Below are 56,097 nucleotides of genomic sequence, written 5' to 3'. Positions count from 1 at the left end.
CGGGCGGCTTTATGACGGGCTTCTTCCCGATCATGATGTTTGGCCTGCCAGCGGCTTGTCTTGCGATGTTTCATGAGGCACCTAAAGAGCGTCGCGCGGTAGTGGGCGGCCTGCTATTTTCGATGGCGCTGACGTCGTTCCTGACCGGCGTGACGGAGCCGATTGAATTCACCTTCATGTTCCTCGCACCTGTGCTGTACGTGATCCATTCGGTGCTAACCGGGCTGGCGCTGGCGATTTGTTCGGCGCTGGGGATTCACCTCGGTTTTACCTTTTCGGCCGGTGCGATTGATTACATCCTGAACTACGGTTTATCGACCAAAGGCTGGGAAGCGATTCCAATTGGCATCATCTATGCGCTGGTCTATTACGTGCTGTTCCGCTTTTTCATTCGCAAGTTCAACATGGCAACGCCAGGGCGCGAGCCAGCGGCAGCTGAGGCTCAAGCTGATTCGTTTTCTACGGGCGGTTATGTCGCACCGACTGCGGGGACGGCTGTGCCGCGTGCCGAACGGTATCTTGCGGCGCTCGGTGGCGCGGCAAACCTGACGCTGGTGGATGCTTGCACGACGCGTCTGCGTTTGTCGGTGGTCGATGCAGAAAAAGTATCCGAGGCTGACTTGAAGACCATTGGAGCGCGTGGCGTGCTCAAGCGTGGCTCGACTAACGTGCAGGTCATCATCGGGCCGGAAGCCGACATCATTGCGGATGAAATCCGGAACACGATAGCCCAGGGCGGTGCGTCAGTGGCGGCGCACGCGGCTGCGGCGCAGCCTGTGGCGGATGCGGCGGCACCGGTGGCAGCACCGGCGGCGGGGCCACAAGGTCGGCTTGATCCTGATCCCGCACGCTGGCTGGCGGTTTTTGGCGGCGCGACTAATGTCGCTGAACTGGCGGCTGTCGCAGCGACCCGTTTGCGCGTGGTGGTGCGCGATCCCTCCGCGGTAGATCGTCAACGCCTGGCCACGCTTGACGTTGCGTGGGTGGGGCCTGATACGTTCCATATCGTTGCTGGCGAAGCCGCGCCACGCTACGCGCGGCAACTGGCTGAGCGTTTGCCAGCGGGTGGTGATGCCGCGTCGCAGCGGGTCTGAGATGAAAGCGATGACGTAATGTGATGCGTGGCTTGAGCTGCGCATCACGGCAGACGTAGACGTAAAAACGCCCGACGGTTTCCTTAACCGTCGGGCGTTGTTTTTGCTGCTCGTGTTTCAGGCCGCAGCGGCGTGCGGCGTTAAACGTTGTCGGTTGCGTTGTCTGCGGTTGCGTCAGACGTCACCTTCGCCACGCCGCGCGACTCAAGCCACATGACGTTGATGATGCCAAACGCCAGTGCCACACCAATGCCGAGAATCCAGCTGAAATACCACATTGCTTTACCCTTTAAATCTGTTTGCGATACCGCCCGCGCGAGGCGGGCGACGCGGATTAATACATCGAGTGCGTGTTTTTCTCGACGGCTTCAGCGGTGACCTTGCCGCGCATCACGCGGTAGACCCAGCCCGTGTAGAGCAAGATCAGCGGCAGGAAAATGACTACGGCGACCAACATGATCTGGAGCGTCATGCGGCTTGAGGTCGAATCCCACACCGTCAGGCTGCTACGGCCATCAAGCGACGACGGCATGATGAACGGAAACATCGAAAAACCAGCCGTCAGAATCACACCGGTCACCATCAGCGAGGTGGACAGAAACGCGCCTCTCTCAAAGCGCGAACGCGCGAGCAGCAGCGCCAGCACACCGCCGGTGATGCCAGCGAGCGGTGCCGCGATCATCCACGGATACGTCGCGTAATTCGCCAGCCACAGGCCCGGCGCACCGGATACTGTTTTGAGCAGCGGATTAGCCGGGGAGTCGAGCGGCATCGAGTCGATGATTTGATATCCGCCGATGACCGTTGCAATCAGCAGACCCGCCAGCACGAAGAGCACGACTGCCGCTAGCGAAGCAAGACGCAACGCGCTTGATGCCCGCTGCGCCACGATTCCATCTGCTTTCATCTTGACGAAGGCCGCGCCGTGCGCCGCCAGCATGGCCACGCTGACGAGGCCGCACAACAGCGCAAACGGGTTGAGCAAGCCGAAGAAGCCACCGTAATACGTCACCCGCAAGTCATGATCGAACGAGAACGGCACGCCTTGCAGCAGGTTGCCGAACGCGACGCCAATCACCAGCGCAGGCACAAAACCGCCGATAAACAGGCCCCAGTCCCACGCTGTGCGCCAACGCGGATCACTGCGCTTGTTGCGGTAGTCAAAGCCGACCGGGCGGAAAAACAGCGAGAACAGCACCAGCATCATCGCAAAGTAAAACCCCGAAAACGACGCGGCGTACACCAGCGGCCAGGCAGCGAACATCGCACCGCCAGCCGTGACGAACCAGACCTGGTTGCCCTCCCATGTCGCGCCAACCGTGTTGATGACAATGCGGCGCTCGTTATCCGTTTTGCCGATGAACGGCAGCAAAATAGCGGCGCCCATATCGAAGCCATCGGTGAGCGCAAAGCCAATCAGCAGTACGCCGATCAAAACCCACCAGATCAGTTTGAGGGTTGCGTAATCCATAGTGATCTTTCCCGTAAAAGAGCGTGGTGGCGAATCATGCAGGGGTGCTGTCAGGCAGCGACTTTTCTGCTTTTTGTTCGTGGTAGTAGCGGCCGGTATGCAGCGATGACGGGCCGAGACGCGCGTACTTGAACATCAACATGATTTCGATGATGAATAGCGCCGTGTAAAACACCACGAAACCTGCGAGGCTCAGATACAGATCGCTTGGCTTGAGGCTTGAGGCCGACAGCGAGGTCGGCAAGATGCCGGCGATGGTCCACGGCTGGCGGCCCATTTCTGCCACGATCCAGCCGAATTCAGCTGCCAGCCAGGGCAGCGGAATGGCCCACACGGTCCAGCGCAGAAACCATCGGCGGTTGTCCTGCAGCAGTGAGCGCCGGGCACAAAACCAGAACGCCAGGATAAACGTGAGCAAAAACAGAATGCCCAGACCAACCATCATCCGGAACGAGAAAAACACTGGTGCGACGCGCGGGATGGTTTTCTTCGCGGCGAGCGCTATCTGTTCTGGCGTGGCATCGGTGACAGCCTGGGTGAACTGCTTGAGCATCAGCCCGTAGCCGAGGTCTTGCTTGTGCGCATCGAAGATCGCGCGGGTTTCATCGCTTGCGTTACCGGCTTTCAGTTTTTGCAGGGCACCGTAAGCAAGCATCCCATTCTTGATGCGGACTTCGTTTTGCGCCATCAGGTCTTTCAGACCGACCACGGGCTCATCAAACGAGCGCGTGGCGATGATGCCGAGCGCGTAGGGGATCCGAATCGCGTAATCGGTGCGCTCTTCTTTCTGATTCGGAATGCCGAATAGCGTGAAAGGTGCGGGCGCTGGCATGGTTTCCCATTCAGATTCGATGGCGGCCAGCTTGACCTTTTGCACTTCGCCGGTGTGATAGCCGGACTCGTCGCCCAGTACGATGACGCACAGCGTCGACGCCAAACCAAAGCCCGCCGCGATGGCAAACGAGCGCAGCGCGAATTCGATGTCACGCCGTTTCAGCAGATACCACGACGACACGCCCAGCACGAACATTGACGCGGTGACATAGCCTGCCGACACGGTGTGGACGAATTTCACCTGGGCGACGGGGTTGAACAGCACGGCGAAGATGCTGGTGAGCTCCATGCGCATGGTCTCGTAGTTGAATTCGGCACCGACCGGATTATTCATCCAGCCGTTGGCGACCAGAATCCACAGCGCGGAGAGGTTGGAGCCGAGCGCGACGAGGAAGGTGACGATCAAATGCTTTACTTTCGACAGGCGGTTCCAGCCAAAGAAGAACAGCCCGACGAAAGTCGATTCGAGGAAGAAAGCCATCAGCCCTTCGACGGCGAGCGGCACGCCGAAAATATCGCCCACGTAGTGCGAGTAGTACGACCAGTTCGTGCCGAACTGGAATTCGAGCGTCAGACCTGTGGTCACGCCCATGGCGAAGTTGATACCGAACAACTTGCCCCAGAACTGGGTCATGTCCTTGTAAATTTGCTTGCCGGTCATGACATATACCGACTCCATGATGACAAGCAACCAGGACAGGCCGAGCGTTAGCGGCACAAACAGAAAGTGGTAGAGCGCCGTAATGGCGAACTGAAGGCGCGAAAGGTCTACGACTTCGCTAGCGTGCATGTGGATCACCTTGGGACGGTTGCGGCGCAGGCACGGATAACAATGCTTGTGCGACTTGAGCAGGAGGCAGGGACATATGCTTGGCCTGCGGATGATTGAAAAATGCGTATTTGAGCGTCATGAGCAAAACAAACTTGACGACAAGGACGATAGCGATATCTCGCGTGAGGGTCGGGCCGCGCACCCAGGCTGCGAGACGGGTTCGCAGCGATAAAGGAGGGGGCTTGCGATTAAGCGTGATGGTCATGACTGGTCAGTTCACTCACCTTGAATAATTCGATTGAGCCGGACTAAGTGCGGTAACGGATTCTAGGAGGAGAGCGCACTGGCGCGCGAGCCTTGGCGCTGCGGCATAGCGTCGCTAAAGTGCCAAGCGCAAAAGTATCGCAAGCATTTTCGGGATAAGCAAGGAGCCGCACGGCTGGGTGGGGGCGGGGAAATAAAAAAACCCGTTCTCGCAAGAGAACGGGTTTGCCGTGACAACGTGCCGCAGTAACGATAAAGCGATGCGTTACGCGTATTGATTTAATGCGCCACGCATTTTTTTCATTGCGCTGGCTTCGATCTGGCGAATCCGCTCTGCGGATACGCCGAATTCGTCGGCCAGTTCATGCAGTGTTGAACCACCTGAGCCGTCGTCTTCGACTTGCAGCCAGCGTGCTTCGATGATGCGGCGGCTGCGTGCGTCGAGCGTGCCTAGTGCGTTGGAGATGCCGTCGCTTTGCAGCTTGTCGCGTTGACGGGCTGCCAGCACTGCGGTGGGCTCGTTATGTGAATCCGCCAGATAAGCGATTGGCGCAAATGCTTCCTCACCGTCGTTCACCTGACCTTCCAGCGCAATGTCACCACCGGAGAGCCGGGTTTCCATCTCGGAGACTTCTTCGTGCTTAACGTTCAGCTCTTTGGCCAGATTAGCGATCTCATCGGGCGTGAACGCTTGAAAGCCTTGCTTGTGGCTGCGCAAATTAAAGAACAGTTTGCGTTGCGCCTTGGTGGTGGCGACTTTGACCATGCGCCAGTTGCGCAGGATGTACTCGTGAATTTCTGCCTTGATCCAGTGCATCGCGTACGACACAAGGCGCACGTTTTGCGTGGGGTCGAAGCGCTTCACGGCTTTCATCAGGCCGATATTGCCTTCCTGGATCAGGTCGGCATGCGGCAGGCCATAACCGAGGTAATTGCGCGCGATCGACACCACCAGCCGCAAATGCGACAACACCAGGCGGCGGGCGGACTCAAGGTTTTCCTGCTCACGGAATTCAGTGGCGAACTGGCGTTCTTCAGCCAGAGTCAGCATGGGGATGCGGTTCACGGCCTGGATATAGGCGTCGATATTGCCTAGCTGGCCGGTCAGCAAGGAAACTTGTGCGAGTGTCAGTGAACCTGCCGAAGCGGACTTAGCCGACGACGGGCTCAGAATATTCGGAAGGGTCATGGCGTTGCTCACGGATAAAGCTCCTTTTAGATCAAACAAAAAAGAAGCCGGTTGCGACGGCTTCGTGATGAATATTAGCACTCAGGTTTATTGAGTGCTAATACCTTAGAGCGGCTGACGTGACTCAAGTTCCGATTTTCGCTATTAAATTTCATTTCCGATAGCATTTTACAGATTTGATCCAAAAGCCGCATATGGCCAGGTTCATCTACCTCATCTTGCCTGCCCCTGTTTTGCCAGAATGCGGCACGAAGCTGTGTCGCTAGCCTCGGAGACAGCCTGCATGACCTGCACTGAGTCACATCCTGAGGATGGATAGTTCCACTCTGTAGCGAACGCTGTATCAAAGCGTTAAATATTGATATAAATTTCAGCAGCACGATCCGGTGTGGTTTCCTGCGACAGTATGTCGCACGGGCATGGCCCGTCGACGTAATAAGGGGCTGAACGATGGTGACGCAGATGATCGACATGATTCGCAGTCTGGAGCGCGAGCGTTATCGCGCGATGATCGACGGTGATGGTTTGCTGCTGGACACATTGCTTTCAGATAACGTCAGCTACATCCATACGAACGGCAAGCGCGAGACCAAGCAGCAGTTCATCGATGCGATTACGTCGGGGCGCAGACGTTACCGGCAGATCGAGATTCAGTCGCAAGAGGTGCTGCCGGCCGGAGCGCAGACTTGCATCGTGACGGGCCGCGCGCTGATCGAAATGGAAGCCAGCAATGGCGTGCTGCTGTATCCCGTTGCCTACACCGGGCTTCAGGTCCAGGAAGGCGGCCAGTGGCGGCTGATGGCCTGGCAGGCGACTCGTTGCGCAACTGAATGAGCTGAGCACTTGTGCCTCATTGCCCTCATCGGCCTGGCCGCCAGCAACTCGCCGCCGGGCCGATGAGGGCTTTGTTACCAATGCTTTGTTATCAATAAAGGCTTCGCCGCCAGCTTTCTGCCGAGGCTGTTGATCGCGCTGGCGTTGAGTGTGTTGAGTGCGCTTTCACGCTGCCGCTTTCTGCGCGGCGACAGGCCACAGCGTGCTTGCCACTGCCCGGTTGATCCCGCTGACCAGTGCGTCAAGCACCGCATCTGCTTCGTCGCTACCAATCCCCACGCCAAAGCACGGTGCCTGGCCGCCGATACGGCAACCAGCGAAAACCGCAACCTGGCCATTAGCGGTATGCAGCATTTCATACGACGTTATTTCGACCGGCTGTCCGGCAAACGGCTGGAGCGCCTGGCTAATCGCGTGCGCTTGCGTTTCCGGCATGCTGGCACCGGCGGCCGCGCTGACATTCGGCACTGGAATGTCCCGGCTATTCCAGTGCAGGCCCTTGCCGCTAGCGCGCTGCAGCGGGCCTGCCACATCGAAGTATTCACGAGCGAAAAGCGCACAGATTGCAGCGCCGGTCATTTCCTCGCCAGATTCATCAGTCACGGCCTGCACCGCATGACTAAATTCAATTTGCACCCGGCGTGGCGGCGTAAAGCCCATGCCGCGCTCCAGCAAATAGGTTGAACCACCCTTGCCAGACTGGCTATTGACGCGAATCACGGCATCGTAATTGCGCCCGATATCAGCGGGGTCGATGGGCAGATAAGGCACTTCCCAAAAAGCGCCGGGCTGTTGCTGGGCAAACCCTTTGCGAATCGCGTCCTGGTGCGAGCCGGAAAACGCTGTATGGACCAGATCCCCCGCATACGGATGGCGTGGGTGCACCGGAATCTGGTTGCAGCGTTCCACCACGCGGCGCACGGCGTCGATTTCCGAGAAGTCGAGGCCGGGGTCGATTCCCTGGGTGTACAGGTTCAACGCGAGTGTCACGAGATCGACGTTGCCGGTGCGCTCGCCGTTGCCGAACAAGCATCCTTCGATCCGGTCTGCCCCCGCCAGCAATGCCAGTTCGGCAGCAGCCACGGCCGTGCCCCGGTCGTTGTGCGGATGCACGGACAGCACGATGCTGTCCCGATAACCAAGATTGCGGTCCATCCACTCGATCTGATCGGCGTAGACGTTCGGCATGGCGGCTTCGACAGTCGCGGGCAGATTGAGAATCATCTTGTGCTGGCGCGTCGGGCGCCAGGTTTGCGCTACTGCGTCGCACACCTCGCGGGCGAAGGCCAGCTCGGTCATGCTGAAGGTTTCCGGCGAATACTGATAAATCCAGTGAGTTTCTGGCTGGGCGTCGGCGTATTGCCGGATCAGGCGAGTGCCTTCCACGGCCAGTGCCTTGACTTCTTCTTTCGGCTGGTTGAACACGATCTTGCGAAATGACGGGCACAGCGCGCTGTACAGATGCACGATGGCGCGTGGCACGCCTTGCAGGGCTTCGAAGGTGCGAGCGATCAGGGCCTCGCGCGATTGCACGAGTACTTCGATGGTGACGTCGTCCGGAATGCGTTTTTCTTCAATCAGCGTGCGCACGAAATCAAAGTCTGTCTGCGATGCGGAGGGAAACCCGACTTCGATTTCCTTGAAGCCGATTTGCACCAGCATGTCGAAAAATTCCAGCTTCTGGGCGATGCTCATGGGCTCGATCAACGATTGGTTGCCATCGCGTAAATCGGTGCTCATCCAGATGGGAGCTTGCTGGACGGTACGGCTGGGCCATTTTCGGCCGCTCAACTGAGGGGCGGCAAAGGGACGGTATTTGTTTTCAGGATTGCGCAACATGGTGAGCCTCGTTCGTTAGATCGGTGGTGCCGGAGGGGGCGAGCAATAGACGGCTAGTGGGCTGATGGCTGGCGGAAAACCCGTCAGCCGGGCGCTAGAGGAACTAGCGAACGGGCGCGCAAAAGTGTCAGAGCGATAGTGACGCCGGCAGCAATCGTGAAGGGTGTCCATGCAACGTGCATATTTGACTTTGGCAGTCGGCCCCGCAGTTAAAACAGACGACCGCGAGTGGCCAGGTTGTAAAGATAACGACAGAAAAAGGGGGTGAAACGGGAGGTGCTGCTTTGATGACCGCCCGGTGGAGTCGAAGCTGGAAGCTGACAGACCGGGGGACGCTACGCCTGACTTACGCTAGACGTAGCGGTAGTAGCTGCGCTAGGCAGCTAGAGGTAATTCGGAGGGGGTGCTGAAGAAAATGCATCTGCGCAATGTATGCCAGCGTCAGGTTGCGTGTCAACTCTCGCCGTTGCAGTTTTATCGAGATTGGGGTAGCGGCGCTCAGGCGCTAGCCCGGGTTGCGGGCGATTTTGCGCACGACTTCGATTTGCCGCGTAATCGAATCCGGCACGGGCATGGTTCCGGCGATGACCTGAGCGATCCATGAGGCGGTGGTTGCGGCATCAAGCGTTGACGGCAACGCGGCGGCTGACGTGCCCGGTGACGGTGGCGTTGAGCGCTGTGCTTCTATCAGGGTGTCGCAGACGCCATCGTGCAACCAGTCGACTTGCACCTGACGCCGGGTATCCGCGACCGCCTCGCCTTCTGTGCCACGGGCGAGCAGTACGCCGCCCGCTGCCGCTTCCGGGTGGGCGCAAAAAAGCTGGGTCAGGCTGTCACGGTAAGGAGGATGGGTGTAGTTCACGAGCCGCCGCCCAGCGGGCGCGAACGGCTGCAGCAATTTGACCAGCGTATGGGTTGAATTGCGCACGCCCATGCGTTGTCGGAGCGCCAGCAGTCGCGCCATGCTGGGGGCCAGAATTTCGATGGGCGCAAAGGCGATGCGTTGCGCGGTGAGCCCGGCTTCGATCTCCTCGTGTGTGCATGCGGGATTCAGACCTAGCTGGCTGAAAATTTCTGCACTGGTTACGCGGCCAGGGTCTTGGATGACGCCGTGAACCAGCACGGGGATACCTTCACGAGCCAGCAAAAGTGCGAGTAGCGGCACCAGATTGGGTTGTTTGCGTGCGCCGTTGTAGCTGGGAATCGACACCGGGGCATAGACGCCCGATGGCCATGCAACCGGGGCAAACGACTCATGCGCGGCAGCCAGCATCGCGGCGAGCTCGTCGGCGCTTTCGCCTTTGATGCGATAGGCCAGCAGCACGGCACCAAGCTCAAGCTCGGCGACGCGGCCTTCGAGCATTGCGCGGTAAAGCGCGTGGGTGTCTTCGGTTGACAGGGCTCGCGCGCCATGAATGCCGCGACCGATCTCCTTGATAAAGCGGGCGCACGGAAAAGACGTCGCAGCGGTCGTGGCGAGTTGTGTCATGAGATAGGGGCAGAGTGGGGGACATCTGGGGCGTGCAATCCAGCAGGCACGGTGTGATATCGGGATGAAATAACGTATTTGCAGCGATCTGGCAAGGCTGCTGACTGCGGCGAAGGGGGCCGGGTGACCTGCCATCTGGCCAGTAGCTGGGCGTGATGGCCACGGTTACACTCGGCGTTTTGCTGCTCCAGGGGCGGCTCGGGCAGCTTTCATCAAGTACGGAGAACGATATGAGTTATGTGTTTGCCCCAGCGCCGGTGGTGGCGCTGCCGGTAGTGGGCAGTGCGGACCAGTTTGCCGTGCACCGCATTTATTGCGTAGGCCGGAACTACGAAGCGCATGCGCGTGAAATGGGGCATGACCCAGAGCGAGAGCCACCATTTTTCTTCTGCAAGCCAGCCGATGCAGCGCTGCCGGTTGCACAAGGCAGCACGGGTGAGTTTCCTTACCCGCCGGGCTCAAGCAGCGTTCATTTCGAAATGGAACTGGTCGTGGCGATTGGCAAGGAGGGCCGGGAGATTCCGGTAGAGCGTGCGCTCGACCACATCTACGGTTATGCGCTGGGCCTTGACATGACTCGCCGCGATTTACAGGCTGAGGCAAAAAAACTGGGTCGTCCGTGGGATACCGCGAAAGGCTTCGATCATTCGGCCCCGCTGGGCGCGGTTCATCCGGTTGCGCAGGTTGGGCATATCGGCAAGGGGGCGATCTGGCTCAAGGTCAATGGCGTCGAAAAGCAGCGCTCCGATGTGTCACAACTGATCTGGCCAGTCGCGGAAACGCTCGCTTATCTCTCAACGTTGTTTGAACTGCAACCCGGTGATCTGGTGTTTACCGGCACCCCCGAAGGCGTTGGCCCGGTGGTGCAGGGTGACCTGATGACGGGCGGGGTGGATGGGCTGACTGAATTCAGCGTGCGTGTGATTTGAAGTCATCAAGGCAAGGAGGCCAGCAACATGAAGCTCTATAGCTATTTCCGTAGCTCAGCGTCTTACCGCGTGCGGATCGCGCTGAACCTGAAAAATCTTCCGTACGACTACATGCCGGTACACATGCTGCGCGATGGCGGCGAGCAGTTCCAGGCCGAGTACCGCAAGCTGAATCCCGATGCCGTGGTGCCAACGCTGGTCGACGACGGCGATGTTTTGCAGCAATCGCTGGCCATCATCGAATATCTCGACGAAACGCATCCGCTTCCGCCGTTGCTGCCCGCATCCCCCAGTGACCGGGCGTATGTGCGCTCAGTCGCGCTGCAGATCGCGTGCGAGATCCATCCGCTGAACAACCTGCGGGTGCTGAAGTACCTGAAAAAGACACTTGGCCTTAGTGAGGAGGCAAAGAACGCGTGGTATCGCCACTGGATCGAGTCAGGCTTCGCCGCGCTCGAAACACATCTGGCGGGTGATACGCGTACAGGGGCGCTGTGTTTTGGCGATACGCCGACACTGGCCGATGCCTGTCTCGTACCGCAGGTGTTTAACGCGCAGCGCTTTGAGATTGACCTGTCAGCGTTTCCGACCCTTCAGCGCATTTACGCTCACGCGTCGCAGCTCGACGCCTTTGCGCGTGCCGCTCCGAGTGCTCAGCCCGATGCGGAATAGGCAGAGCGCCTAGAGTGGTTTTGAGCAATGGCGCAGTGGTGCATTGGTCTGTCATAAAACTCGCTCTCAATGCACCGCACTTGCACTGCACGCTGTGCTTGCGCATAAAAAAGGCCCCAAATCGCTGGACGGGTGTCCAGCTTTTGGGGCGTTTTCAGACGAACCTGAGCGCTGCGTTTGCGGCGGGCTTTGTTCCAGGGGGCTAGCCGCCTAATAAAGCATCCGAAAACTCTTCGGCGCTGAATGGCTGCAAGTCTTCAACCGATTCACCCACGCCGATGAAATACACCGGCACTGGCCGTTGCCGGGCGATGGCAGCAAGGATGCCGCCTTTCGCCGTGCCATCGAGCTTGGTCACGATTAAGCCTGTCAGGCCCAGCGCATCGTCAAAAGATTTGACCTGAGCGAGCGCGTTTTGCCCGGTGTTGGCGTCGATCACCAGCAGCACTTCGTGTGGCGCGCCATCCAGGGCCTTGCCGATCACGCGCTTGACCTTGCGCAGCTCTTCCATCAGATGCAACTGCGTGGGCAAACGGCCTGCGGTATCAGCCATCAGCACGTCGATCTTGCGTGCCCGCGCTGCACCTACTGCATCAAAAATGACCGCGGCCGCATCGGCGCTTTCTTGGGCGACGACCGTCACGTTGTTGCGCGCGCCCCAGATCGCCAGTTGCTCACGCGCGGCGGCGCGGAAGGTGTCGCCTGCGGCTAGCAGCACCGACTGGTCAAAGCGTTGCAGATGCTTGGCCAGTTTGCCGATGCTGGTGGTTTTTCCGGCACCGTTGACGCCTGCGATCATCATCACCAGTGGCTGGGCGTGCCCTAGCATCAATGATTTTTCGAGCGGTTTGAGCAATTCGACCAGCAAGGTGCGCAGTGCTGCTTTCACCTGTTGTGGATCGGTCAGGCGTTCTGCGCGGACTTTCTCGCGCAGTGCCTTAAGTAGAAACTCGGTGGCTTCGACGCCTGCGTCCGACATCAGCAGCGCGGTTTCGAGTTCCTCATAAAGGTCTTCGTCGATTTTGGTCCGGACGAAAATGCCAGTGAGATTCGAGCTGGTTTTCGACAGCCCAGTTTTGAGCCGCGTGAGCCAGGATTTTCGTGCGGCAGGCTCAACCGGCGGTGGCGGAACGATTTCGATGATTTCATCGGCGGCGCTGGCGGTGGCTTCTGCGGGAGCGTGTGCAGGCGCAGGTGCGGCCGCTGCTGTCGCGGTGAGGGGGGCGCTAGCCGTGCTCAGCGCAGGCGCAGGAGATGCGGCAGGAGCAGGCGTAACCGGTTGCGCTACAGGCTGAATGACAGGGGCAGGCGGGCTGACTTCGGTTGTAACCGTGGTTGCCTCGGTTGTCACGCTGGGCGGCGCGGCATGCGGCGGTGGGCTGACTGGGGCTACCTGCTCAGGCTGAGCCGTGGGTGGTAATTCAGGCGACAGCTTAGGCTGTAACTCAGGCGTTGCCGTGACAACCTCGCTGGATAGCGGGGTGGCGCTGGGCGTCGTGGTTGCCGTGGCCGGATCGAAGGCGGGTTCTTGCGCGGCTGCCGGAACGTCTGACGGCGTTTCGGCCGTTTTCGAACCTTTGAACCGTTTGAAAAAGCTGAACATGATCGGAGTGGGCTGTGAGAGCGCTGCGCCGCTGCCAGCATGAAGCTGCAGCCAGCGGCAGACAGCGTGGCCTGCGGGATGCAAGGCGCTGGAAGGCGCACATATTATCAGGCGAGCCTGATTGTCAGAATGATGCTGGCATAGCCGTGACAGCGCTGTGGTAACGTGGCCGCTCCAGCTCGCGGTCTGTCCTGTACGCCCGAGCGTTCCGCCCACCTTCTTGTGCTCTGCATGGCCCATCCTTCGTCTCCTCACGCGCAGCGCAAAAGCGCTTCGTCCAGCCGTAAAAAAACTTCTCACTCAATTCGGATCATTGGCGGTGACTGGAAACGCACACCGCTGCCAGTGCTTGATCTGGATGGCTTGCGCCCGACACCTGACCGGGTACGCGAAACGTTGTTTAACTGGCTTGGCCAGCGTCTTGACGGGAAACGTTGCCTTGATCTGTTTGCTGGCAGTGGCGCGCTGGGGTTCGAGGCGGCATCGCGTGGTGCTGCACGCGTGCTGATGGTGGAGCGCCATGCACGTGCGGCGGCTCAGCTACGGGCGAACCAGGTTCGGCTGGGGGCTGACATGATCGACGTGACCGAAGCCGATGCGCTGCGTCTCGCCACGAGCCTCGCACCGGGTTCTTTCGATGTGGTGTTTCTTGATCCGCCGTTCGAAGGTGACTTGCTGGCCCGGGCGTTGCCGCTGGCGGCTCGGCTAGTGAGTGCTCACGGTTTTCTGTATGTCGAAGCGCAGCAAACGCTGGAGCTGGCACAGGCCGATGCACTGACCGGCTGGATCATGGCGCGTCAGGGCAAAGCCGGAGCGGTTCACTATCATTTGCTGCAGCGCGAAAATGAGGAATAATGCGCGTTCCAAAATTAGCGCTGGCCGGTTTGCAGTCTTGTTTGCAGACACTGCCGGGCGCATTTCGTAGATCAACGCTGGCATGCCTGTTTATCTGAAGAGAGGGTCAATCCGATGGTAGTCGCTGTATATCCAGGTACCTTCGATCCGCTGACGCGGGGTCACGAAGATCTCGTCCGCCGGGCTTCCAGTATTTTCGACACGCTGGTGGTAGGCGTGGCCGATAGCCGTAACAAGCAGCCGTTTTTTACGCTGGAAGAGCGCCTCGATATTGCTCATGAAGTGCTCGGTCATTATCCGAACGTTCAGGTCATGAGTTTCAAGGGGCTGTTGAAAGACTTTGTGCGAAACAATAACGCCAGGGTGATCGTGCGTGGTTTGCGCGCTGTGTCAGATTTTGAATATGAGTTTCAGATGGCTGGGATGAACCGTTATTTATTGCCGGATGTGGAAACCATGTTTATGACGCCTTCCGATCAATACCAGTTTATTTCCGGCACGATTGTGCGCGAGATAGCGCAATTAGGTGGCGATGTGAGCAAGTTTGTTTTTCCATCAGTTGAAAAATGGCTGAAGGAAAAAGTGATGGCGCAGGTCGGCGAAAACACCTGAGCATCGCAACCGGCCGAGTGCCGGGAGAAAGTGAGAAACGTATGGCCCTGATTATTACCGACGAGTGCATTAACTGCGACGTGTGCGAGCCCGAGTGCCCAAATGATGCTATTTCAATGGGCCCGGAGATTTACGTTATTGACCCGAAAAAATGTACCGAATGCGTTGGGCATTTTGATGAGCCGCAATGCCAGCAGGTCTGCCCAGTCGAATGCATTCCACGTGACCCGCTTCACCAGGAAACGCCTCAGGGGTTGATGGCGAAATACCATGCGCTGATGGCCGCGAAGGAATCCTGAGCCAGGCGGGTTTTCAGATCTTCAGGTTTTCAGATCCTCAGGCCAGTCGGCCTTCTCAGCTTCTTCAGCTAGCGCGATGCAACTGCATCATTGCGCGCTCCAGCTCCCCCTTCACGATGAAGGGCATCACCGCGAGCGAACGCTCCACCGATTCATCAATGACCTCTTGCTCTTCCCGGCGCGGCGGCTTTAGCACGAAGCTGGCGACATCGGGTTTGGCACCCGCGCGCGCGCTTTCGGGAATCAGCTCACGTGGATGGCCGATACCAATACGCAAGCGCCAGTATTGCTGCGTGGACAAATGCGCAGAAATATCTTTCAGGCCGTTGTGTCCACCGCTGCCGCCACCCAGTTTTAACTTCACCGTGCCGGGTGGCAGATCGAGTTCGTCGTGAGCGACCAGAATCTGCTCTGGCAGGATCTTGAAGAACTGCGCTAATGCGACGACGGACTGACCTGAGCGGTTCATGTACGTTTGCGGCTCGAGCAGATGGATTTCTTCGCCATGCAAACGTGCTTTGGCATAGAAACCGTGAAACCGACGCTCATCGCGCAATGTGGTTCCGGCTTCACGTGCCAGTTGGTCAACTAGCCAGAAGCCCGCGTTGTGGCGTGTAGCGGTGTACTCGGCACCTGGATTACCGAGCCCGACGATCAGCTTGATCATGATGAAGTAGGAACCCGTGCCTGCGGCCCAGGATAAAAAGTCGAAAAAAAACCCGCCAGGACGAACCGAAGCGGGTCACGGTCTGCTTCACTGAAACAGACCGAAGCGACAGCGCGCTTACGCGGCCGGTGTTTCGCCTGCTGCGGCTTCATCCGCAATAGCACCAGCCGGAATCGTCGCAGACGCGATCACTGGGTTTTCCGCATCAATATGCGGGATCAGTGCAACGCCCTTCGGCAGCGCGATGTCTTTTGCGTGCAGTGACTGACCTGCTTCGATCTTGGCCAGATCGACTTCAAGGAACTCAGGCAGTGCAGCCGGGAGACACTCGATTTCAATTTCGTTCACTACGTGCGAGATCACAGCGCCCGACAGTTTGACTGCCGGATTTGTATCCTGGTTGATGAAGTGCAGCGGCACCTTGGTGTGCAGCTTTTTCTTTGCATCAATGCGCTGGAAATCCACGTGCAGCACGAGCTGACGGAATGGGTGGTATTGCACGTCACGCAGCAGAACCTGCTCGGACTTGCCTGCCACTTCCAGCTCGAGGATCGACGAATGGAAAACTTCTTTCTTCAGGGCGTGCCACAACGCGTTGTGATCGAGTTCGATCACGAGTGGTTCTTTCCCAGCGCCGTATACGATTCCCGGTGTCTTACCGGTAATACGCAGGCGGCGGCTCGCACCCGTACCTTGCAGATTGCGCTCAAAGGCGACTACTTTCATGTTGAATCTCCAATGCACTACCCGCGACCAGGTAGTAAAAATGGGGCCTCACGCCATTGGCTGGGGCCCCAGAGTCAACGGCGCGAACCTTCGTTCGTTCGCACCGATCGTATGCAACGGGCCGCATCGAAATGCGACCCGTTGCATCAATGCTGATTAGCTGTCCGCGAAAAGCGACATGACTGAGTCGCCGCGGCGAATTCTTGAGAAGGTTTCCGCCAGCAGGCCAGCGCTGGTCAGCGAGCGGATTTTCGAACACGAGCGCGCTTCATCACCCAGCGCGATGGTGTCGGTAACCACCAGTTCGTCGAGTGCGGAGGCTTCGATACGCTCACCAGCGCCACCGGACAAAACCGGGTGAGTGGCGTAAGCGACCACATGCACCGCGCCGCGTTCTTTCAATACCTGAGCTGCCTTGCAAAGCGTTCCGGCGGTGTCGACCATGTCGTCCATGATGACGCAGGTCCGGCCTTCGACTTCGCCGATGATGTTCATCACTTCCGCGATATTGGCCTTCGGCCGACGTTTGTCGATGATGGCGAGATCGCAATTCAATTGTTTGGCCAGTGCACGGGCGCGAACTACGCCGCCGACATCAGGCGAAACTACCAGCAGGTTTTCGTAATTTTGTTTGCGCAGATCGCCGAGCAACACGGGCGTCGCGTAAATATTGTCAACGGGGATATCAAAGAAGCCCTGGATCTGGTCTGCGTGAAGATCCATTGTGATGATTCGCTCGACACCAGCAATTTCCAGCATGTTGGCTACGACCTTGGCCGAAATCGCAACACGCGCTGAGCGTGGGCGCCGATCCTGGCGGGCATAACCAAAGTAGGGGATTGCTGCGGTGATCCGGCCAGCAGACGCGCGCTTGAGCGCATCGACCATAATCATCAGTTCCATCAGGTTGTCGTTAGCAGGCGCGCTGGTGGACTGAAGGACGAATACATCCTTGCCCCGCACGTTTTCCTGAATTTCAACCTGAATTTCGCCATCCGAGAACCGGCTGACCATTGCCTTGCCGAGGGGGATGCCCAGAATTTTGACGACTTCTTGTGCCAGCGCAGGATTTGCGTTGCCAGTAAAAACCATCAAGCCGTCATGGCTGCTCATCATGCACCTGCTACTGGCTGGGGGGGGAGCGAAGAAACGCGAGAATTAAACGCGAGAATTTTTGGCAGGGGAGGAAGGACTCGAACCCTCGAATGCCGGAATCAAAATCCGGTGCCTTAACCAACTTGGCGACTCCCCTACACAACTTTGACCTTTATTGGATCGTAGGACTATCCAATAAAGCGAAACTATGCTGCGAAAGCAAAGAGTGGATGTGTATCCAAACTTGCTGTGACCGTGCTTTGCCAGTCTGCGGGTAACCTGGATTGAACCAGTTTTGCCTCGTCAAAACTGCGGTACGTTGCAAAAATACTTGCGCCGGACCCGGTCATTCGCGCTGGTGCTGCTGGGGCAACCTGGTCGAACCACTGAAGACCCTGTGCCACTTCCGCGTATTTCTCCGCGACAACGCGCTGCATATCGTTATGACCAAACTGATCTGGCCATGCTGAGCTGAAACTTTGCTGCCCGAGAAAGTCCGTAATTCTGATGGGCTTTGTGTCCCTTGTCAACGATTTTTCGGAGAAAATTGCAGCGGTTGGGACATGAACCTTTGGCGTCACCACAAGGAAATAACGCGGCGGCAATTGTACCGCTTGCAGCGCTTCTCCGACACCCTCTGCGAACGCATTTTTTCCAAAAATAAAAAATGGCACGTCGGCGCCCAGTTTGAGCGCCAGCATTTGCAGCACTTCTCGAGGCAGGTCTAGTTGCCATAGGCGGTTCAATGCCAGCAGGGTGGTCGCTGCATCGGAGCTGCCACCGCCAAGGCCCGCGCCCATCGGGAGGCGCTTGTCGATTTCGATTTCGACGCCCGCGGTGGTTCCTGTGTGCTGTTTCAGCAAGGCCGCGGCACGCACGGTCAGATCTTGTTCAGCGGTAACGCCTGGCACGTCAGTGCGACGTGTAATGCGGCCATCATGGCGCCGGGTGAAGTGCAGCGTGTCGCCCCAGTCGAGGAGCTGGAAAACGGTTTGCAGTGCGTGGTAACCATCCGGCCGGCGTCCAGTGATATGCAAAAAGAGATTGAGCTTTGCCGGCGCGGGGCAATCGCGTAATGAGTGCGGAGTCTCGGTCATAAGAGCGGGGAAAAGCGCGGGAAAAAAGCACCCTGAGCGGGCGGCAGATTACTGGTCCAGAACAAGTTTGATCGCCAGCGGTGGGTCCTGGCGCGACAGGTTGATTCGTTTCACGCGAGTGGTGGGCGCGTCAGCGTAGGCAAGGTAGTCGATGGTCCAGCCATCCTGGCTGATTTGCCGGATGTGCCCCTGCTGGTGCGGGTCCATTTCGGTTCTGGCCCTTGAGGTGGGCGCGGGAGCTGGTTGCAGCCAGTAACGCAATCCTTCAACGGGCAAGGCAAAGCCCAGCGCGTTTTCCATGAGTTCTGCAACATTGCTTGCGGTGAGTGGCTGGCGGTTGGGCAGCTCAAGCGTGGCGGAAGCGGGCGAGGACGTGACAATGGCCAGTGTTTGTCCGAGCGGGCTGCGGAGCTGTAGCGTCACGGTTGCGTCCGTTTCTTGCCAGTCGAAATTGCCATAGGCGTTACGTTGCTGGCCGTTCTGGTCAACGTACTGAACCGCAAAACGCCCGTGACGGGCGTTGTTTGTCTGTGTGGCAATGGTGCTGGCCGCGTCTGCGGCGGTGGGCTCTTGCGACCTGAATGAGGTGCAGCCTGCCAGCGCGATAACGGCCGTTGCCGTTATTCCTGCGCGGGTTAGCCGGAATGCACGAACCCGGCGCAACGCGCCAGCACAGCGAGACAGGCGCATCAAAGATCTTTCACCTGAAAGCGCTGGAGCGTTTTGACCAACGTGTCGTTATCGGGCTCGATCTTGTGGGCTTCGCGCCAGACAGCAAGGGCGTCTTCTTTTGCCCCGGTTTTCCAGAGAACTTCGCCCAGGTGCGCGCCTATTTCTGCATTTGGCCGCGTGCCATACGCTTTGCGCAGCACCTTGATGGCACCAGTCAGATCGCCTTGCCGGAACTTGACCCAGCCGTCGCTATCCATGATGAACGCATCGTCCGGGGCCAGCAGGGCCGCTTTGGCTATCAGTTCACTGGCTTCGGCAAGGCGCACGTTGCGATCGGCCAGCGAGTAACCTAATGCGTTGTACGCCTGTGGATTGCCCGGCTGAGTACGGATCAGCTTGCGCAACTGCGCTTCCATCGTGGTGTAGTGGCCGGTTTTTTCGGCGGCCATCGCGTAGTCGTAAGCGAGGTCGGGATCGTTCGGGAAATCAGCCGTGGCCTGGGCAAGGCGTTTTTCTGCCTCCGGGTATTGCTTTGTATCGAACAGGATGGCGGCGTCGGTGCGGGCAATCAGCGTCTGGTCACGCGGATTCTGTGCCTGGAGGCTCGCAAGGAGCTTGCGGGCGTCATCCGGTTTGTTTTGCTCTACCAATTGCTGGGCGCGTGTGATTTGTGCCGGGATGTATTGCGGGCTTGATGGCGAAATTTTGTTGAGCCACTCGCTGGCCGCTGCGTCATCTTTTTGTTCGGCCGCGAGCTGTGCCAGGTAGAGATATGCCTGACCCGGGTCAGCATTGGGCAGTTTTTCAGCTTTTTGTGCGTACTGCTTTAGATAGGCCTGGGCATCCGGATAATTCCGTTGCTGAATTTTGATGAGCGCGAGTGCCATGAGTGCGGTGAGGTCGTCACCGTTGTTCTTGTGCATGGCCTCGAACTGCTTTTGAGCGTCGCTCAGGCGGTCGCCTGAGAGGTAAATTTGCGCTAGCGCCAGCCGGCCATCGCGCGATTTGGGGTTTTTGCTGACGTAGGCTTCAAGCGCCGCAGTGCCTTCCTTGCGTGCCTCAGGGCCCATTTGCGACAGCATGACCGCAGCGGGCAGATAGTCGGCTTTGAGCGCAAGCGCTTGTTCGAGTGACTTGCGTGCGCCAGGCTCGTCGTCGGAGGCAAGCTGCTGGCGCGCAATGGCTATCTGGGCTTCCGGGCGGCCCATGTCATTTTTCAGCAGATCCTGCAGCACATGCAGCCCGCCGATGTGATTTGGCCCGCGCGAAAGCAGTTGCTGCATCGCCAGAATTGCATTGCCGCGGCTGGCGGCCGGGGCCTTGGCCAGTTCGCGGGCGAGTGTCGGAGCGGCATCATCGGGTTTGCCGGATAGCACTAGCAGTGACGCGTAGATTTGGGTGGCGCGGTCTGAATCAGGTGCGTATTGCTGCCATAGCTGGGTGGCCGCGAGCGCATCTGATGGGCTTTGTGCGAGCAGTGCGATTTCGGTTGCGCGTTGCGCCATGCGCGGATCGTGCGTGTCACGCGCGAGCGCGAGGTAGGTTTGGTAGGCGGGGGCGGGTTGGTCACGCTGTAGCGCTACTTCAGCGGCGAGTACCTGAAACACGATTTGGCCTGATAGCGGGATATCAGGCAGATTTTTTTCTTCGCCGGTTGACAGCACGCCAGAGCCCTCTGCCACGGCGGCGGATGTGTCGTCGCTATCCGGTGAAGAATCCTGAGCATAGCTGGGCATACTGGCCAGCGACCATGCTGCAAGCACAAAAGCGCTGAGCATCCGGCGCGCAGAAAGGGTGTGTGGCACACAGGTAGCACGCTGCGTAAGCAGCTTCACGAAGGACAAGTTCATAGCAATCCGTTCAATGTTTCGGGCGATTGTAACGCGCTCGCTACAATACGCGCTCTTCGATCGCCACAGGTTGCCGAGCGCCTAGATATGCCAGAGTTACCAGAAGTTGAAGTTACCCGCCGGGGAATCGAGCCGCATGTTGCCGGGCATCGAATTCAACGTGTCGAGGTGCGTATTCCTGCGTTGCGCTGGCCGATTCCGCCTGATTTTGCTGACATTCTGCGTGGCCGGCTGATTCATCGGGTGGAGCGGCGCGGCAAATACCTGCTGTTTGAAATCGACTCGGGCTGGTTTATCGTGCACCTCGGTATGACCGGGACGTTGCGCATACTGCATGGGAGCTCGCCACCTGCGGCTGAGCGTCACGACCACCTCGACTGGCTGTTTGACGATTACACGCTGCGTTATCGTGATCCGCGTCGCTTTGGTGCTGTGCTGTGGCACGCCCGTGAGGATGGCGCGGTGCTCACGCATCCTCTGCTTGCCAGGCTGGGTGTCGAACCATTCTCGCCAGCGTTTTCCGGGGCGCTGATGTATGCCCAGACCCGTGGACGAACGATGTCAGTCAAGCAGGTGTTACTGGCGGGCGGGCTGGTGGTCGGGGTGGGCAACATCTATGCTTCCGAGAGCCTTTTTCGTGCCGGTATCCGGCCAGCGACACTCGCTGGAAAGGTTTCGCTGGCACGTTATGAGCGTCTCGCCGACGCTGTGCGCGTGACGCTGGCCGCCGCAATCGAAAAAGGCGGTAGCACGTTGCGTGATTTTGTTGGCAGTGATGGCGCGAGCGGCTATTTTCAGCTCGACTATTTTGTCTATGATCGCGCGGGGTTGCCTTGCCGCATCTGCGGCACAACGGTGCGTCAGATCGTCCAGGGGCAGCGTTCAACCTATTTTTGTCCCACCTGCCAGCGTTGACCGGTCCATGCTCTCTTCTTCCTCTGCATCATTAGTTACCCATTTTTCTCCACGGCTGGTGGCCTGGCAGCGCGAGTATGGCCGTCACGACCTGCCGTGGCAAAACACACGCGACGCTTACCGTATCTGGCTGTCGGAGATCATGTTGCAGCAGACCCAGGTTGCTACCGTGATGCCGTATTACGCGCGTTTTCTGGCGCGTTTTCCTGACGTCGAAGCGCTGGCGGCCGCGCCGCTTGATGACGTGATGGCGTTGTGGGCTGGACTGGGCTATTACTCCCGTGCGCGTAATTTGCATCGCTGCGCCCAGGCCGTGGTTGAGCAGCATGGCGGCACTTTTCCCGAGTCAGTCGAAGCGTTGACGCAACTTCCCGGCATTGGCCGTTCAACCGCTGCCGCGATCGCATCGTTTGCGTTCGGGGCGCGTGCGACGATTCTCGATGGCAACGTCAAGCGTGTGTTGACGCGGGTGTTCGGTGTGGAGGGTTTCCCTGGCGAGAAGCGGGTTGAAAATGCGCTGTGGCTTCTGGCGGAATCGTTGTTACCTGCTGCGTCCGCGCCGGCTGACGTCAGCGCCTACACCCAAGGGTTGATGGATCTTGGGGCCACGCTTTGCGTGCGAGGCAAGCCCGATTGCGGACGCTGCCCGTTTGCGGGCGATTGCGTGGCGCATGCCAGTGGCCGTCAACGCGAGCTACCCGCATCCAAGCCTAAAAAAGCCGTGCCGACACGTCGTACCTGGATGCTGGTGCTACGTGATGGCGATACGGTGATGCTGGAAAAACGACCGCCTTCCGGGATCTGGGGTGGGCTTTGGAGCTTGCCGGAAGCCGCCGATGAGGTTGCGCTGGCAGAGCGGGCTCAAGCTTTTGGCGCACAGGCTGGGGTGGTCGCGCTGGGTTCGCTGAGCCATACCTTCACCCATTTCAAGCTGGATATCGAACCGCGCATGGCTGAGCTGGATCGCTTCGCTGGCCTGCATCCTGAACTGGCGGACGAAGCAACTGCATGGGTTGCGTTACGTGATCTTGATGCTTACGGGGTGCCCGCACCAGTGCGCAAGTTACTCGACGGGTTACAGGGAACTTTGCTGTGACGATGTTGTGACCGCTCTAATCAACTGCTTAATCAGCCGCTTAATTTGCCACTTAATCACGCTCAGAGCAGTTGATGTTTTTGCATGTAGTGGTGCACTAGTTCGATGCGGACGCCTGCGTCTTGCAGTTCCATCAATTTTTGCCGGGCACGTGGCGTTACCGGCAGAATTTCTGCAAGACGATTTGATACCCATGATGGGTCATCGAGGCGGAAGGGTTCAGCAAATGGCAGGCGCTCTGGGTCGTGGGTGCGAAGCGCTGCAATGATGCGTTCGAGTACTTCCGCACAGGCACCGAATTTGGCGAGATGGACGCTGTCTTCGAGCGGGGCGTCGTCACCTAGCGGTTCAGCCATTCCGACCAGCAAGCCGTCTGCTTCGGTGCGGTGCGATAGCAGCCGGAAACGCCGTGTGCCGCGCGTGTGGATGAGCAGCACGCCTACTGTTTCGACGTCACACAACTCGATTTCCGCGAGACAGCCAATGGTTTCCGGAACGGCGGGCTCACCGGGCTGTGCAATTTCGTTGCCGCTCTTCAGCAGGCAGACGCCGAACGGCATTTTTTCACGCAGACATCGGCGCACCATGTCCATGTATCGCGCTTCGAATACCTTGAGCGGAAGCAGGCCATCAGGGAACAGCGCCGTCTGTAGCAGAAAGAGCGGTACGTCAGCTAGAACAGAAGAAGCAGAGAACATCATGGCTTAACGCTTTGGGTTAACGGCGTAAGGGCAGGGCTGCCCGACCCAAGGGGTCAGGTGGGCGGTTTTGACGTTTCGTTGATGTCGAGTGGGGCATCGCGGTGCCGCACTATCACATTGACCTGGTCCGCAAGGCGTGCGGCAAGTGTCTCGGCGATAAACACCGAGCGATGCTGGCCACCGGTACAGCCAATTGCAACCGTCAGATAGCTACGGTTATCGTCGCGGAAATGCGGCAGCCATTTGACGAGGAAAGCCTGAATATCACCGGTCATTTCATGCACGACAGGCTGCGCATCGAGGAAGTCGATAACGGGCTGGTCGCGCCCGGTGAGTGGCCGTAGTTCGTGGTCGTAATACGGATTGGGGAGCGTGCGGACGTCGAAGACAAAATCAGCGTCGAGCGGCACGCCTCGTTTGAAACCGAACGATTCGAACATCAACGCGAGGCCGTTGCGCTCCTGTTCAATGAAACGCCTGACCCAAGCCCGCAATACGCTTGCCCGCAAGTTGCTGGTGTCGATTTGATGGCCAAACTCAGCCAGGCCCGCGACCAGTTCTCGTTCACGGTTGATGGCTTCTTCGAGGGTGGTGAGCAGGCCAACATCAGCGTCGTGCGCGGTCGAACCTGAGAGTGGATGGCGTCGGCGTGTTTCAGAGAAACGTTGAATCAGCGATTGTGTGCTGGCGTTTAAAAACAGCACGCGGACATCATGCCTGCCCGAAAGATCGCGGATCATCGCGGGCATTTCGTCGAGGGAGGCGCTTGAGCGGGCGTCGATTGCGACGGCGAGGCGTTCTTGCCCCGCGTCAGCGAGATAGGTGGCGAGTTGAGGCAGAAAGCGCGGGGGTAAATTGTCGACGCAGTAATAGCCCGCATCTTCGAGCGCATTGAGTGCGACGGATTTGCCCGAGCCGGAAATGCCGGTGATCAGAATAATGCGCATGGAATCGTGGACCCAGTTCGTTTCATCATAGCATCAGGTCTTTGGCCATGGGCATGCGATACAGCTACCCGGGATGTTTCTGCTCAAATGAGCTTGCCCGGAAACTGGCTGTCAGGATCTTGCATTGCAAGGCGCTGGCGATCCATGAAGTCGCGCAAGGTGTCGATGCCGCGCAACTGCAGGATGGTATTGCGGACTGCGGCCTCGACTAGCACTGCGAGATTGCGCCCGGCCGCGACCTGGATCGTTACCTTGCTAATTGGCAAGCCGAGTACATCGACTGTCTGGCTTTCCAGAGGCAAGCGCTGAAATTCGCCGTCCGGGCGGCGGACGAGCTGCACGATCAGTTTCAGTTTCATTTTGCGACGCACGGCGGTTTCGCCGAAGATCGTCTTGATGTCGAGTAGCCCCAAGCCGCGCACTTCGAGCAGGTTTTGCAGCAGCGGCGGGCAGCGGCCATCGACAAAATCGGGCCCTAAGCGCACGAAATCGACGGCGTCGTCGGCGACGAGCCCGTGGCCACGACTGATTAACTCCAGCCCTAGTTCACTTTTGCCGAGGCCGGAGTCGCCTGTCAGCAGCACGCCCATTCCCAGAATGTCGAGAAACACGCCGTGTAGCGTGGCGCGTGGTGCCAGAATGCGGGACATATAAAGCCGCAGGCTGTCGATTACTGCTGCCGCGGACATCGGCGTGGTAAAGAGCGGGGTGGATGAGCGAGTGCAACGCAGCACCAGTTCAGGCGGTGTGGTGACGCCACCGGCTACCACCAGAAACGGTGGCTCAAGTGCGATCAGCTCGGCCATATGGCGTGAGCGGTCTTCTTCGGATTGACGCTGGTAGTAGTCGATTTCGGCTTCACCCAATACCTGAATACGGTTGGGGTGAATCAGGTTCAGGTGGCCGACGAGATCGGCACTTGACGTTGCATTGGCGACGGTTTCCGCTGAAAAGCCACGTTCCCAGCCTTCATGCCCAGTCAGCCAGCTGAGCTTTAGGGTGGAGGCGTTGTCGTCGAAAATGCTTTGGGCGTTGATGCTGGACGTATCCATGAATGCCGTGACTCCAGTGTGGACAGCGCGCCGGGTGGCACCGCAGAAGGGGGCACGGGCGCCGCCGTTGTGTTGCGCTATGCAGCCTGGCAGCCACGCTGGCCTCGGGCCAGCGTCAATGCATCAGGGTTGCCATTGTGTGAGCAGGCGATGCAAGGTTTCGCGGTTTTCTTCTGTTTGCAGATGCTCACGCGTGTCCCGGTCGGATAGCAACTGGGCTATCTCAGACAGAATTTCAAGGTGCTGCTGCGTGGATTGCTCAGGGACGAGCAGAAAAATCAGGAGAGAGACGGGCTGGCCATCGGGCGACTCGAACGGGATGGGGGCATCGAGACGGACAAATGCCGCGAGTGGATGTTTTAGCCCTTTGATCCGGCCATGCGGAATGGCAACACCTTCGCCGAGCCCTGTTGATCCGAGGCGCTCACGCGCAAAGAGATTGTCAGTGACCGTGCTGCGGGCGATACCGTTCTGATTTTCGAAAATCAGGCCTGCTTGCTCGAAGACGCGTTTCTTGCTGGTGACTGATAGCCCAACGAGGACGTTTTCAAGGGGAAGAAATTTGGCTAAACGATTCATGTTGGCAGGCGAGAACGAGGCCTGAGTCTTCCTCTCGGTGGGATTTGAGTGGCGTTCCATTCTCTACAGGGGCATCACGGCGGTGTGTGGCGGAGTCCGAAATCAGTGAAGTCCGACTGAGTAACCAGTTAATAACGGGCCATTATAGTGCAGCGCGGGTATGTGCGGTGCATGCTTGATGAGGATTGCGCTTCACTTGCTGGTTGATTTCGTTTTGTGAGCCGGGTTGCTGCCGGTATGAATAAGTTGGCCGGAGTTGGCCGGAAATTAAAAACCGCCCATCAGGGCGGTTTGGCTACAACCCGGATTGACCCGGGTAAAAGGCTTACTGCGGTGGAGTTTCGATCTGCGGGGCCAGCGGCTGGTGCTTGATCGCTTCATGTTGATGGCCTTGCAGCCGGTCTTTGTGACGAATCACTTGCCGGTCAAGTTTGTCGATGACCAAGTCAATTGCCGCGTACATGTCGCCCTCGGCGCTTTCGACAAAAATATCCTTGCCTTTCAGATGAAGATTGACTTCAACCTTCTGCCTTTTTTCCTTTTCCTTATGATTGTCGACCGAGAGGACCACACTGCCATCGATCACCTGATCGAAGTGCCTTAGCACTCTGTCCAGCTTGGCGATCACGTATTCGCGCAACGCAGGCGTTACTTCGAGATGGTGTCCACTGATCTGCAGATTCATAGTACTTCTCCAAACGAGTAGCCGCGTGGTCCTGATCAGGAAGCAGTACTAGCCGATTGGTTCAGGTGCCAGCAAATCGTGCACTGGTGAACCCGATCGACCAGCCTGTGCAACCCAAACAGGGTTCGGCCGGAAAATGCCCGCCACATGTGCAGCGGGCTACAGAGATTTGCGCAGGCTGACGGCTGGGATTTTGAGGGTTTCGCGGTATTTGGCCACAGTGCGTCGGGCAACGACGAAACCCTGTTCTGCCAGCAGTTCGGCTATGCGGCTGTCTGAAAGAGGGGTGGTGGGGTTTTCCGCTCCTATCAGTTGCTTGATGAGTGCGCGTATGGCTGTGGAAGACGCTGCGCCCCCGGTGTCGGTCGAAACGTGTGATCCGAAGAAGTACTTGAACTCAAGTGTGCCGAAAGGAGTAAGCAAGTACTTGCCTGTAGTGACACGCGAGACCGTCGACTCGTGTAGCCCCAGCGTATCAGCAATTTCTCGCAAAACCAAGGGCCGCATGGCAATTTCACCGTGCATGAAAAAGCTCTTCTGGCGTTCAACAATGGCTTGCGCTACACGCAGAATAGTGTCGAATCTTTGCTGGATATTCTTGATGAGCCAGCGGGCTTCCTGAAGCTGCTGGCGCAGCGAGCCGCTGCCAGGATCGCTGCGGTTGTTGCGCAGAATATTGGCGTACAGATTATTGATGCGCAGTTTCGGCATGACCTCTGGATTGAGTTCCGCACGCCATCCTTGAGCCGTTTTGTGTACCAGCACATCAGGCACGACGTAGTCTGCTTCGGTCTTGCCATACATCGCACCAGGAAAGGGTTCAAGCGAGCGGATCAGCGCATGTGCGTCACGCAGTTCGTCGTCGCTGGCTTTCAGGTGTTTGCGCAGCCGGATGAAGTCGCGTGCCGCAAGCAACTCTAAATGGTGGTCGACAATTTCGAGCGCAAGTGTGCGGGTGGGCGATGTGTCCAGCCGGAGCAATTGCAGCCGGAGGCACTCTGCCGCAGAGCGTGCGCCCACTCCCACAGGATCAAAGCTGTGCAGTAATGAGAGTGCAGTTTTTAGTTCATCCGCATCGACTTCAAGTTCTTCAGGCAAATCTGCCTGGATTTCTTCGAGTGTCGCGGTGAGATAGCCATCGTCATCGAGCGATTCGATCAGGAAGGTGACGAGCGCCCGGTCGCGCGGGCTGGCCTGGGTCACGCACAGTTGCGCGAGCAGATGATCGCGCAACGATGTGCCGGATTCGTGCACCTGAAGCGGTGGCAGGTCGTCATCGGCGGATGCGTTGCCAGAGCGGCCGTAGTCGTCGAGATTCCATTGGCTGGCATCCGCGCTGTCGGCAGCAAGACCGTTGTATTCGTCAACGCCTTGCGGCTCGCTGGGTTCGCGTTCGGTGCCGGTGGCAGAGGTTGATGGCGAGTGAGCGCTGGTTTCGGACTGGGTGCTATTGCGTGTCTGGGTGATGAGCGAGCCGTCTGCTGCCACGCGCAATGGACTGGCGATCCAGTCGTCTTCGTTTTCAAGCAGGGGGTTTTGTGCAATCGCCGTGGCGACTTCTTGCTGAAGTTCAAGCGTAGACAACTGCAGCAGCCGAATGGACTGCTGCAGTTGGGGAGTCAGCGCAAGATGCTGGGAGAGGCGGAGTTGGAGGCTAGCTTTCATGGCAGGTTGTGACTCATTGTAATGAGTTTGCCATGGCCGCGATACCTGCGGCAGCCCTAAAAATACGGGGGCGTACTTAGGGTTTTTGCTAATCAGGAAGCGGGTGAGGGGGTGTGCAGCGTTGTGCGTTAACCTGGCGGGAGTCGCTGTCAGACCTGATGCAGCAGGCCTGACAGCGATGCGGCTTACATCCGGAAGTGTTCGCCCAGATAGACGCGCCGGACGTTCTCGTTTTCGATGATCTCGCTGGGTGCGCCCGCAGCAAGCACGCTGCCATCGCTAATGATGTATGCGTGATCGCAGATGCCGAGCGTTTCGCGCACATTGTGGTCGGTAATGAGTACGCCGATATTGCGCTGCTTTAGAAAGCGGACGATTTTCTGAATTTCCAGCACGGCAATGGGATCGACACCAGCAAAGGGTTCATCAAGCAGGATGAAGCTGGGGTTGGTTGCCAGTGCGCGAGCGATTTCGACCCGGCGGCGCTCGCCTCCCGATAGCGACAGCGCCGGGTTTTCGCGCAGGTGCGAAATCTGCAGCTCATCGAGCAGCGCTTCGACGCGATCCGTGATGGTTTCTTTGGCGAGCCGTTTGCCGTTGTCTTCGTGTTGCAGCTCCAGCACGGCACGGATGTTGTCCTCAACAGTCAGCTTGCGAAAAACGGATGCTTCCTGTGGCAGATATGACAGCCCGAGTGCCGCGCGTTTGTGAATGGGCAGCAGGCTGATCGACTTGCCGTCCAGGTCGATTTCGCCGCCATCCAGTGGCACCAGCCCCACGATCATGTAAAACGAAGTGGTTTTGCCCGCGCCGTTCGGTCCGAGCAGGCCGACGACTTCGCCACTTTTTACGTCGAGTGACACATCTTTGACGACGGTGCGCGAGCCGTAGCGTTTTTTCAGGTTGCGTACCACCAGCGAGCTACTGGTGCCCACGGGCTTGCGGTTAGGGAGCGGAGTGTTCACGGCAGGGTCGATCCTTGGCTCTGCAACTGGCGCGATGGCGTGAGTGTGGCGGGTGTGCCGTTTAGGGGGGCGGGGCCGCCATTGCGCGGCGATAGCATGGCGCGCACGCGGCCGTTCGGGTTGCCCGGTCCGGCGACATCCTTGCCTGCCTTGGCCGTGTAGAAGTCGTTCTGGCCGTCGTAAGTAATGACGCTGCCGTGCACCTGGTCCATCAGCGTTGACTGGCCTTGCAGGCGTCGCACCGTCGCGCGGGTGGTCAGCGTGGTGAGGTCGCGTTTGCCGTCGTAATCAATGCGCTGGGCATCGCCCTCGATGTATTCGTCAACGCCATCGCGTTTCTGGCGGAAGTAGGCGAGATTGTTGCCGCTTGCGGTGCTGGTTGCGTACTGGTAGCCCTGCGGGTCCTGGGAGACTTCGACCCGGTCGCCCTTGATGATGATCGTGCCTTTGGTTGCGACTACATGCCCGGTGAAGATGTTGATCTGTTTCAGATCGTCATAGGTCATGTTGTCTGCTTCGATGTTCAGTGGTTTGTCTTTGTCGGCGCGCTCCGCGTGCGCGGACGGCGCAAGACCGGTGAGCGGAAGCGCCAGGGTCAGTGCCAGCGCCGCCAGCGTAGTGCGGCAGGCATTCAGCGCGCACGCGCGACGGGCGGCGAAACGGGTGTGTGAATTCATGCTTGAGTCGTGCATTAACGCCTGGAGTGGATTACCCGGGTTGCTTGGCGGGGCTGCCGTCGGACGCGGCAATCGAGCCCTTTACGTTGCCGAAGAGGCGCATTTCCCGGGTGACGTTGTTGTAGTTCATGCCGCTGGCCGTCATGACTGACAAGCCGCGCTGAAGTTTAACCGGCTTTTCTGTCTCGATCACATCGTCATTCGTGAGGACACGGAAATGCGCTGAGTCGGCCTGCATCTGCGGGTCGCCGTTGCCGGGTGCGCGCACGATCCGTGCGTTGTCGTACAGGTCGACAATCGAGCCATCACCGTTGATGGTGCCGCGTAACGCGGTCGCTGTGACGATTGGCTTGCCGGGCTGGAACGCGCGGAGTGCCGGGTTGGTCAGGTCGCTGATTTCATCGTCTTCGTAATGGACGAGATGGGTGGCTGTCAGGCGGTATTGCGTTGCGCCCGATTGATCGAGCTCTGACACAGAGAAGTTGTCGGCAAAATAATCCGGGGTGTGGGTTTTAGGCTTGGCGATGCCTTCATTCGGGACGGGTAGCGTCGCCTGGAGCAGCCACCATGTGATGCCAGCTAGTGCTGCCATTGCCACGAGCGGCAGGAGCGAAGTCAGACGAAACGGGACCATCCGTTCAGTCTCCGCAGGCACGCTGTAGCAGCGTGTCGTAGTGCTGCTGGGCTCGCAGCAGCACATCGCACACGCCGCGCACGGCGCCGTGGCCGCCGCGAGCCTCGCTGACCCAATGGGCCCGGGCGCTGACTTCAGGATGCGCATTGGCTGGGGCGGCGGCGAAGCCGACCTTGAGCATCACCGCGAGATCAGGCCAGTCGTCGCCCATATAGCCGCATTGTTCGGACGTGACCTTGGCTTGTTTGAGCAGATCGGCATACGCGAGCGTTTTATCGTGAACGCCCTGGTACAAATAGGTAAGGCCTAGTTCGCGTGCCCGCGCGGCGACGATGCCTGATTCGCGTCCGGTGATGATGGCCGTTTTAATGCCGACGCTGTGCAGCATTTTCACGCCATGGCCGTCGAGCGAATTGAACGACTTCATGGTGTCGCCGTCGGCCGTGAATAACAGTCCGCCATCGGTGAAGACGCCATCGACGTCAAAAATCATCAGCTTCACCTGGCTTGCGCGGCCGGTGGCGGTCAGCGTGGAGGGGGCCATCAGATCACCTTCTTCGAAAACAGGTCATGCATGTTGAGTGCGCCGATCAGCTTTCCGGCTTCGTCGGTGACCAGCACCTGGTTGACGCGGTGGCGTTCCATCAGTTCGACCGCTTCGACGGCAAGCTGGTCTGGGCTAATCGTGCGGGGACTTGGGGTCATCACTGCGCTAATAGGTAACTCGCGGAAGTCGCCGCTGCGCTCCAGCACCCGGCGCAGGTCGCCATCGGTGAAGATGCCCAGCACGCGCTGGTCGTGGTCGACGATCGCGGTCATGCCCATGCGCTTGGCGGTCAACTGGAATAGCGCGTCGCGTAGCGAGGTGGTGGGGGTGACATGCGGAAGTTCTTCGCCAGTTCTCATCACGTCGCGCACGTAGGTCAGCAGGCGGCGACCGAGTGCGCCGCCTGGATGCGAGCGGGCGAAATCGTCAGCACCAAAGCCGCGGGCGTCGAGCACGGCGACCGCCAGCGCGTCGCCCAGCGCAAGCGCTGCCGTGGTGCTGGCGGTGGGCGCGAGATTGAGCGGGCAGGCTTCTTTGGCCACGCCTGCATTCAAATGAACATCGGCTAGCTGGGCGAGACTCGACGCGGGCCGGCCAGTGATGGCGATCAGCTTCGCACCGAGGCGTTTGATGAGCGGCAAGATGGCGATCAGCTCTTCTGATTCGCCTGAATTGGAGAGCGCGATAAACACGTCGTCGGAGGTGACCATCCCGAGGTCGCCGTGGCTGGCTTCTGCCGGATGAACGAAAAAGGCGGGGGTGCCTGTACTGGCAAGGGTGGCGGCCAGTTTGCGGGCGATATGGCCGGATTTTCCGATGCCGGAAACGACGACTCGGCCCCGGCATTGCAGAATGAATTCGATGGCTTCGACAAAGCCGTCGTCAAGTTGATGACGAAGCGCGCGCACGGCGTCGGCTTCGATGTCCAGTACCTCGCGCGCGAGCGCTAATGCCCGGTCGCCATTGATTTTCGCTATCATTCGCGGAGTATAACAAAGGCGTTTGTTCGCCGCGCCAGCCCGCCGGGGCTTGGTTGCAGCCTTCGCCGGCCTCTTGCCTGAGCGTGTAAATGCTTGGTGCGCCGCGGTTCCGCTGACGAATGAGGACGCTTGTCTCTGATGATTTCCCCCCTCGAAATGACGCTGTTTTTGCTGCTGGCCTCAGTAGCAGGCGTCGTACTGTTCCGTTATCTGAATTTGCCACCGATGCTCGGTTATCTGACCGTGGGGATCGTTGTGGGGCCACATGCGCTTGGACTGATCCCCGATTCGGCGGGCGCACAGAATCTGGCCGAATTCGGCGTGGTGTTTCTGATGTTCTCCATTGGGCTGGAGTTTTCGCTGGCGAAGCTGCGTTCGATGCGCCGGCTGGTGTTTGGCCTGGGCCTGATGCAGGTGCTTGGCACCATTGCAGTGGCGGTGGCGCTCGGCTTTGTGCTGGAGCGCTGGGTGCATATCACCTGGCAGGCGAGCATCGCGCTGGGCGGTGCGATGGCGATGTCATCGACGGCGATTGTCAGCAAGATGCTCGCGGAGCGGCTCGAAATTGAAACGGAGCATGGCCGCAATATTTTTGGCGTGTTGCTGTTTCAGGATCTGGCCGTAGTGCCGCTTTTGATCGTGATTGCGGCATTCGGCAGTGATTCAAAGCATCTGGTCGAATCGCTGGGCCTGGCGGCGATGAAAATTGTGATCGCGCTGACGGTGCTGCTGATCGTCGGCCAGCGTTTCATGACGCGCTGGTTCAACGTGGTGGTGCGGCGCCGGTCGCAGGAGCTATTCACGCTGAATCTGCTGCTGGTCACTCTGGGCACCGCGTTCATTACTGAGAAATTTGGCTTGTCGCTGGCGCTTGGCGCGTTTATTGCAGGCATGCTGATTGCCGAAACGCCTTACCGGCATCAGGTTGAAGAAGACATCAAGCCGTTTCGGGACGTCCTGCTGGGGCTCTTTTTTATCACTACCGGGATGCTGCTCAATCCGCGTGTAGTGGTGGAGCATCCGCTGATCGTGCTGGGTTTTCTGATTGGCCCGATGCTGCTCAAGCTGGTGATGATTACCAGCTTGTCGCGTCTGTTCGGCGCTTCGCCTGGCGTGGCGATGCGCACCGGCATTGGGCTGGCGCAAGCCGGTGAGTTTGGTTTCGTGCTGCTGAACCTGATTCTCGACAAGCATCTGGTCGATGCGACTTTGCTCCAGGCAATTCTGGCGGCGATGCTGCTGTCGATGCTGGCCGCGCCCTTCCTGATTCAAAACGCTGATCGTATCGTGCTGCGGCTGTCGTCCACTGAATGGATGCAGCAATCGCTGCAAATGACGCGCATCGCCACGCAAAGCCTCAAGCAAAGCGGTCACGTGATTATTTGCGGCTATGGGCGGGCGGGGCAGAATCTGGCGCGCATGCTGGAGCACGAGGGCTTGTCATATGTCGCGCTCGATCTCGACCCGGATCGGGTGGCCGCGGCCGCGGCTGCGGGTGAATCAGTGGTGTATGGCGATGCAGGGCGGCGCGAGTCGCTCCTCGCAGCCGGTATTCATCGCGCCGCGACGGTGGCGATCACTTATGCCAATACGCCTTCTGCTCTGCGCGTGCTGCACAACATTCATGAGCTTGAGCCGACGCTGCCGGTGATCGTGCGTACGGTGGACGACGCCGATCTGGACCGTTTGCTGGCGGCGGGTGCGACTGAAGTGATTCCGGAGATTGTCGAAGGCAGCCTGATGCTGGCGTCGCACACGCTGGTGCTGATGGGGGTGCCGATGCGGCGTGTGGTGCGGCGTGTCGAAGAAATGCGCGATGAACGCTATAGCTTGCTGCGCGGTTACTTTCATGGTGCCGATGATTCGGATGACGATGACGGCCACGAACAGGTGCGGCTGCAATCGGTGCCCGTTGATGAAAATTCGGATGCGGTTGGCCATACGCTGGCCGAACTGGGACTGTTTGGCCGGGGCGTCGAAGTGACGGCGATCCGGCGTCATGGCATTCGCGGCGTCGAGCCGGACCCGGCGACGAAGCTGCGGGCGAGCGATATCGTGGTGCTGCGTGGCTTGCCAGAGGCGCTGGCAAGCGCCGAAGAGCGTCTTTTGAAGCAGCGGCGCGCGGGCTCAGGCGCAGCCGCTGCATGAGCCCAGCGTGCGGTGCTCTGCCCGTGTCTGACTGGGCCAATCCAGCTGGGTCAATTCAGTAATCAAAAAAGGACGGACACGATGTCCAACACATCTGCTGGCGCACCCTGTGATGCAGCAGGGTTTATCAAGAGCCGGATTCGCACGGTGCCTGACTGGCCTCAGCCTGGGGTGCAGTTCCGCGATATCACGCCGTTGCTGCAAGACCCGAAGTCGCTGCGGGTGCTAATTGACCTGTTCGTGCAGCGCTATCTTGGCGCGGGGCTGAATGCGGTGGCGGGGCTGGATGCTCGCGGCTTCATCATCGGGCCGATTCTCGCGTATGAACTGAATCTTGGATTTATCCCGATCCGTAAGGCGGGCAAGCTGCCCTACCGGACCGTGGCCCAGTCTTATCAACTGGAATACGGCACGGCCACCGTCGAGGTTCATGAGGACGCGTGTGCGCCCGGGGACCGCCTGGTGATTGTCGATGACCTGATCGCCACCGGCGGCACGATGATGGCGGGCAAGATTGTGCTGGAACAGTTGGGGGCCGTGGTGATCGAAGGCGCGGCGATTATTGATCTGCCTGAACTAGGCGGCTCGCGTTTGCTACGTGCGGCGGGGTTGCCGTTGTACACGGTGACAGAGTTTGGCGGGCATTAGCGTTATCTGGGTCAGCAGGACTCCGAGCCTCGCTGGATCGTGATAGCACGTTAGTCCGCCGCCTGGTTCATTGCTTGTTTCATCGCTTGCCTCCCGGCAGCCACCGCAGCTTCTTCGTGTCTGCCACATTCAAGCCAATTCTCAACATGCCGAACTTTCTGCTTTTTTTAGCCGCGTCACTGGCGGTAACCGTAGCGCCTGGCCCCGACAACATGCAGGTGCTTGCACGCGGTATTGCGCAAGGCCGGGCGGCGGGTCTCGCCGCTGCTGCGGGTTTTGCCGCTGGTGTGATTTTTCATACGCTGCTCGCCGCACTCGGTGTAGCCGCGTTATTGCGTGCTTCGCCGCTGGCGTTTCAGGCGATCAAGCTGGCGGGTGGCGCGTATCTCATCTGGATCGGGATCAAGGCATTGCGCAGCCATGGGCTGGCAGCAGCGCATCAGCGTCCGACGCAGCCATTGGGCTCGATTTTTCGCCAGAGCGTGCTTGGCAACATGATGAATCCGAAGGTGACGCTGTTCTTCGTCGTGTTTTTGCCGCAGTTCGTTGATCCTCATAGCGGGCATAGCGTCACGCTGCAGATGCTCGAACTGGGTGGATTGTTCATGCTGCAGGCGTTCGTGGTGTTCTCGCTATTCGGGGTGGGGGCGGGGATGATCGGTGCGTGGCTTAAGCGCCGCCCGCGTGCTGGGCTGTGGCTCGACCGTCTGGCGGGTGTGACGTTTATCGCGCTGGGCCTTCGTGTCGCGTTGCGTGACTGAGCGGTGCCTTCGCCCTCGCTGGAGGCTTTAACCGGGATTGCTGGAGTGCTGATGACTTTGCCTTGCGTGACACTCGCGCGCCGTTTCGACGCTGATTTGCATCAGCGGTTCTGGATCGCTAAGCAGCCGGTTGGCTGGATTCGCCTGGCGGATGTGCCGTTGCTGGCACGCTGGCCGGATGTGTTTGCGCTGGAGGCTCAGCACGTGAGCCTCGTGCCCGCGCTCGATACGGTGGAGCGGCGCAGTGCGGCTCTAGCGGTGGTGATTGCGGCCTTGGCGGCGGAAGGCCGGATCAGCGGCTGGCGCGATGAAATTTACGCGATTCGCAATGCCTTTGATGCCCCGCCGCTGGCGTTTATCGAACGCGCGGCGTCGCGCTTTTTCGGGACGTTGACGTATGCGGTGCATTTGAACGGCATCGTAGAATGCGCCGCTGGTGCGCCTCAAATGTGGATTGCCCGCCGCAGTGACACCAAGGCGACTGATCCTGGCATGCTGGATAACGTGGTGGCGGGCGGCATTGGCTGGGGCCTGGATGCGCGAGCCACGCTGGTCAAGGAGTGCTGGGAAGAAGCGGGCATCGCCGCAGACCTCGCGGCGCAAGCGGTAGCAGGGCGCACGGTGCATGTGCTGCAGTGCTTGCCGGAGGGAACCCAGTTCGAGCAGGTTTTTGTCTACGACCTTGCGATGCCTGCGTGCTTTACGCCGCGCAATCAGGATGGCGAAGTGGCTGGGCACCAACTGGCACAAATTGATGAGGTGGTGCGCTGGATTGAGGTGGGTGCGATGACCGTGGACGCTAGCCTCGCAACACTGGATTGCCTGCTGCGCCGAGGCTGGATGGATGGCACGGCTGGCGCGGAAATCGCGCACTTGTTCGAGCCGCCGTCGTTTGAAATTCGATTAGTTACAGATTAGATAGAAGGGAGTTACCCAGGTCATGTCGACCGATCACAGTTTTATTCTCAAATTGTCGTGCGCTGACCGGCCCGGCATCGTGCACGCGGTATCGGGCTTTTTGTTCGAACGTGGCAGCAATATTCTTGATTCCGCACAGTTTGGCGACAGCCATACGGGCGAGTTTTTCATGCGGGTGCATTTTCAGCAGGTGGGCGGAGACCCCGGGCTTGACGCGTTGCGCCGTGCTTTCAGCGTGCTGGCTGAGCCGTTTGGCATGCGCTGGGAGCTACATGACGCGAACACGAAGCCACGCGTTGTCATCATGGTGTCGAAGATTGGCCATTGCCTGAACGATTTGCTGTTTCGCTATAGCACGGGCCAACTGGGGATTGAGATCCCTGCGATTATTTCGAACCACAAGGATTTTTATCAGCTTGCCGCGAGCTATAACATTCCGTTCCATCATTTCCCGCTAGGCACCTCAGACGCTCAAGATAAAGCCGCGCAAGAAGCGCGTGTGCTGGAGGTGATCCGCGAGCAGCAGGCTGATCTGGTGGTGCTGGCGCGTTACATGCAGATCTTGTCGCCACAGTTATGCGAGCAGCTGGCGGGCCGCGCGATCAATATTCACCATTCGTTTTTGCCGAGTTTCAAAGGCGCCAAGCCGTATTACCAGGCGTTTGATCGTGGCGTGAAACTGATTGGTGCCACCGCGCATTACGTCACCACCGATCTCGATGAAGGCCCGATCATCGAGCAGGAAGTGGAGCGGGTCGATCACAGCATGACGCCGGAGCAGCTCACGGCGATTGGCCGCGATGTCGAATGTGTGACGCTGGCGCGGGCCGTTAAATGGCATGTTGAGCATCGCATCGTGCTGAATGGCAGCAAGACGGTCGTGTTTCGCTGAGCGCAGATTTGGGGTTGGCCCCCTTGGGGCTGGGCAACAAAAAAACTGCATGCCGTGAGGCATGCAGTTTTTTTTCGCCATGCAATGTAGTGCGGGTGGGGCGCTAGACCAGTCGCAGGTAGATCAGTTCGCGCTTGATATACGCGTAAAACACTGGCGCTGCGATCACGCCTGGAATGCCGAAGGTCGCTTCCATGACCAGCATCGCTACCAGCAGCTCCCATGTACGGGCTTCGATCTGTCCGCCCACGATGCGCGCATTCAGGAAGTATTCGAGCTTATGAATCAGCACCAGAAACACGAGCGAGGTGATCGCGGCCGGAAAGCTCACCGAGAGCGCGACCGCGACGATCAGCGTGTTGGAGATCAGGTTGCCGAGCACCGGCAGCAGGCCAACGATGAAGGTGATGAGCACCAGCGTCTTGGAGAGCGGCAACGGCGCATGAAACAGCGGCAGCAGCACCAGCAGGAAGACGCCGGTGAAGGTCGCGTTGATCGCCGAAATCTTGACCTGGGCAAACACGATGCGGCGAAACGCATCGGCAAAGCGGCTGATGCGCGCGATCAATGCAGTGGACAGCGGCAGCCGTTGCGAGTGGCGATGTCCGGTGATGGCGATAATCGCGCCAATAATCATCCCGATCAGGACATGGGTGAAGATGCGTGCGGCGTTTTTGCCGCCTTGCTGCAGCTGGTTGGCGTGCGCATGCATCAGCTCGGCGGCCTTTAGCTTCATCTGCTCGGTGTCGACCGGCAGATAGGTGGTGATGAACTCTGGCAATTGTTCGCGCGCCTGGTCAACCAGTTGCATCGCCTGATTCAGCAGCTTTTGCACGCTGGGCACGTCGTTTTCGAAATGCTGGATGATGCCGAGCGTGAGGCCCGTTAGCGAACCGACGATCAGCACGGACAGCAGCACGACCGACAGCCAGCGGGCCCGCTGGCTCGACATGTGTTTTTCGATCGAGGGTGCCATGGTGTGCACCAGTTGATAGACCAGCAACCCGGCCAGCAACGCGCCCAGCAGCCGCATATGCAAAACCGCCCACATAGCGCCCAGCATCAGCACATAGCTGCCGGTTTCGACGGCTGATAACGCGGGCAGGCTCATGTCGCTAGTCAGTCTGACCGGGCGCGGCGCAGAGGCCTGGCCGGTGGCCTCGTCGGGAGTGTCGTGATGCCGGGTCATGAATGGTTTTATCTCCAGGCTAGGGGGCGGGGCTACCGGCTGCGGCTGGCGCTACGTTTGAGCAGCGTTGCCAGATAAGCGCCGGTAAAACTGGCCTTTGATTGCGCTACTTGCTCCGGGGAGCCCTGGGCAATGATCTGGCCACCGCCAGCGCCGCCTTCTGGGCCCAGATCAATCACCCAGTCGGCGGTTTTAATGACGTCGAGATTGTGTTCGATGATGACGACCGTGTTGCCCTGGTCGCGCAGCCGGTGAATCACTTCGAGCAGCAGTGCGATGTCATGAAAATGCAGGCCAGTGGTGGGCTCGTCGAGGATATAGAGTGTGCGACCCGTGTCACGCTTGCTCAGTTCCAGCGAAAGTTTGACCCGCTGCGCTTCGCCACCCGATAACGTCGTGGCGGATTGCCCAAGACGGATGTAACCCAGGCCGACGTCGAGCAGTGTTTTGAGCTTGCGCGCCACCACCGGGACCGGCTTGAAGAATTCATACGCATTTTCGACGGTCAGATCGAGCACTTCGCTGATGTTCTTGCCCTTGTACTGCACATCCAGCGTTTCGCGGTTATAGCGCTTGCCGTGGCAGACATCGCACGGCACGTAAACATCAGGCAGAAAGTGCATCTCAACTTTCAGCACGCCATCGCCCTGGCATGATTCGCAGCGGCCACCCTTAACGTTGAACGAGAAGCGCCCTGGATCGTAACCTCGCTCCTTGGCGGCTGGCACGCTGGCGAACAGCTCGCGGATCGGCGTGAACAGGCCGGTATAGGTTGCCGGGTTTGAACGTGGGGTGCGGCCGATAGGCGACTGATCGACGTTGATGACCTTGTCGAAATGTTCGAGGCCTTCGATGGCTTCATACGGGGCGGGCTCAGCGGATGAGCCATACAGGTGATGCGAGACCGCGTGATACAGCGTGTCGTTGATGAGCGTTGACTTGCCTGAGCCCGAGACGCCAGTCACGCAGGTCAGCAGGCCTACCGGCAGATCGAGAGTGACGCGTTGCAGGTTGTTGCCATGCGCTTCGATGATGCGCAGACGTCGTTCGTCCGGTGCCGTGCGGGTGTCCGGGCAGGCAATATCGAGCGTGCCCGACAGGTATTTCCCGGTGACTGAATTGGGATTGGCCTGGACTTCACCGGGCGTGCCTTCGGCGATGATCTGGCCGCCGTGTTCGCCCGCGCCTGGCCCCATGTCGACCACGTAGTCCGCCATGCGGATCATGTCTTCGTCGTGCTCGACGACGATCACCGAGTTGCCGAGGTCACGCAAGTGCTTGAGGGTTTGAATCAGGCGGTCGTTGTCGCGCTGGTGCAAGCCAATGGAGGGCTCATCTAGCACGTACATCACGCCAGTCAGGCCGGAGCCGATCTGCGAGGCCAGCCGGATGCGCTGTGCTTCGCCACCGGAGAGGGTTTCTGCGCTGCGGTCGAGTGACAGGTAATCGAGCCCGACGTTATTCAAAAAGCTCAGGCGCGCAATGATTTCCTTGACGACTTTGTCAGCGATATCGCGTTTCGAGCCTTCCAGCCGCAGTGTCTGGAAATATCCCAGCGCTGCCCGCAGAGGCTGGCCGCTGATTTCGAAGATGCCGCGCGCGCTGTCGCCAGAGCCAATCCGCACAAAGCGCGCCTCGCGGCGCAGGCGGGTGCCGTCGCAGGCTGGGCAGGGCTGGTTGTTCTGGTATTTGGCGAGCTCTTCGCGGACCGCCGACGAATCAGTTTCGCGGTAGCGCCGCTCCAGGTTCGGGATGATCCCTTCGAAGACATGCTCGCGCACGCTCGCGCGGCCTCGCTCGTTGATGTACGAAAACGGGATGGCTTGCTTGCCAGAGCCGTACAGCAAGGTTTTCTGCACTTTTTCGGGGAGATCTTCGAAGGCTGCGTCGATGTCGAATTCGAAAAATACGGCGAGGCTTTGCAACATCTGAAAGTAAAACTGGTTGCGCCGGTCCCAGCCTTTCACCGCCCCCGACGCGAGCGACAGTGATGGATGTGCCACCACCCGCTTGGGATCGAAGAAGGTGATCTGACCCAGACCATCGCATTCCGGGCAGGCCCCCATCGGGTTGTTGAACGAGAACAGGCGGGGCTCCAGTTCCTGGAGCGAATACGAACAGATCGGGCAGGCGAACTTCGAGCTGAACAGATACGACTGCTCGGTGTCCATTTCGAGCGCAATGGCACGGCCTTCGGCCAGGCGCAGCGCGGTTTCGAACGATTCGGCCAGGCGCTGCTTCATGTCGGGGCGCACTTTGAGCCGGTCGACGACGACATCAATTGAATGCTTGTCGTTTTTCTTCAGCGTTGGCAGCGAGTCGATTTCGTAGATTTTTGCCACGCCTTCGTGCGCGGCACCGCCACCCGAGCGAATCCGGAAGCGAATGAAGCCCTGTGCCTGCATGGCTTCGAACAGCTCAGCGTGTTCGCCTTTGCGGTCTACCACCACCGGCGCGAGGATCATCAGCCTGGTGTCTTCCGGCAAGGCCAGCGCCGCGTCCACCATCTGCGAAATGCTTTTCGCTTCAAGGGGAATGTCGTGGTCCGGGCAATACGGCGTGCCGACCCGCGCGTATAGCAGGCGCAGGTAATCGTGGATTTCAGTGACCGTGCCGACGGTGGAGCGCGGATTGTGCGATGTCGCTTTTTGCTCGATGGAAATCGCGGGAGAAAGCCCTTCGATCAGATCGACGTCGGGTTTTTCCATCAGTTGCAGGAATTGCCGGGCATAAGCAGACAGGCTTTCGACGTAACGCCGTTGGCCTTCTGCATAGAGCGTGTCGAATGCGAGGGACGATTTTCCTGAACCGGACAGGCCAGTAATCACGATCAGCTTGTGACGCGGCAAGTCGAGATTGATGTTCTTCAGGTTGTGGGTGCGAGCCCCACGGATACGGATTTGTTCCATGAACCTGTGGAAAGAGAATGGGGCTAAACCTGCTACTATAACGGCTTTTCCGGGCCGCCGTTACGGCTTCGATGCGGCTTCAATACGGCTTCCTGAAGGCGCGCTCAAGGCTTCTGGCGCGGGGGTGCTGCGGGTTACAGGCAGCGCGGCAAGGAAAGACGTTCATGCAGGTTCCTGTAACGGTGCCGCAACGGTTTCACAGTGGCCCAGGGCGGCTGCGCAGTGGAACGAAACGGTGGCCAATGTTCCCAATTGAGGTCATGTGCTGCACATGCACCTGCCATATTCAACTGTCGAGCAACTGTCAGGCAGCGACAGCGCGCCATCGTCCACGGTCTCGCGGTTAGTCTCGCGGTTTTTGCAGCAGCCTTCCCATTCGAACTTCACACCTGATGTCCAATCCATCTGCGACTTATTCACGCATGAGCGCGCCCGAGTTGCGCGCGACCGTCTCGCTTGCCGCGATTTTCGCGCTGCGGATGCTGGGGCTGTTCATGATCATGCCGGTGTTTTCGATTTACGCGAAAACCATCCCCGGCGGCGACAACGTGTTTCTGGTGGGGCTGGCGCTGGGTGCATACGGCGTGACGCAATCACTGCTTTATATTTTTTACGGCTGGATTTCTGACAAGGTTGGACGCAAGCCGGTCATCATCACAGGCCTGTTGATTTTCGCGCTAGGCAGTTTTATTGCCGCGATGGCCCAGGACATGACCTGGATCATCGTCGGGAGAGTGGTTCAGGGAATGGGTGCGGTGTCGTCGGCGGTGATCGCTTTTATCGCGGATCTGACCTCAGAAGAAAACCGCACCAAGGCGATGGCCATGGTGGGCGGCAGCATCGGCGTGTCGTTTGCGGTGGCGATTGTGGGGGCACCGGTGGTGTTCCACTGGGTGGGCATGAGCGGCTTGTTTACGCTGGTGGGGCTGTTTTCGATTCTGGCGGTGGGGCTGGTGCTGTGGGTCGTGCCTGATGCACCGAAGCCGGTGCATGTGCGTGCGCCGTTTGCCGAAGTGCTGCATAACATCGAATTGCTGCGCCTGAACTTTGGCGTGTTGGTGCTGCATGCAACTCAAACCGCGCTGTTTCTGGTGGTGCCACGCATTCTGGAGGCGGTTGGCCTGCCAGTCGCGGGACACTGGAAGGTGTATCTGCCCGTGATGGGGCTGGCTTTTGTGATGATGGTTCCGGCCATCATCGTGGCGGAAAAACGCGGCAGGATGAAAGCGGTTTTGCTGAGCGCAATCGTTCTTATCCTGATCGGCCAGTTGTTACTGGGTGCCGCGCCTCATACCATCCTCGGTGTGACGGCGATTCTCTTCATTTACTTTCTTGGCTTCAATATCCTGGAGGCGTCGCAGCCTTCACTGGTATCGAAGCTCGCGCCTGGCACCCGCAAGGGTGCGGCTGCGGGGGTGTACAACACCACGCAGTCGCTGGGCCTTGCGCTGGGCGGCATGCTGGGCGGCTGGCTGCTGAAGGTGGACGGGCCGAGCACGGTGTTTTATGCCTGTGCGGTGCTAGTAGTCTGCTGGCTTATAATCGCCGCCAAAATGAAACCGCCGCCACGCAAGCAGTAAGCGTCCCCCGGAATTCACCCGGCGGCGGGGGCACCACACGGTGCGAAGGCCCATATGGGCCAACCCTCACAGCCATGCGCGGCTGAGCCGCCCGAACCAGATTCAACAGGAGAAATTACATGGCATCCGTGAACAAGGTCATTCTCGTCGGCAATCTAGGTGCCGATCCGGAAGTCCGTTATCTTCCGAGCGGCGACGCGGTGGCAAATATTCGTCTTGCCACGACTGATCGCTATAAGGACAAAGCGTCCGGCGAAATGAAAGAAGTGACTGAATGGCACCGCGTCTCGTTCTTTGGGCGTCTGGCGGAAGTCGTATCGGAGTATTTGAAGAAGGGCTCGGCGGTGTATATCGAAGGCCGTCTGCGCACGCGCAAATGGCAAGCCCAGGATGGCACTGACCGTTACTCAACCGAAATCGTCGCTGACCAGATGCAGATGCTGGGCGGGCGTGGCGGAGCAGCAGGGGGTGGCGCAGGCGGCGATGATGGTGGTTATAGCCGTGGTGAGCCAGCTGAGCGGAGTGGTGGCGGTGGTGCTCGGGTTGCTGCGGGTGGTGGTCGTGCTGCAGGTGGCGGTGGCGCTGCGGCGAGCCGTCCGAGTGCGCCCGCTGGTGGCGGGTTTGATGAGATGGATGACGATATTCCTTTCTAACCCCCACTTCGCTGCATATCTGTCGATAAAGCCCGCGTGCGTCAAGCTAGCGGGCTTTTTCTTTGCTGCCGCATTGCTGGATGCCGCTGCTCTTGTTCCTGAGCAAACCGAAATGGTCTCCCGCTGAAGCCAGAGGCATAGCGAAAACCGATGTGGAATTTTGCGTGCACAGCGCTCGTTCTTTACTACCTTCCACCCTCCACCGCCTATCTAATGGCATCGCGCGCCAGATGCTTGCTGCCGTGCCACTGCCTCGTCTTTCCCTCCGCCATGCCTCACTTGCGCCGCAAGTTAGCGAAGATGCCGGGTTCCCATTCTCGTATCGCTAGCAACAAGCTTGTGCCATGACGTTCGTTTAATGGCCGCGCGAGGCTCTCATTGTGTAACGCGGCGAACTGCTGGCGTAGACGTTCAAGTTGCCGGTGCCGTTCCTCGGACGCTGCGCGCGTCAACATCCCTTGATGAAACATGTGCATTTCACGTGCGCCATGAAAGCCGCTAGCAAGAAAATCCTGTTCGCCGTGTTCGCGGAAAAACTAGCGGATAGGGCCATCGGTGAGACAGTCGAAATCCCGCGCGAGGTTCAGGCGAATGCGATTGCCCGGCAGCAGCACGATCAGCTTGAGGCGCTCGAGCTGCAACAGGCGCTCGACACACTCGGCGTGGTTTATAGCCGGTACACGCGTGTGATACCGGCCATGCTCCAGTGATTGATCGCGCCCACGGCGACTAGCAGCCTGGTGTCGGCAACCAGCTCGCGCTCCTGGCGCGAGAGTGAGCTGCGTGGGACGCAAATTGGTTGCATCGGCCGCTTGCGCCAGTTCGACGACGCTTAGGTTGAGCATGGCGGCGATCTGCGCGAGACGCTCCAGCGTGCATGCCCCACTGGCGAATACCCGCTTCACTGATGGCTCGGAAATGCCCAGTTGCTGGGCGACGTCGCGGTATGTCAGCTTCTGCGTGCGCAGTTCACGTTTGATTTCAGCTAGCAATTGGTCGACTTCAGTCATGCATCAAAGTATTAATTTTTAATACCGCGGAGCGTATTCAATGCGCCTGCCGAAAACAATCTTTGCGTTTATATCTGCGTTGCAACACGCTGCATGCCGTTGCAGTGATAAACCGCGCGCCTCGCATGACACGCGATGGCCGGTGAGCAAGGGCAAAGAACGCAAAGAACATAGGAGAACAGGAAGATGCTTTGGATACTAGCGGTGGCCGTGTTCCTTGGCCTATTCAGGTACGTTTTTCTGCTTGGTGCCAGGCTGGAGGTTGTCCGCGAAGAGGTGGCGGCCTTGCAGATCAAGCTCAAGTCTTTCGAAGACGGTGCCATGCCGACTCTGCATGATGTTGATGCTGGAGAGCATAAAGCGATGCCATCGGATGGCGCGCTATATGACGCACCAGTTCGGCCCGAGGTGCCAGCCGTTCGTGCGCCCGAGGAGGTTGCCTGTGCGCCGGACCCTGAGTTGGCCGTCGCGTCTTCGGCTCTTGGTATGCCGCCTCGGGATGTCGTTGGCAGCCGTTTTTGGCGAGTCCTGAAGAAAAATATGTTCGCGTCGATTGGTGTGGCGCTCTTGCTGCTCGGTTGTTCGTTTCTCTTCCCCATGCTGGTCTCGCATGTTTACTTTCCGCCGATGCTACGGCTCGCAGCGGCAGTAGGGATGGGTCTGAGCTTGATGCTGGGCGGGCTGAAACTCGTCCGGCGCAAGCCGGACTACGCGCAGATCCTTCAAGGGGGAGGGGCGGCTGTTCTGTATCTGAGCGTCTACGTGGCGTTATCGGCGTATCGAATCTTGCCTGTGAGCGTTGCATTCGCCGGATTTGCCGCGCTATCGGCGCTGGTTGTCGTGCTGAGTGAGCGGCAGAGCGCTAAACCACTGGCTTTGTTCGGATTTGCTGGGGCGTATCTCGCGCCGATCCTGACGGTGCGCGGGACGGATTCGCTCGCCGTATTGCTTTCGTATGGCCTGCTGGTCAACGCCGTGGCGATCTGGATGGCGGCGCGCCGTCGCTGGCTGGCGCTGGTCATCCTCGCCTTTATCGCTACGTTGATGATCGGTGCAGGCGTGTACAACGGCGCGGCACCGGCGCTTCCCGTGTGGTTGCAACAGGTCATGCTTGGCGCATACGGCATGCTTTTTGCTGCGGTTCCGTTCGTCTATCTAAAGAAGGCGCAGCCGTCGTCCGATGAACGGACGATGCTTAATCTCATCGTTGGGTTCACCACCCCTGTGGCACTGGCAATGGAGTCATGGATTGGCGGCTTGCGTGGCCTGCAGGTGGCCGGTGTGATGGCGGCGATGCTGCACATTGGGTGGTATCAAATGCCGGTTGTGCGAGCCGCTGGCTTGCGCTGGGTTCACGCCATCCTTGCGCTGGTGTCGGTCATCACGGCCATTAGCGCGCTAAATCTCGGTGATGCAATGAGTTCGCTGTTGCTGGGTGCGGCTGCTGCGCTTGTCTACACCCAGGTGCCTGGCCGGATGCGCCTGCTGGCCGTTGTTCCGGCTGTATTAGCGTTGCTGTGGGCTGGCATTGCGCAACACCCGTTACAGCTGAGTGTCACTGCGGTTTTGTTGTTAAGCGCTGGCGCTTATGCGGTCCGCAAAAAGTACCGCCTTGACCCGTGGTTTTTTCATGGAGCATCCGCTGTGTACGCCGGGATGGCGCTCGCGCAAGTGATGCCGCGCGGACCAGACGGCTATTGCGCGGCGCTGGTGGTCAGTGCTGCACTGACGCTCGCGCTCTATTTCTGTTATCGAAAAAGCCGGGACATCAGTGCGTTTGTTTCGCATGCTTTGGCCACCGCTGTGTGGCTAGCTGTGACGCTGTTCTGGGTGCCGCATGGTGTTGTAGCGGTTGGGGGGCAGGTCTTCGGCGCTGGACTTTTCTGCGTCATCGCTGTCATTGCGGAGCGGCTTCAGTCTGGCCATCACGTGAGGCCTCTGGTGCGTTTGCTGATGGTGCTGGCGCTTCCCGCGCTGGCCGGCATGTTGATGTTGCAGCACATCGCGCTTGAACCGTCGTGGTCGAACACGCTGGCTTTTGCTTCGTGGATGCTGCTTGCGGCCACCACGCTTTTGTCCGTGCCGCGATTAAAGCACTGGGCCGGTAGCAGCGACATGTGGAAACGCGTGCATAGCTTGTTGGCGCTACTCGTGATGCCGGCGTTGATCGTTGTTCAATGGCTGGCGTATGTGGGTTTCACCGAACACGCTGACGGGCTTGCGTTGCAATCTGCATGGCTGGTGATCGCGTCTGCCGTGGTGGTGCGTTTCGTGCCGTCGCATCTGCGTCGTGCAGCGCTTGCGCTGGCCGCTTCGCTACTGGTGCCGTGGTTTTTGAAACTGGCTGATATGTCCTCGGCGATTACCTTGGCGTGGGCCCTGGGTGGTCTCGGCACGGTGGTGACGGGTTCGCGTTTGTCTGACCGGAATTTGTGGCTCGCAGGCGCAGGGATGTGCGGTGCCGTCGTGGCAAAACTTATTTTGCTCGACATGAGTCATGCGGAGCCAGTGTGGAGAGTGTTGTCTTTCATTTGCAGCGGGCTGATTTTCTTGCTGGCTGGCTACCTCGCACCTGCGCCGAATGTTTCGCGTGCGTAGGTGATTCACAAGGCAGCGGTGCCGTTGTGGTTGGCTGGTTCACTTTCACTTCAGTGTCAGGAAGCGCTGCTCCGTTATCGAGCAGCGCTTTTCTGCCAGGCTGTTTTGGGGAGCTACGCCACTACAATGGCCCGACCTCAGAGATCCTCAAAAGCAGATCAACCCATCGCCGCCAGGAGCGCTGTCATGACAGATAAAACGCCCGCTTATGCAGCTCATCCGCAGCAAAACCCAAGCGACCACAACCGCACTAAAACATTGCGCTGGTTTGCGGTGGAGCGTGCTTTCGTCTGTGCTGCGTTAGTCGCAGCAAGCTGGCCGGGTGTTGCAGCGCAGGTGCAGATTCCCGTGACGTCATTGCAATTTGCCGCAGGGGGGAGCGGTGCAAGGGCAACGGGACACCTCAAGGGCACCCGCTTGGGCGCTCGTGATTATCTGCTGACAGCAAAAGCGGGCCAGACAATGACGGTCACGCTGGATACGCGCTCTACCTCGACGTATTTCAACGTCCTGCCGCCGAATTCCAGCGAAGCGCTATATCGCGGTGAACTTGACGGGCAGCAGCACTGGACGGGGCAACTGCCGCTTGATGGCGCTTATCGGGTGCGGGTGTTTCTGAACCGTGCCGCTGGGCGCAAGGGCGTCTCTTCCAGCTTTCGCCTGACGGTGCAGGTTCGTTAAGTCCTCCCGTGTTCGCTGGCGAGTGAGCGAACACGGTTTGGCCAAGACGGCTGCGTGTAACTCGACGTCGCATACACCCTGGCTGCCAGATATCAACTAGAGCTTCGATCAACTAGAACTTCGGCGCTGCGTTTTGATCGATGGCGGTGCAGTTGCCGTTGAATTCGCCGAAGCCGCTGGCGATGGAAATTTGCCCTGTCATGCGATCAATACGCACTTTCGGCTTGTTCAACACATTAAAGCGAAGGTTGCCGGTGATCTCATGGTCTCCAACGAACGGATTATTCAAAACGTACCAGGCATCGCGGCCGTCACTGATTACTGGCACGAGATCTCGCGGAAGTTTTAAGCGCACGCTGCCAGCAGAAATTTCCACGTTCGCCGTCCCGGAAAATGGCTTGCGAACCGATGTGGTGCCGGTCACGCTTTTTTCAAAGCTATGCGACTGGTAGCTATATTCCTGTGCCTGTGTCGTCTGTGTGTCGCTGACGAACCCTGAACCGTTGCAAACCAGTGTGGTGACTTCATTGGCGTGAGCGGTGCCGATACAACTGGCTGCAATCACAGCCATGACTAGTTGTTTCCGGGACATGGAATTTGTCTCCTGATGAGGGGATGGCCTTGTTGCCATCGGTTTATTGGGGGGGCACAAATTAGCCGCATGCTGATCGCTATGGAGCAAGCAATAAGGTTCTGGCATCAAGCGTTGCATGGCCGCAGATACGCTGGGACCGTCTCACTCCGTTCGAACGAAGTTGTCTACGGTCACGTCGTATGCGCGCTAGCGTGCGCTGAGGTGCTTGGTGCTTCGAGGATGTTTGAGGCGGCTAGCGCCGTACCAATCAGGCAGAAACTGAGCGAAGTCTTTTTCATACGGATTCCTTCTGGTAAAGAGTGACGCATCGCCGCTGTCTGGTGCTTGGTGGCGCTTGGCTTAGCGTTCGTTTAACGGTGGTAACGCTGACTCTGCACGGCTGCGTTGCCGGGTGCGCTGGCTGATGCGCCACAGCGTGCGTTGCAATGCTTTCCCGTCTGGCTGGCGTGATGAGGCAAGCGGCGCGTAATGCGTTAGCGCTTCGGTGGCGAGTGCGCTTGCGCTGGGGTCGCCAGATCGCGCCAGGTTAGCGAGCAGCGCGGGTTGGCCGAACGTTTGGCGCTGGTCCATCCAGCGGTACAGCGCGGGAATCATGTGCTGCCAGCTTCCGGCCCGGGCGGCGCGGCGCAGGTTGAGCCATGCGGCGAAATGGCCTTCACGGTAGCGTTTTCGCGCGGATTTCACGCGTCGTTGCATACGCTGAAACATCGCTACGATGCGCTCGCGTGTCCAGATCAGCGTTGCGATGCATAGCAGCAATGCGCCGCCAATGAGCAACAGGTGGCCATGCAGCACGATGATCCGGTGTGGCATTCCAAGGCCGATCGCGTCGGTGGGAATCTCAAACAACAGCTTTTCATGCACGGCTTCGGCGGTGAACGTTACGGCGGGCAGCACGATGCTTGCCTTGCGCTGTGTGGTGGTGTTCCACCATTCGATGGTCATGGGCGGTAGCTTGAAGTGACCGCTGCGCTCGGCGCGGTAGGTCACGCTGTCGCTGCGTTCGCCTGCGACGAGTCCCGCTCGGTCCTGGACGAGGTTGCGGGTGACGGCGGTATTGGGGTAGCGCTTCAAGCCGTCGATCTCGCCGAAGGTGAGAGGGGGAATCAGCATTGATTCGATGCCTGTCGCCCGCTGGGTAATCGTGCGGGTGAGGGTGTCTCCCACGCGCAGATGCTTGGGCGCTGGCGTAATGGTTTGCGTCGCGCTGAGCTGTGGCGCGGGGAAAAACGGTTTCATCCCCGCTGCGCCGGGTGGCACGGTGGCAACGAGGCTGAGTGCGGGGGTGCTCACCTGGCTGGGCGAGGTGGTTCCGCCTGGATAAACCGTGATGGTGAATGGGGCGATGGCGTAGGTTTTGCCTGCTTGCGGAGCGATCCGGTAAGCGCGGCTGACGCCGAACCAGCGCACGCCGTTGATCTCTTCCGAGAGATTGGTGGCCTGTTCATCGGGCAGGCTGACCACGGCATCGGGCAAGGTAAATAGCGGCCAGTTGGGTGCTTCGACAAACCATGTCGTGGTGAGCAGATCGACTACGAGCTTGACCTGAGTGCCTGCCACAACGGGCCCGGCTGGTTCGAGATGCGCGCGCACCATGAGTTGTGGCGGGGTGTCAGCGAAGGCGCGTGGCATGCCGTTCAGTATCAGCATCAGCAGCACTAGTGGCAGCACCAGCAGCGTGACCAGTTTTAATCTGAGCAGACGCGCCGCTGGCCGCAGCAGGTGGGGGAGTGGTGGCTTCATCGTGGGCTCCCGGCTGAGTTTTGTGCGTCCGATTCCTGCTCGAAGCGCTGCTGCAAAAACGTCGCGGGTGAGGTGTTCAGATTGCGCATCCAGATGTCTTCGCTTAATTGCGTTGCGCCGGTTACTACCACCGTGGTGCCGCGCCCTTTCTTCTTGTCGGCCTGAATCTGGTCGGGTTGTTCTTCTTCGGGATCGGCTTCGTCCTGCTTGTCCTGGGCAAGCCATTGCTGCATCAACGCGCGGTTAGCGGTGGCTTGATGCAGGTTGGGTTGCAGCTTGAGCGCGTTGTCATAGGCTTTGATGGCACCGGTGTAATCGTCGAGATGTGCCAGCGTATTGCCGATATAAAAATAAGCAGAAGCGCTTTTGAGCCGGGAAAAAGTATCGAGTGCCCCTGCGTAATCGCCCGCCAGATATTGCGCCCGGCCTTTCCATATGGGGTCTTCAAAGTGCGCGGCGGCACTTTTGTAAGCGCCTCGTGTGAAGTCCCAGCGGCCTTGCTGGTCGTGCGTGGCGAACAGATCAATCCAGTGCCATTCGGCTGCTTGTGCGTGACGTGGCAGCGCGCCAAAGGCGAGTGACACCAGCACGATGGGCAGCCACTTGACGCTCCAGCCGCGCCGGAAGCTCACTAGCGCCAGCAGCAGGATGGGAATGACGAGCCAGTAGCCGTTTTCTTTCCAGTGGGGTGTGATCTTCGATGCTTCGGTTTGCTCAAGATAGGCCTGAGCCCGATGCTGAATCCACGCGATGTCATCGTCGTCGGCACGCAGGCTGGCCAGCGGAATATTCGCGGCGTGCGCGACCTGGCGAATCGCATTGGCATCGAAACTGCCCATCAGCGGATGGCCACCCGCGTCCATTTCGATCTTGCCGTCGGCGCTTCGGATCGGTCCGCCGTTTTCAGTGCCAACCGCGAGCCATAGCAACTGGTGCCGCAGGGATTGGGCTTTTTGCACAAACGCCTCGGTCTGGCTGGTGTCGAAGCCGTCGCTGATAAACACCATCGTGCCGGCAGCGGGTTCGCGGGCGAGCAGGCGTTCTGCGACGTCGAGTCCAGCAGTGGCGTTTTTGCCGTCGTGCGGCATTAGCGCTGGAGAGAGCGCGGGGACATACAGTTCGAGCATCGACAGATCGTCGGTTGGCGGGACAACCAGGTGACCGCTCGCGGCAAACACGACCAGCCCGGTGCGAGCGCCCTTGCGTGCCTGGGCGAGGTCCAGGATTTTTTGCCGGGCGCGTTCGATGCGGGTGGGGGCGACATCGGTTGCATCCATCGAGTGCGCCAGTTCGAGCACCACCACGAGCGGTGCCTTGTCCTGGCTAAACGGTGGACGTTCCTGTTGCCACGTGGGCCCAGCTACCGCGAGCGCGCCGATGCCGATCAGCAGCCCTACGGTGTGTACCGGCCGCAGCATAGGCCGTTGAGTCTCTCCGACGATTAGATGCTCAAGTAACGCGGGTTCAATCAGGTTGCGCCAGCGTGCGCGCAGGTTGTTGCGGCGGCTCCAGAAGAACGGCAGAGCGAACGCGGGCAGTAGCAGCCATAACCAGCCCGGCCGCAGAAAGTGAAAAGCGCTCAGGTCAATTTCCATGATCGGCCTGGTGGGGTGTGGTGGTGGGTGCAGTGGATGAGGCAGTGGCGCGGTGTGGTGCGCGCAATAGCGAGAGCAGCCATGCCAGCACGTGATACAGCGTGAAGAGTGAGAGTGCGGCCGCCAGCGGCAGCCAAAAGTAATCACGTTGCGGCCGGTAGATTTCGCGTTTGATTTTTTGCGGGGTGAGGGCGTCGAGCGTGGCGTAGACCGCGGCGAGTTCCTGTTGCTGACCCAGTGCGCGAAACGCGCGGCCTCCGGTGATGCTGGCGATTTGCGCGAGTGCGGCGAGATCGACTTTGTCTTCGCCACTGGTGTTGGGGTCGCCGATGCCGATCGTATGCACCACCAGCTTGTGGCTTTTGGCGATCTCGGCGGCGCGCTCAGGGGGAATGGCGCTGCTGGTGTCATTGCCATCGGTGAGCAGGATCAGCACTTTTTCTTCGGCTGTTGAATCCGCCATCAGCTTTACCGTCAGACCAATGGCGTCGCCCAGCGCTGTGCGTGGTCCGGCCATGCCGATCTGCATCTGGTTAAGCAGAATCTGCACGCTGTCGTGATCGAGGGTGAGCGGCGCTTGCGGATAGGCGGCGTCACCAAATACCACGAGGCCGATGCGATCCCTTGTGCGCTTCGTAATGAAATCGGCCACGACTTGTTTGACCGCGCTTAAGCGGTCCATGCGTTCGCCTGCCTGGTTCACGAAGTCGCGCGTGGCCATCGAGCCTGACAGGTCGATGGCGAGCATCAAGTCGCGTGCGGGGGCTTCTTCGATGATGGGCGCTTCGACATACACAGGTTTGGCAGCGGCTAACACTAGCAAGCTCCAGAGCAATGGCAGCAGCAAGCGTTGCAGCCAGTTGCGGCGTAGCCGCACGCCACCAGGTGCGGGTTGTTCGCCTGCGGCCTCGGCCATTTCACGGAAGAACGGCATACGTACTGCCGCTGCGGTCGTGCGATAGGCCGGTATCAGCCACCACACGAAGAGCGGCAGCGGGAGCAGCACAAACAGCCACGGAAATTCAAACTTCCACATGATGATGTTCGATCCAGTCGCGTGCGTGGCTCACGAGTGAGGCGCTAGCAGTTGGGCTTACCGCCGCGAGATGCTGAGCATCGGCGTAGCTCAGTTGGGTCAGGAGTGCGCCACTAGCGGCATCGAAGTGGCCGCGTGTGCGTTGCAAAAACGCGAGCCAGTCCTCGCCGCTGAGTGCGGCCACGCGCTCGCGCGGCTGGCTTGCCAGGGCGGTGCGTTTTAGCAGAGCGGGGATTGCCGCGAGTGCGGCGGCGCGTTGTGCAGGGTCGCTCAAACGGGCTTCGAGGTCACGTAATTCGCTCAGCGCCAGACGGCGGTAACGCTGCTTTTGACGCCGCCGCCAGAGCGCACCGAGCGTCAGCGCAAACAGCACCGCCAGAACCAGCGCGACCAGCAACCAGCCGATGGTGTGCGGCAGATAAGACACGGGCTCGGGCAAGGGCAGTTCCTGCAGGGCTTGGGTTTGCCCGCCTGAACCTGGCGTGTTGCTGGAGTCAATCAGGCCAGAAGTTGTGCTCATAGTCCGCCGCCATGGCTGAACGTATGTCGCGCGCGCTGGCCAAACATGCGGCGCACTTGATCCACGGCGGGTTCCGCAGTCGATAACATCAGCAGCGGAACACCGCTGGTGTGCAGCAGATTGGCGACTTCGGCGGTACGTCCGCTGAAAAGGCTTGAGAGCGGGGTGCGCACGCGCTCTTGTTCGATGCGCAATTCGACTTGCAGATGCCCTTCGCTGACCACTAACGGGTGATGCTCGGGCATCTCCTGCCATAGCGGATCGAACACCATCGCCGCGACCACATCGTTATGCGCGGACAACTGGCGTAGCAACTGGCGGGTGCGCTCACTGGCACCGGCGAAGTCACTCACGATGCAGATCAGGTAATCGTGGCCCGCAAGCTGGAGCACCCCTTCGAGTGCTGTATCCAGTTGTCCGTAATTTGTCCGCGCTGGGCTGCCAGCATGCAGCGCACGGTTCATTGCCGCCAGCGCGCCAAACAGCTGCTTGATCCGGCTACGGCTATGCAGAGGCCGCACACGCACGATCTGGCTGTCGTCGAACAGCACGCCGCCTACCCGATCGCCCGCCTTGAAGCCCATCCACACCGCGAGTGCAGCAACTTCCGCCGCCACGACTGATTTGAAGGCACGGCGCGAGCCAAAAAACATGTTGATGCGTTGATCGACCACCACCAGCAATGGCCGGTCACGTTCTTCTGTGTACGTGCGAACCTGGGGCTTGCCCAGACGCAGTGACACTTTCCAGTCGAGATGGCGGATATCGTCGCCGGGCAGATAGGCGCGGATTTCTTCGAAGTTCAGGCCACGGCCGCGCAGGCGTGATGCGTGGCTGCCGGAGAGCACGCTTGAAACCGGTGCGGGTGCAACGAAGCTCAGGCCGCGTGCCTGGAATTCGAGTTGGGCCAGGTGAGCGGCGTCGATGTATACCCGGCCGCTGGCTGCTTCAGGTGTCACGGTGGGCTCATGGGTAGATGCTGCGCGAAGGCTGTGCCATGGCCGCATTACGCCGGCACGGCGACTTTTTCGATCAGGCGCTCGATGATCTGGTCTGCGCTGATGTTGTCGGCGTTGGCGTCGTAAGAAAGAATCAGCCGATGCCGCAGCACGGGATGAAGCACTGCGCGCACGTCGTCGGGTGTGACAAAGCTGCGCTCCTGCAGCCAGGCCTGCACGCGGCTGGCGCGATCGAGTCCGATTGAGCCGCGCGGGCTCGCGCCAATTTCGATCCACTTGCCCAGATCGTTATCGAGTTCGGTACCGTGGCGCGTCGCATTTATCAACGACACGATGTAGTCGTCAATCGCGGGGGCGACGCTGATTTGCTGCACTTCGCGGCGCACAGCAAAAATCACGTCTTGCGCGAGCACCTCTGGCGCTTGAGATGCTGCGCTGTTTTCCTGGCGCAGCAAACGCAACATTTCGCGCTCGCTTTCGGGTGATGGATAGTTAATTAGTACTTTGAAAAGAAAGCGATCCATTTGCGCTTCGGGCAATGGATAAGTGCCTTCTTGTTCAATTGGATTTTGTGTCGCCATCACTAGAAAAAGATCGGACATGCGATGCGTTTTTCCCGCTACCGAAATTTGCCGTTCTTCCATTGCTTCTAATAAAGCGGATTGGACTTTGGCCGGTGCGCGGTTAATTTCGTCAGCGAGGATCAGGTTGCCAAATATTGGGCCGGGCTGAAAACTAAGCGTGCGTTCATTACCGGATTGCAGCAGGGTTTCAGCCCCAGTAATGTCGGAAGGTAGTAAGTCAGGGGTGAACTGAATGCGGCTCATGGTGGCCGCGAGGCGGGTCGCAATGGCCTTCACGGTGCGGGTTTTGGCTAGTCCAGGCAAGCTTTCCAGTAACACATGGCCATCGGCGAGGAGGGCAATCAGAATTTGCCGCACTACTGCCTGCTGGCCGACGATCGCTTCATTGACGCTCGCTTCAAAGCGCAGGATGGTTTCGCGCATCACACTATTTCCTTGATTATTTCTTGCCAGATTTTTGCCGCACTGGTAATGGCCCAGAGTCATGCTTAAAGGCCATGTGGCTTATCTGCCGAAGATTGGCATATTTTTGAGAAAAGAAGTGAAATGTATATAGAAAGTTGTTAGCCTGCTGCTCTGTAATTAATTCACGGGTGACTTGGCACCACTCTGGCATTGCGTAAGTAACAAGCAAAAAGTAATAAGTAATGCGCATGCGCTTCACCAAGCTTTTATTTTTCCCTGCAACCTGAGTCCGGTACTTTGCCTGGCGAAGATCCGTTCGTTTGATCGGCGTGAGAAGAGCAAATATGAATTCACGAAAGCGCGGCAC

At 59.1% G+C, this 56,097-nt stretch carries 56 protein-coding genes and 1 tRNA gene (1 of these 57 running past the window's edge); 19 read left to right on the top strand and 38 right to left on the bottom strand.

The window, feature by feature from the left end; all coding sequences use genetic code 11:
- Positions 1-1,094, top strand: the 3' portion of a protein-coding gene (gene nagE, locus GH656_RS13160; RefSeq protein WP_153076349.1) for an N-acetylglucosamine-specific PTS transporter subunit IIBC. It extends 682 nt beyond the left edge of the window; 1,094 of the gene's 1,776 nt are visible here — the last part of the coding sequence; the start codon falls outside the window, past its left edge; it ends in the stop codon at positions 1,092-1,094.
- Positions 1,095-1,234: 140 nt separating this feature from the next.
- Here the strand turns inward: nagE and cydX are convergent, their stop codons facing one another.
- The 5 genes from cydX to rpoH all read right to left on the bottom strand — a co-directional run bounded on the left by cydX (position 1,235) and on the right by rpoH (position 5,636).
- Positions 1,235-1,372: a cytochrome bd-I oxidase subunit CydX gene (gene cydX / locus GH656_RS13155; protein ID WP_153076348.1), complete on the bottom strand. Its 138-nt coding sequence runs from the start codon at positions 1,370-1,372 to the stop codon at positions 1,235-1,237.
- A 56-nt stretch (positions 1,373-1,428) separates the two neighbouring features.
- Positions 1,429-2,565 carry a cytochrome d ubiquinol oxidase subunit II gene (gene cydB / locus GH656_RS13150; RefSeq protein ID WP_153076347.1) on the bottom strand — a complete coding sequence of 379 codons (1,137 nt, stop codon included), beginning with the start codon at positions 2,563-2,565 and terminating at the stop codon, positions 1,429-1,431.
- 34 nt (positions 2,566-2,599) lie between these two features.
- Complete coding sequence (locus tag GH656_RS13145; RefSeq protein WP_153076346.1) at positions 2,600-4,189, bottom strand: cytochrome ubiquinol oxidase subunit I; 1,590 nt, start codon at positions 4,187-4,189, stop codon at positions 2,600-2,602.
- Positions 4,179-4,436, bottom strand: a complete 258-nt coding sequence (gene cydP, locus GH656_RS13140) for a cytochrome oxidase putative small subunit CydP (RefSeq protein WP_153076345.1) — start codon at positions 4,434-4,436, stop codon at positions 4,179-4,181. The genes GH656_RS13145 and cydP overlap by 11 nt, the downstream gene beginning before the upstream one ends.
- 264 nt (positions 4,437-4,700) lie before the next feature.
- Positions 4,701-5,636: an RNA polymerase sigma factor RpoH gene (rpoH, locus tag GH656_RS13135; RefSeq protein WP_153076344.1), complete on the bottom strand. Its 936-nt coding sequence runs from the start codon at positions 5,634-5,636 to the stop codon at positions 4,701-4,703.
- A gap of 438 nt (positions 5,637-6,074) precedes the next feature.
- Between rpoH and GH656_RS13130 the strand changes: the two genes are divergently transcribed.
- Entirely contained in the window at positions 6,075-6,458 is a 384-nt protein-coding gene (locus GH656_RS13130) for a nuclear transport factor 2 family protein (RefSeq protein ID WP_153076343.1), read from the top strand.
- Positions 6,459-6,623: 165 nt separating this feature from the next.
- On the opposite strand, the gene leuA is transcribed toward GH656_RS13130, so the two are convergent.
- Both leuA and ybiB read right to left on the bottom strand, forming a co-directional pair.
- Positions 6,624-8,297, bottom strand: coding sequence for a 2-isopropylmalate synthase (leuA, locus tag GH656_RS13125; protein ID WP_153076342.1), 1,674 nt, complete (start codon positions 8,295-8,297; stop codon positions 6,624-6,626).
- 505 nt (positions 8,298-8,802) lie between these two features.
- Positions 8,803-9,786, bottom strand: a complete 984-nt coding sequence (gene ybiB, locus GH656_RS13120; RefSeq protein WP_246184266.1) for a DNA-binding protein YbiB — start codon at positions 9,784-9,786, stop codon at positions 8,803-8,805.
- Between the two features lie 230 nt (positions 9,787-10,016).
- Between ybiB and GH656_RS13115 the strand changes: the two genes are divergently transcribed.
- Both GH656_RS13115 and maiA read left to right on the top strand, forming a co-directional pair.
- Positions 10,017-10,715: a fumarylacetoacetate hydrolase family protein gene (locus tag GH656_RS13115; protein ID WP_153076340.1), complete on the top strand. Its 699-nt coding sequence runs from the start codon at positions 10,017-10,019 to the stop codon at positions 10,713-10,715.
- A gap of 27 nt (positions 10,716-10,742) precedes the next feature.
- The gene (gene maiA, locus GH656_RS13110; RefSeq protein ID WP_153076339.1) at positions 10,743-11,387 is read left to right on the top strand and encodes a maleylacetoacetate isomerase; all 645 of its coding nucleotides are present in this window, start codon (positions 10,743-10,745) and stop codon (positions 11,385-11,387) included.
- A 202-nt stretch (positions 11,388-11,589) separates the two neighbouring features.
- On the opposite strand, the gene ftsY is transcribed toward maiA, so the two are convergent.
- The gene (gene ftsY / locus GH656_RS13105; protein WP_153076338.1) at positions 11,590-12,990 is read right to left on the bottom strand and encodes a signal recognition particle-docking protein FtsY; all 1,401 of its coding nucleotides are present in this window, start codon (positions 12,988-12,990) and stop codon (positions 11,590-11,592) included.
- A 231-nt stretch (positions 12,991-13,221) separates the two neighbouring features.
- On the opposite strand from ftsY, the gene rsmD reads away from it, so the two are divergent.
- The 3 genes from rsmD (at position 13,222) to GH656_RS13090 (ending at position 14,756) form a co-directional block, all read left to right on the top strand.
- On the top strand, positions 13,222-13,845 hold the full coding sequence (gene rsmD / locus GH656_RS13100) for a 16S rRNA (guanine(966)-N(2))-methyltransferase RsmD (protein WP_153076337.1): 624 nt from the start codon (positions 13,222-13,224) through the stop codon (positions 13,843-13,845).
- Between the two features lie 114 nt (positions 13,846-13,959).
- Positions 13,960-14,457, top strand: coding sequence for a pantetheine-phosphate adenylyltransferase (coaD, locus tag GH656_RS13095; protein WP_153076336.1), 498 nt, complete (start codon positions 13,960-13,962; stop codon positions 14,455-14,457).
- A 41-nt stretch (positions 14,458-14,498) separates the two neighbouring features.
- Positions 14,499-14,756, top strand: a complete 258-nt coding sequence (locus GH656_RS13090; RefSeq protein ID WP_153076677.1) for a YfhL family 4Fe-4S dicluster ferredoxin — start codon at positions 14,499-14,501, stop codon at positions 14,754-14,756.
- 64 nt (positions 14,757-14,820) lie between these two features.
- Here GH656_RS13090 and pth read toward each other — a convergent pair whose 3' ends face one another.
- The 7 genes from pth to GH656_RS13055 form a co-directional block, all read right to left on the bottom strand.
- Complete coding sequence (gene pth, locus GH656_RS13085; protein WP_153076335.1) at positions 14,821-15,423, bottom strand: aminoacyl-tRNA hydrolase; 603 nt, start codon at positions 15,421-15,423, stop codon at positions 14,821-14,823.
- A gap of 117 nt (positions 15,424-15,540) precedes the next feature.
- Entirely contained in the window at positions 15,541-16,149 is a 609-nt protein-coding gene (locus GH656_RS13080) for a 50S ribosomal protein L25/general stress protein Ctc (protein WP_153076334.1), read from the bottom strand.
- A gap of 156 nt (positions 16,150-16,305) precedes the next feature.
- A complete protein-coding gene (locus GH656_RS13075; RefSeq protein WP_153076676.1) occupies positions 16,306-17,262 on the bottom strand; it encodes a ribose-phosphate pyrophosphokinase in 957 nt (318 codons plus the stop codon).
- Between the two features lie 62 nt (positions 17,263-17,324).
- Positions 17,325-17,401, bottom strand: a tRNA-Gln gene (locus tag GH656_RS13070).
- 49 nt (positions 17,402-17,450) lie between these two features.
- Positions 17,451-18,341, bottom strand: coding sequence for a 4-(cytidine 5'-diphospho)-2-C-methyl-D-erythritol kinase (gene ispE, locus GH656_RS13065; protein WP_153076333.1), 891 nt, complete (start codon positions 18,339-18,341; stop codon positions 17,451-17,453).
- A 48-nt stretch (positions 18,342-18,389) separates the two neighbouring features.
- Complete coding sequence (gene lolB, locus GH656_RS13060) at positions 18,390-19,031, bottom strand: lipoprotein insertase outer membrane protein LolB (protein ID WP_153076332.1); 642 nt, start codon at positions 19,029-19,031, stop codon at positions 18,390-18,392.
- Positions 19,031-20,863: a tetratricopeptide repeat protein gene (locus GH656_RS13055; protein ID WP_153076331.1), complete on the bottom strand. Its 1,833-nt coding sequence runs from the start codon at positions 20,861-20,863 to the stop codon at positions 19,031-19,033. Before GH656_RS13055 ends, lolB begins: the two co-directional genes overlap by 1 nt.
- 87 nt (positions 20,864-20,950) lie before the next feature.
- On the opposite strand from GH656_RS13055, the gene mutM reads away from it, so the two are divergent.
- The gene (gene mutM, locus GH656_RS13050; RefSeq protein WP_153076330.1) at positions 20,951-21,778 is read left to right on the top strand and encodes a bifunctional DNA-formamidopyrimidine glycosylase/DNA-(apurinic or apyrimidinic site) lyase; all 828 of its coding nucleotides are present in this window, start codon (positions 20,951-20,953) and stop codon (positions 21,776-21,778) included.
- Between the two features lie 7 nt (positions 21,779-21,785).
- Positions 21,786-22,874 (top strand): A/G-specific adenine glycosylase, encoded by a 1,089-nt coding sequence (gene mutY, locus GH656_RS13045; RefSeq protein WP_153076329.1) that lies wholly within the window; start codon positions 21,786-21,788, stop codon positions 22,872-22,874.
- A 62-nt stretch (positions 22,875-22,936) separates the two neighbouring features.
- Here mutY and GH656_RS13040 read toward each other — a convergent pair whose 3' ends face one another.
- The 11 genes from GH656_RS13040 to kdsD form a co-directional block, all read right to left on the bottom strand.
- Positions 22,937-23,572 (bottom strand): LON peptidase substrate-binding domain-containing protein, encoded by a 636-nt coding sequence (locus GH656_RS13040; protein WP_153076675.1) that lies wholly within the window; start codon positions 23,570-23,572, stop codon positions 22,937-22,939.
- Between the two features lie 56 nt (positions 23,573-23,628).
- A complete protein-coding gene (gene rapZ, locus GH656_RS13035) occupies positions 23,629-24,522 on the bottom strand; it encodes an RNase adapter RapZ (RefSeq protein ID WP_153076328.1) in 894 nt (297 codons plus the stop codon).
- Between the two features lie 83 nt (positions 24,523-24,605).
- A complete protein-coding gene (gene hprK, locus GH656_RS13030; protein WP_153076327.1) occupies positions 24,606-25,574 on the bottom strand; it encodes an HPr(Ser) kinase/phosphatase in 969 nt (322 codons plus the stop codon).
- 123 nt (positions 25,575-25,697) lie between these two features.
- Positions 25,698-26,213, bottom strand: a complete 516-nt coding sequence (locus GH656_RS13025) for a PTS sugar transporter subunit IIA (protein ID WP_153076326.1) — start codon at positions 26,211-26,213, stop codon at positions 25,698-25,700.
- A gap of 265 nt (positions 26,214-26,478) precedes the next feature.
- A complete protein-coding gene (gene hpf, locus GH656_RS13020; RefSeq protein ID WP_153076325.1) occupies positions 26,479-26,838 on the bottom strand; it encodes a ribosome hibernation-promoting factor, HPF/YfiA family in 360 nt (119 codons plus the stop codon).
- Between the two features lie 159 nt (positions 26,839-26,997).
- Positions 26,998-28,503, bottom strand: coding sequence for an RNA polymerase factor sigma-54 (locus GH656_RS13015; protein WP_153076324.1), 1,506 nt, complete (start codon positions 28,501-28,503; stop codon positions 26,998-27,000).
- A gap of 185 nt (positions 28,504-28,688) precedes the next feature.
- Entirely contained in the window at positions 28,689-29,468 is a 780-nt protein-coding gene (gene lptB / locus GH656_RS13010; protein WP_153076323.1) for an LPS export ABC transporter ATP-binding protein, read from the bottom strand.
- Positions 29,465-30,145, bottom strand: a complete 681-nt coding sequence (lptA, locus tag GH656_RS13005) for a lipopolysaccharide transport periplasmic protein LptA (RefSeq protein WP_153076322.1) — start codon at positions 30,143-30,145, stop codon at positions 29,465-29,467. The genes lptB and lptA overlap by 4 nt, the downstream gene beginning before the upstream one ends.
- 31 nt (positions 30,146-30,176) lie before the next feature.
- Positions 30,177-30,779: an LPS export ABC transporter periplasmic protein LptC gene (lptC, locus tag GH656_RS13000; RefSeq protein ID WP_153076321.1), complete on the bottom strand. Its 603-nt coding sequence runs from the start codon at positions 30,777-30,779 to the stop codon at positions 30,177-30,179.
- Between the two features lie 4 nt (positions 30,780-30,783).
- Positions 30,784-31,323, bottom strand: a complete 540-nt coding sequence (locus tag GH656_RS12995) for a KdsC family phosphatase (protein ID WP_153076320.1) — start codon at positions 31,321-31,323, stop codon at positions 30,784-30,786.
- Positions 31,323-32,306 carry an arabinose 5-phosphate isomerase KdsD gene (gene kdsD / locus GH656_RS12990; protein ID WP_153076319.1) on the bottom strand — a complete coding sequence of 328 codons (984 nt, stop codon included), beginning with the start codon at positions 32,304-32,306 and terminating at the stop codon, positions 31,323-31,325. Before kdsD ends, GH656_RS12995 begins: the two co-directional genes overlap by 1 nt.
- A gap of 138 nt (positions 32,307-32,444) precedes the next feature.
- Here kdsD and GH656_RS12985 point away from each other — a divergent pair, with 138 nt between their 5' ends.
- The 5 genes from GH656_RS12985 (at position 32,445) to purU (ending at position 37,673) form a co-directional block, all read left to right on the top strand.
- Positions 32,445-34,454 (top strand): monovalent cation:proton antiporter family protein, encoded by a 2,010-nt coding sequence (locus GH656_RS12985; protein ID WP_153076674.1) that lies wholly within the window; start codon positions 32,445-32,447, stop codon positions 34,452-34,454.
- 81 nt (positions 34,455-34,535) lie between these two features.
- Positions 34,536-35,102 carry an adenine phosphoribosyltransferase gene (locus GH656_RS12980; RefSeq protein ID WP_153076318.1) on the top strand — a complete coding sequence of 189 codons (567 nt, stop codon included), beginning with the start codon at positions 34,536-34,538 and terminating at the stop codon, positions 35,100-35,102.
- Positions 35,103-35,248: 146 nt separating this feature from the next.
- On the top strand, positions 35,249-35,863 hold the full coding sequence (locus tag GH656_RS12975; RefSeq protein WP_153076673.1) for a LysE family translocator: 615 nt from the start codon (positions 35,249-35,251) through the stop codon (positions 35,861-35,863).
- 51 nt (positions 35,864-35,914) lie between these two features.
- Positions 35,915-36,781, top strand: a complete 867-nt coding sequence (locus GH656_RS12970) for an NUDIX hydrolase (protein WP_153076317.1) — start codon at positions 35,915-35,917, stop codon at positions 36,779-36,781.
- 22 nt (positions 36,782-36,803) lie between these two features.
- The gene (purU, locus tag GH656_RS12965; protein WP_153076316.1) at positions 36,804-37,673 is read left to right on the top strand and encodes a formyltetrahydrofolate deformylase; all 870 of its coding nucleotides are present in this window, start codon (positions 36,804-36,806) and stop codon (positions 37,671-37,673) included.
- 103 nt (positions 37,674-37,776) lie between these two features.
- Here the strand turns inward: purU and GH656_RS12960 are convergent, their stop codons facing one another.
- Both GH656_RS12960 and uvrA read right to left on the bottom strand, forming a co-directional pair.
- Complete coding sequence (locus GH656_RS12960) at positions 37,777-38,862, bottom strand: AI-2E family transporter (RefSeq protein WP_153076315.1); 1,086 nt, start codon at positions 38,860-38,862, stop codon at positions 37,777-37,779.
- A 32-nt stretch (positions 38,863-38,894) separates the two neighbouring features.
- Entirely contained in the window at positions 38,895-41,771 is a 2,877-nt protein-coding gene (gene uvrA, locus GH656_RS12955; protein WP_153076314.1) for an excinuclease ABC subunit UvrA, read from the bottom strand.
- Between uvrA and GH656_RS12950 the strand changes: the two genes are divergently transcribed.
- From GH656_RS12950 to GH656_RS12940, 3 genes are all read left to right on the top strand, one after another.
- On the top strand, positions 41,770-42,027 hold the full coding sequence (locus GH656_RS12950) for a hypothetical protein (protein ID WP_153076313.1): 258 nt from the start codon (positions 41,770-41,772) through the stop codon (positions 42,025-42,027). The two genes, uvrA and GH656_RS12950, sit on opposite strands and share 2 nt — an antisense overlap.
- 136 nt (positions 42,028-42,163) lie before the next feature.
- Positions 42,164-43,351 carry an MFS transporter gene (locus GH656_RS12945; RefSeq protein WP_153076312.1) on the top strand — a complete coding sequence of 396 codons (1,188 nt, stop codon included), beginning with the start codon at positions 42,164-42,166 and terminating at the stop codon, positions 43,349-43,351.
- A gap of 119 nt (positions 43,352-43,470) precedes the next feature.
- A complete protein-coding gene (locus GH656_RS12940) occupies positions 43,471-44,004 on the top strand; it encodes a single-stranded DNA-binding protein (RefSeq protein WP_153076311.1) in 534 nt (177 codons plus the stop codon).
- Positions 44,005-44,279: 275 nt separating this feature from the next.
- On the opposite strand, the gene GH656_RS18230 is transcribed toward GH656_RS12940, so the two are convergent.
- Positions 44,280-44,480 carry a hypothetical protein gene (locus GH656_RS18230; protein ID WP_343039013.1) on the bottom strand — a complete coding sequence of 67 codons (201 nt, stop codon included), beginning with the start codon at positions 44,478-44,480 and terminating at the stop codon, positions 44,280-44,282.
- Between the two features lie 60 nt (positions 44,481-44,540).
- Positions 44,541-45,014, bottom strand: coding sequence for a helix-turn-helix domain-containing protein (locus GH656_RS18225; RefSeq protein ID WP_343039012.1), 474 nt, complete (start codon positions 45,012-45,014; stop codon positions 44,541-44,543).
- Positions 45,015-45,200: 186 nt separating this feature from the next.
- On the opposite strand from GH656_RS18225, the gene GH656_RS12930 reads away from it, so the two are divergent.
- Both GH656_RS12930 and GH656_RS12925 read left to right on the top strand, forming a co-directional pair.
- Entirely contained in the window at positions 45,201-47,612 is a 2,412-nt protein-coding gene (locus tag GH656_RS12930) for a DUF2339 domain-containing protein (RefSeq protein WP_153076310.1), read from the top strand.
- Between the two features lie 186 nt (positions 47,613-47,798).
- The gene (locus tag GH656_RS12925) at positions 47,799-48,293 is read left to right on the top strand and encodes a hypothetical protein (protein ID WP_246184265.1); all 495 of its coding nucleotides are present in this window, start codon (positions 47,799-47,801) and stop codon (positions 48,291-48,293) included.
- Positions 48,294-48,405: 112 nt separating this feature from the next.
- On the opposite strand, the gene GH656_RS12920 is transcribed toward GH656_RS12925, so the two are convergent.
- The 8 genes from GH656_RS12920 to GH656_RS12885 form a co-directional block, all read right to left on the bottom strand.
- Entirely contained in the window at positions 48,406-48,885 is a 480-nt protein-coding gene (locus tag GH656_RS12920; protein ID WP_153076309.1) for a hypothetical protein, read from the bottom strand.
- Between the two features lie 342 nt (positions 48,886-49,227).
- Positions 49,228-50,631, bottom strand: a complete 1,404-nt coding sequence (locus GH656_RS12915; RefSeq protein WP_246184264.1) for a hypothetical protein — start codon at positions 50,629-50,631, stop codon at positions 49,228-49,230.
- Positions 50,628-52,226 carry a vWA domain-containing protein gene (locus GH656_RS12910; RefSeq protein ID WP_153076308.1) on the bottom strand — a complete coding sequence of 533 codons (1,599 nt, stop codon included), beginning with the start codon at positions 52,224-52,226 and terminating at the stop codon, positions 50,628-50,630. Before GH656_RS12910 ends, GH656_RS12915 begins: the two co-directional genes overlap by 4 nt.
- Entirely contained in the window at positions 52,216-53,262 is a 1,047-nt protein-coding gene (locus GH656_RS12905) for a vWA domain-containing protein (RefSeq protein WP_153076307.1), read from the bottom strand. The genes GH656_RS12910 and GH656_RS12905 overlap by 11 nt, the downstream gene beginning before the upstream one ends.
- Complete coding sequence (locus GH656_RS12900) at positions 53,249-53,782, bottom strand: DUF4381 domain-containing protein (RefSeq protein WP_153076306.1); 534 nt, start codon at positions 53,780-53,782, stop codon at positions 53,249-53,251. Before GH656_RS12900 ends, GH656_RS12905 begins: the two co-directional genes overlap by 14 nt.
- The gene (locus GH656_RS12895; protein WP_246184263.1) at positions 53,779-54,741 is read right to left on the bottom strand and encodes a DUF58 domain-containing protein; all 963 of its coding nucleotides are present in this window, start codon (positions 54,739-54,741) and stop codon (positions 53,779-53,781) included. Before GH656_RS12895 ends, GH656_RS12900 begins: the two co-directional genes overlap by 4 nt.
- A gap of 47 nt (positions 54,742-54,788) precedes the next feature.
- Positions 54,789-55,748, bottom strand: a complete 960-nt coding sequence (locus tag GH656_RS12890) for an AAA family ATPase (protein WP_153076304.1) — start codon at positions 55,746-55,748, stop codon at positions 54,789-54,791.
- A gap of 16 nt (positions 55,749-55,764) precedes the next feature.
- Positions 55,765-56,097, bottom strand: a complete 333-nt coding sequence (locus tag GH656_RS12885) for a hypothetical protein (RefSeq protein WP_153076303.1) — start codon at positions 56,095-56,097, stop codon at positions 55,765-55,767.

Source organism: Paraburkholderia bonniea (assembly GCF_009455625.1).
GTDB lineage: Bacteria > Pseudomonadota > Gammaproteobacteria > Burkholderiales > Burkholderiaceae > Paraburkholderia > Paraburkholderia bonniea.
This window is presented reverse-complemented; position numbering and strand designations above follow the sequence as displayed.

Bases quoted from the DNA above. Each gene is read 5' to 3' on its own strand.
- GH656_RS12930 (WP_153076310.1), top strand. From the start codon at position 45,201: ATGCTTTGGATACTAGCGGTGGCCGTGTTCCTTGGCCTATTCAGGTAC.
- GH656_RS12975 (WP_153076673.1), top strand. From the start codon at position 35,249: ATGCCGAACTTTCTGCTTTTTTTAGCCGCGTCACTGGCGGTAACCGTA.
- lptC (WP_153076321.1), bottom strand. From the start codon at position 30,779: ATGGTCCCGTTTCGTCTGACTTCGCTCCTGCCGCTCGTGGCAATGGCA.
- cydP (WP_153076345.1), bottom strand. From the start codon at position 4,436: ATGACCATCACGCTTAATCGCAAGCCCCCTCCTTTATCGCTGCGAACC.
- GH656_RS13115 (WP_153076340.1), top strand. From the start codon at position 10,017: ATGAGTTATGTGTTTGCCCCAGCGCCGGTGGTGGCGCTGCCGGTAGTG.
- lptA (WP_153076322.1), bottom strand. From the start codon at position 30,145: ATGAATTCACACACCCGTTTCGCCGCCCGTCGCGCGTGCGCGCTGAAT.
- kdsD (WP_153076319.1), bottom strand. From the start codon at position 32,306: ATGATAGCGAAAATCAATGGCGACCGGGCATTAGCGCTCGCGCGCGAG.
- lolB (WP_153076332.1), bottom strand. From the start codon at position 19,031: ATGCGCCTGTCTCGCTGTGCTGGCGCGTTGCGCCGGGTTCGTGCATTC.
- ybiB (WP_246184266.1), bottom strand. From the start codon at position 9,786: ATGACACAACTCGCCACGACCGCTGCGACGTCTTTTCCGTGCGCCCGC.
- GH656_RS12905 (WP_153076307.1), bottom strand. From the start codon at position 53,262: ATGTGGAAGTTTGAATTTCCGTGGCTGTTTGTGCTGCTCCCGCTGCCG.
- GH656_RS13025 (WP_153076326.1), bottom strand. From the start codon at position 26,213: ATGGAACGCCACTCAAATCCCACCGAGAGGAAGACTCAGGCCTCGTTC.
- GH656_RS12995 (WP_153076320.1), bottom strand. From the start codon at position 31,323: ATGGCCCCCTCCACGCTGACCGCCACCGGCCGCGCAAGCCAGGTGAAG.
- GH656_RS13145 (WP_153076346.1), bottom strand. From the start codon at position 4,189: ATGCACGCTAGCGAAGTCGTAGACCTTTCGCGCCTTCAGTTCGCCATT.
- GH656_RS12970 (WP_153076317.1), top strand. From the start codon at position 35,915: ATGACTTTGCCTTGCGTGACACTCGCGCGCCGTTTCGACGCTGATTTG.
- ispE (WP_153076333.1), bottom strand. From the start codon at position 18,341: ATGACCGAGACTCCGCACTCATTACGCGATTGCCCCGCGCCGGCAAAG.
- cydX (WP_153076348.1), bottom strand. From the start codon at position 1,372: ATGTGGTATTTCAGCTGGATTCTCGGCATTGGTGTGGCACTGGCGTTT.
- GH656_RS13075 (WP_153076676.1), bottom strand. From the start codon at position 17,262: ATGAGCAGCCATGACGGCTTGATGGTTTTTACTGGCAACGCAAATCCT.
- GH656_RS12985 (WP_153076674.1), top strand. From the start codon at position 32,445: ATGATTTCCCCCCTCGAAATGACGCTGTTTTTGCTGCTGGCCTCAGTA.
- coaD (WP_153076336.1), top strand. From the start codon at position 13,960: ATGGTAGTCGCTGTATATCCAGGTACCTTCGATCCGCTGACGCGGGGT.
- maiA (WP_153076339.1), top strand. From the start codon at position 10,743: ATGAAGCTCTATAGCTATTTCCGTAGCTCAGCGTCTTACCGCGTGCGG.
- GH656_RS12940 (WP_153076311.1), top strand. From the start codon at position 43,471: ATGGCATCCGTGAACAAGGTCATTCTCGTCGGCAATCTAGGTGCCGAT.
- GH656_RS12950 (WP_153076313.1), top strand. From the start codon at position 41,770: ATGAACCTGTGGAAAGAGAATGGGGCTAAACCTGCTACTATAACGGCT.
- GH656_RS12915 (WP_246184264.1), bottom strand. From the start codon at position 50,631: ATGAAGCCACCACTCCCCCACCTGCTGCGGCCAGCGGCGCGTCTGCTC.
- mutY (WP_153076329.1), top strand. From the start codon at position 21,786: ATGCTCTCTTCTTCCTCTGCATCATTAGTTACCCATTTTTCTCCACGG.
- GH656_RS13090 (WP_153076677.1), top strand. From the start codon at position 14,499: ATGGCCCTGATTATTACCGACGAGTGCATTAACTGCGACGTGTGCGAG.
- rsmD (WP_153076337.1), top strand. From the start codon at position 13,222: ATGGCCCATCCTTCGTCTCCTCACGCGCAGCGCAAAAGCGCTTCGTCC.
- GH656_RS13130 (WP_153076343.1), top strand. From the start codon at position 6,075: ATGGTGACGCAGATGATCGACATGATTCGCAGTCTGGAGCGCGAGCGT.
- GH656_RS12945 (WP_153076312.1), top strand. From the start codon at position 42,164: ATGTCCAATCCATCTGCGACTTATTCACGCATGAGCGCGCCCGAGTTG.
- hprK (WP_153076327.1), bottom strand. From the start codon at position 25,574: ATGGATACGTCCAGCATCAACGCCCAAAGCATTTTCGACGACAACGCC.
- GH656_RS13080 (WP_153076334.1), bottom strand. From the start codon at position 16,149: ATGAAAGTAGTCGCCTTTGAGCGCAATCTGCAAGGTACGGGTGCGAGC.
- purU (WP_153076316.1), top strand. From the start codon at position 36,804: ATGTCGACCGATCACAGTTTTATTCTCAAATTGTCGTGCGCTGACCGG.
- rapZ (WP_153076328.1), bottom strand. From the start codon at position 24,522: ATGCGCATTATTCTGATCACCGGCATTTCCGGCTCGGGCAAATCCGTC.
- GH656_RS12980 (WP_153076318.1), top strand. From the start codon at position 34,536: ATGTCCAACACATCTGCTGGCGCACCCTGTGATGCAGCAGGGTTTATC.
- GH656_RS13015 (WP_153076324.1), bottom strand. From the start codon at position 28,503: ATGAAAGCTAGCCTCCAACTCCGCCTCTCCCAGCATCTTGCGCTGACT.
- GH656_RS12890 (WP_153076304.1), bottom strand. From the start codon at position 55,748: ATGCGCGAAACCATCCTGCGCTTTGAAGCGAGCGTCAATGAAGCGATC.
- GH656_RS12920 (WP_153076309.1), bottom strand. From the start codon at position 48,885: ATGTCCCGGAAACAACTAGTCATGGCTGTGATTGCAGCCAGTTGTATC.
- mutM (WP_153076330.1), top strand. From the start codon at position 20,951: ATGCCAGAGTTACCAGAAGTTGAAGTTACCCGCCGGGGAATCGAGCCG.
- GH656_RS12910 (WP_153076308.1), bottom strand. From the start codon at position 52,226: ATGGAAATTGACCTGAGCGCTTTTCACTTTCTGCGGCCGGGCTGGTTA.
- GH656_RS13040 (WP_153076675.1), bottom strand. From the start codon at position 23,572: ATGTTCTCTGCTTCTTCTGTTCTAGCTGACGTACCGCTCTTTCTGCTA.
- ftsY (WP_153076338.1), bottom strand. From the start codon at position 12,990: ATGTTCAGCTTTTTCAAACGGTTCAAAGGTTCGAAAACGGCCGAAACG.
- pth (WP_153076335.1), bottom strand. From the start codon at position 15,423: ATGATCAAGCTGATCGTCGGGCTCGGTAATCCAGGTGCCGAGTACACC.
- leuA (WP_153076342.1), bottom strand. From the start codon at position 8,297: ATGTTGCGCAATCCTGAAAACAAATACCGTCCCTTTGCCGCCCCTCAG.
- GH656_RS12900 (WP_153076306.1), bottom strand. From the start codon at position 53,782: ATGAGCACAACTTCTGGCCTGATTGACTCCAGCAACACGCCAGGTTCA.
- cydB (WP_153076347.1), bottom strand. From the start codon at position 2,565: ATGGATTACGCAACCCTCAAACTGATCTGGTGGGTTTTGATCGGCGTA.
- GH656_RS12925 (WP_246184265.1), top strand. From the start codon at position 47,799: ATGACAGATAAAACGCCCGCTTATGCAGCTCATCCGCAGCAAAACCCA.
- GH656_RS18225 (WP_343039012.1), bottom strand. From the start codon at position 45,014: ATGACTGAAGTCGACCAATTGCTAGCTGAAATCAAACGTGAACTGCGC.
- GH656_RS18230 (WP_343039013.1), bottom strand. From the start codon at position 44,480: ATGCACATGTTTCATCAAGGGATGTTGACGCGCGCAGCGTCCGAGGAA.
- hpf (WP_153076325.1), bottom strand. From the start codon at position 26,838: ATGAATCTGCAGATCAGTGGACACCATCTCGAAGTAACGCCTGCGTTG.
- GH656_RS12960 (WP_153076315.1), bottom strand. From the start codon at position 38,862: ATGACCCGGCATCACGACACTCCCGACGAGGCCACCGGCCAGGCCTCT.
- uvrA (WP_153076314.1), bottom strand. From the start codon at position 41,771: ATGGAACAAATCCGTATCCGTGGGGCTCGCACCCACAACCTGAAGAAC.
- GH656_RS13055 (WP_153076331.1), bottom strand. From the start codon at position 20,863: ATGAACTTGTCCTTCGTGAAGCTGCTTACGCAGCGTGCTACCTGTGTG.